The following is a 55,204-nucleotide window of genomic DNA, read 5'->3' as shown; positions in this document are numbered from 1 at the left end:
ATACATTTGTTCAACCCGCGCGGGCACCCGTGGTCCCGGCCCCCGGTCTCGGGGTCTGGCACGATGCCGGGGATGGACGGACGGGGCGCGGTCGACGAGCTGACCTTCCTGCTCGCCCGCGTGGCGATCGTGGCCGTGCCGGCCGGCATCGGGTACGCCGCCGCGGGCAAGCCCGGAGCCGTGATCGGTCTCGTGGTCGGGCTGGTCGCCGCCGGCGCGTTCTGGTCCTGGAGCACCGCCAGCGGCGCCCGGGCCGCGGCACGCAGCGACCTCACCGCGGACGCGGACGCGGACGCGGACCTCAACGCCGACGCCGACACCGGCCCGGAGCCGCCGGAGCCGCCGGCGGGCGAGGGCGACGGCCGGCAGGTCCGTGGCCCCGACTGACGCGGGGCGGTCCCGGCATCGCCTCGACCGCGGCTACGACCCGCCCGCTGCCAGCGCGGATGGAGACGGCCGCGGCTGCGACTGACGGCGGAACGCCGCATAGCCGGCGAGATCGTCGGTGTTGACGTAGTCCACACCGTCGGCGGCGAGCTCTCGCCAGAGGTCGTCCCGTGCCGGGCCGGGGTCGTCCGGGGTGTCCCAGAACCGGATCGCGGAGCCCGCGGCGTGTGCTCCCTCGACCAGCCGGAGGAGGCGGTCGTGCTCGTCGCGCGGCATGTCGCCGCGACCGTCCCAGGTGAAGAAGTCGGCCCAGTCCGCCGAGGCGAGCGGGGTGACGGCCTCCCCGACGGGGCGCTGATGCCCCGGCCGGAGCGGCTCGTCGTAGCCGAACAGCGACGTGGTGCCGGGATCCGGGACGACCGGGTGCGCGTTGCCGGAGACCACGACGCTGACCGGGCCCGGCACCGCCGTACAGCCGCGGTAGCGGGTGAGCATCGAGGAGTACGACGCGAGCTCGGTGCGCAGCAGCGGCAGCGTCCCCGCGGGCGCACCCTTGACGTCGACCAGCAGCTGCACCCGGGGAGGGAGCGACCCCCCGCGCACGTCGCGGGCGAGCGGGCGGAGGTAGAGCTTCTCCAGGGTCCGCGACGGGTCCACCTGGTTCCGCTGGTGCGCGACCAGCAGCTCGCCGTCCACGGCCCAGACATCGGCCTCGACGCTGGTGAACCCGGCCGCCAGGGCGTCGGTGAGCGGGTGCCGGTGCTCGTAGTCGTTATGGGCGTGCCCCTGGGGCACCCGTGGCACCGGCCAGGCGCCGCGAAGGGCCGCGGCGCAGTTGAGCGGCAGCCGCACCGGAGACGCTCCGGCGTAGATGGTGCCGGCGATGAAGACGACGAGCAGCACCACGAGCCGCACGGGGACCTCCGGGGTCGACGGGAAGGTCGCGACGCGAGGCGCGCCACCACCGGGACTCCCCGTGGAGGAGGTGATGCCCGCTGACGGTCGTCCTCAATCCGGACCGGTCGGATGAACCAGGTCACCGGGACCACCGGCGCCCCCGCGCCCCCCGGCACCACCGAGCCGTCAGCGGTAGGTGAGGTGCTCGCCCTCGAGGTGCGGGTGCTCGTTGAAGGTGAGCAGCCGCGGACCGGTCGGGCCGACCACCACCCTGGTCACCGAGGAGTTCACCGTGACCGTGTTGAACCGGGCCCACAACCGCGCCAGCACGGCGGGGTCCTCGCCGGTCGGGTCGACCAGTGCGGCGCAGGCGGCCGCGATCGGGCCGCCCGAGCTGACCGCGACCACGGTCCCGCCCGGCCCCGCGGCCGCGCAGGCGCGGTCGAGCGCGGCGCGGACCCGGGCGAGGAACGCCGGGTAGGACTCCGGATAGTCCTCGTCGTGCCCGCCGGCGCTCCACCGCGCGGTGGCACGCTCGAAGAGCCGCTGGAACTCGCGCCGGTCACCGGCCCGCATCGCATCACCCGCGGGTGCGCCCGGGAAGGCGGCGACCACGCCGAGGTGGTCGAACTCGTCCCACCCGGGGTCGACCTCCACCGGCACCTCCCACGCGGCGCCGGCCAGCATCCCCTCGGCGGTCTCCCGGTGCCGGCGCATCGCGCCGCGCCACACGACGTCGGGGGCCACCTTGCGCTCGGCCAGCCACGCCCCGAGCAACCGGCTCTGCTCCCAGCCGGTCTCCGAGAGCACGTCGTAGTCGTCGGCGCCGAAGGACGCCTGCCCGTGCCGGACCAGCAGCACGACCCCCATCAGGGCCTGCGCTCGGCGCTCGAGCCGGCCGAGACCAGCTGCCGGCAGCGCTTCTCCAGGTAGCCGACCGCGGGCCCGAACACGGCGTACGCCTCGTTGGTGGTCTGCCGATGGTAGTAGCGGTACCAGATCTGCTGGGCGATCACCGCGAGCCGGAACAGCCCGAACACCTCGTAGAACCGCCAGCACTCGGGCGTCATCTCGAAGCCCATCCGGGCGCAGTACGCCGCCACGAACCGCTCCCGCGTCCACATGCCGGGCGCGGTAGTCGGCTGGCGGCGGAAGGACTGGAAGAACTCGTCGTCCCCGGCCTCGACCCAGTAGGCGAGCATGCCGCCGAGGTCCATCAGCGGGTCGCCGACGGTGGCCATCTCCCAGTCCAGGACGCCGATGATCCGCAGCGACCGCTCCCCCGGTGCGAGCACCAGGTTGTCGAAGCGGAAGTCGTTGTGGATCAGCCGCTGCGCCACGTCCTCGGGCTGGTGCGCCTCGAGCCAGGCGGTCAGGTCGGACCAGTCCCCGGTGTCGTCGGTACGCGCCCGGTCGAACCGGCCGATCCACCCGGAGACCTGGCGGCCGACGTACCCGGGACCGCGGTTCAGCCGGGCCAGCTCCGGCACCGCGCCCACGTCGACGGAGTGCAGGTCGACCAGCACGTCCAGCGCGCGCTCGCACAGCGTGGACGCCTCGTCCTCGGTGAGCGCCCAGGGCAGGTCCCGGCGCAGGATCGTGCCGTCGAGCCGCTCCATGACGTAGAACTCCGAGCCGATCACGGAGGCGTCCTCGCAGAACCCGACCATCCGCGCCACGTGGGGGAAGACCGGCGCGAGCGCCGCCTGGAGGTGGTACTCCCGGCCCATGTCGTGGGCGCCGGCCGCCTTCGCGCCGGCGGGCGGGCGACGCAGGACCAGGTCCAGGTCGGGCCACGACAGCAGGTAGGTCAGGTTGGAGGCGCCGCCCGGGAACTGCCGCACCGACGGGGTGCCCGCCAGCCGGTCGCGCGCCCAGTCCGCGGCGTGCCCGCGCAGCCAGCCGGCCACCGCCCCGACGTCGAACGCGTCCTCCTCACGCACCGGCCGGCTCTCGTCGGTCGAGGCCTCGTCCCTCACGTCATCTCCTCCAGCTTGGCGGCCTGCGCGCGCATCACCGCGTCGTAGGCCGGACGGTCCTGCTGCTTGAGCGCCCACGCCTGCCGGGCGGCCGGGTCCGGCACGATCAGCTCCTCGCCCCGGTCCAGCCCGTCGAGCACCGCCGCGGCCACGTCCTCGGCCGAGGTCGGCGAGGAGTCGACCAGGTGGGACATCACCCGGGCCAGCGCCTGGTCGCGGCCGCGCATCGAGGCCATCAGGTTGGTCCGGAAGTACGACGGGCACACGACGTGCGCGGACACGCCGTACGCCGCCAGCTCGTGCCCGGTGGTCTCGGTCAGCGCCACCACCGCGGCCTTCACCGCGTTGTAGGACGCCATGCCGGCCGGGTGCACCAGCCCCGCCAGCGAGGCCACGTTGACGATCGCCCCCGAGCGCTGCCGCTTGAACAGCGGGACGAACGTCCGGGTCCCGCGCACGGCCCCGAACAGGTTGACCTCGGTGAGCCACGCCCACTCGTCGAGGCCGGCGACGTCGAGCCGGCCGCCCCCGGCCACCCCGGCGTTGTTGACCAGCACGTCGAGCCCGCCCCAGGTCGCCTCGACGTGGGCCAGCGCCGCGGCCCAGTCCTCGTCGGACCGGACGTCCAGCGTCAGATCGCCGCCGGCCGCATCGGTCCGCAGCACGACGTCCCCGCGCGCCTCGAACGCGTCGGAGAGCGCCAGGCCGAGGCCGGACGCGGCCCCGGTGACGAGCACCCGCCGCCGGGACGGGGCGGCGGCGCGGGCAGGCGGCGCGAAGTCCATGCCGGGCACCCTAGTCCGCGGGCCGGAGCCTGCTCTCCCCGCCGTCCACGCCCATCCCCAGCGGGGTGGCCCGATCACGCCATGGACTCCTCCGGCCGGTCTTCCTAGCGTCGAGAGCGGGACCACCTCATCCGGAGGCGGCCCGGCGACGGCAAGGAGGAAGCCGGTGTTCATCCAGATCATCCAGGGCAGGTGCAGCCGCCAGGACGAGCTCCACGCCCTCGCCGACCGGTGGCGCGAGGAGCTCGGACCCACCGCGGACGGCTGGCTGGGCGGGACCTACGGGTTCACCGACGACGACACGTTCCTCGGCATCGTGCGCTTCGAGTCGCGGGAGGCCGCGATGCGCAACTCCCGGCGGCCCGAGCAGCAGGCCTGGGCCGAGCAGATGGCGGCGCTGGTCGACGGCGAGCTGGAGTACCACGACTGCGACGACGTCACGCTGCTGATGGGCGGCGGCTCCGACGACGCGGGCTTCGTCCAGGTCATCCGCGGCAAGGTCGACGACGTCGACCGGCTCAGGACCATGATGACCTCCGACACCGACACGCTGCACCGGATGCGGCCCGAGATCCTCGGCGGCACGCTGGCCATCGAGCCCGACGGCACGTTCACCGAGACGATCGCGTTCCGCGACGAGACCAGCGCCCGGCAGGGCGAGCAGGTCGAGCCGCCGGCCGAGATCCTGGACACCCTGCAGTGGGCGATGCAGGACGCGACCTACTACGACCTGCACCACCCCTGGTTCAGCTCGAAGGGCTGACCCGGGAGCAGGACCGCCTCAGGCGGGGAGCCTCCCGCCGGAGGCGGCCAGCTCGCGGAGGTACGCCGTGGGCCGGAACCGCTCGCCGTACCGCTCGGCGAGCTGCTCGGCGCGCGCCACGAACGCCGCGAGGCCGATCCGGCCGTCGTGCTCGTAGCCCTGCATGAACTGCGCGGCCCCGCCGGTGTTCGGCGGGAAGCCGATGCCCATGATCGAGCCGATGTTGGCCGCGGCGGCCGAGGTGATCACGCCCTCCTCGAAGCACTTGGCGGTCTCGATCGCCTCCGCGAACAGCATCCGCTCCTGGACGTCGGCGAACGGCACGGCCGCCTCGCCGTGGTCGGCGGCGACCGGGAAGGTGTCCGCGAGACCCTTCCACAGCGAGAGCCGCCGGCCGGACTCGTCGTACTCGTAGAAGCCCGCGCCCTTGAGCCGCGAGGGCCGGCCAAGCCCGATCATCGTGTCGATGACCGCCTCCGCCGGGTGCGGCTCGTAGGTCCGCCCGGCGGCCTCGACCGCGGTGCGGGTGGCGGTGCTGATCTTCTTGAACAGCTCCATGTTCAGCTCGTCGCTGAGCTGCAGCACGCCGACCGGGTAGCCCGCCTGGGTGGTGGCCCGCTCCAGCGAGACCGGGTGCACGCCCTCGGCGAGCATCGCCAGGCCCTCGTTGACCATGGTGCCGATCACCCGCGAGGTGTAGAAGCCGCGGCTGTCGTTGACCACGATCGGGGTCTTGCGGATCTGCTGGACCACGTCGTAGGCCTTGGCCAGCGCCTCGTCGGAGGTCTGCGCGCCGCGGATGATCTCGACCAGCGGCATCTTGTCGACGGGGCTGAAGAAGTGCAGCCCGATGAAGTCCTCCGGCCGGTCCACGCCCGCGGCCAGCTCGGTGATCGGCAGCGTCGAGGTGTTGGAGCACAGCAGCGCGTCGGCGTTGACGTGCGCCGCGACCTCGGCGAAGACCTGCTTCTTCAAGCCCGGGTCCTCGAAGACCGCCTCGATGACCAGGTCGCAGCCGGCGAGGTCGGCCGGGTCGGCGGTCGGGGTGATCCGGCCGAGCAGCTCGGCCTTCTTCTCCTCGGTGCTGCGGCCCCTCGCGATCGCCTTGTCCAGCAGCTTCTCGCTGTAGGCCCGGCCCTTCTCGGCGCTCTCCAGCGCGACGTCCTTGAGGACCACCTGCATCCCGGCGCGGGCGCAGGAGTAGGCGATGCCGGCGCCCATCATGCCGGCGCCGAGCACGCCCACCTTGGTGGCGCGGTAGGTGGAGACGCCCTCGGGGCGCAGCTTGCCGGCGTTGATCGCCTGCAGGTCGAAGAAGAACGCCTGGATCATGTTCTTCGAGCCCTGGTCGACCACCAGGCTGGTCAGGTAGCGCGACTCGATCCGCGAGGCGGTGTCGAAGTCGACCTGCGCGCCCTCGACCGCGGCGGACAGGATCGCCCGCTGCGCCGGGTAGTCCGCGCCCTTGGTCTGCTGGCGCAGCAGCGCCGGGAACGCCGGCAGGAACGCCGCCAGCTTGGGGTTGCTCGGGGTGCCGCCGGGCATCTTGTAGCCGGGGGCGTCCCAGGGGTTCTGGGCGGCGTCGGGGTTGGCCCGGATCCACGCCTTCGCGGTGGGGACCAGCTCCTCGCGGGTGGCGACGACCTCGTCGACCAGGCCCTTCTCCAGGGCCTGGGCGGGCTTGAACCGGGTGCCCTGCAGCAGCACGTCCATCAGCGCCGGCTGGATCCCCAGCATCCGCACGGTGCGGGTCACGCCGCCCCCGCCCGGCAGCAGCCCCAGGCTCGCCTCGGGCAGCCCGACCTCGGCCTTCGGGTCGTCCACGACGATCCGGTGGTTGGCGGCCAGGCAGATCTCGTAGCCGCCGCCGAGCGCGGCGCCGTTGATCGCCGCGACGACCGGCCGGCCGAGCAGCTCGAGCCGGCGCAGCGCGGCCTTGACCCGCTCGCAGGTCGCGAACACCTCGGCCGCGTCGTCCCGGGTCGCCTGCACCATCGTGGTCAGGTTGCCGCCCGCGAAGAAGGTCTTCTTCGCGCTGGCGATCACCACCCCGGTGACGCGCTGCTCGTCCTCGGCCACCTCGGCGTACAACCGGTCGACCGCCGCCTCCATCGACGCGATGTAGAGGTCGTTCATCGTGTTGGCGCTGGCCGTCGGGTCGTCGAGGGTCAGCGTGACGATGCCGTCGGCGTCCCGCTCGTAGCGGACCGCGGTCTCGTGGTCCGCGGCGGCCTGCTCGGTGCTGGTCTCAGTCATGCCTGTCGGTGTCCTTCGTTCGTGGCGAGGAAATGTTGAGTTGGGCCCGGCGCCGCGTTGAGTTGGGCCCGGCGCCGCGTTGAGTTGGGCCCGGCGCCGCGTTGAGTTGGGCCCGGCGCCGCGTTGAGTTGGGCCCGGCGCCGCGTTGAGTTGGGCCTCGTCCCGGCGTACCGCCCAACTCGAGGCGGCGCGGAGCCCAACTCAACGGAGGGCTCAGACGAGCTCGACGATGGTCGCGATGCCCATCCCGCCACCGACGCAGAGCGTGGCCAGGCCGCGGCGCAGGTCGCGCCGGCGCAGCTCGTCGACGAGGGTGCCGAGGATCATCGCGCCGGTGGCGCCGAGCGGGTGGCCCATCGCGATGGCGCCGCCGTTGACGTTGGTGATCTCGTGGCTGATGTCGAGGTCGCGCATGAACCGCATCGCCACCGCCGCGAACGCCTCGTTGATCTCGAACAGGTCGATGTCCTCGACCTCGAGCCCGGCCTTGGCCAGCGCCTTGCGGGCGGCCGGCGCGGGGCCGGTCAGCATGATCGTGGGGTCGGCGCCGGAGACCGCTGTGGCGAGCACCCGGGCCCGCGGGGTCAGGCCGAGCTCGGTGCCGACCTCCTCGCTGCCGATCGCCACGATCGCGGCGCCGTCGACGATGCCCGAGGAGTTGCCGGCGTGGTGGACGTGGTCGATCCGCTCGACCCAGTGGTACTTCTCCAGCGCCACCGAGTCGAAGCCCGCCTGGGCGCCGATGTCGGCGAACGACGGCTTCAGCGCGGCCAGGCCCTCGGGGCTGGTGTCGGGGCGGACCAGCTCGTCGTGGTCCAGCACGGTCAGCCCGTTGAGGTCCCTGACCGGCACGATCGAGTTGGCGAAGTAGCCGTTCGCCCAGGCCTTGGCGGCCCGGTGGTGGGACTCGGCGGCGTAGGCGTCGACGTCGTCGCGGCTGAAGCCCTCGATGGTGGCGATCAGGTCGGCGCCGATGCCCTGCGGGACGAAGCCCGTCTGCAGCGCGGTGGCGGGGTCCATCGCCCAGGCGCCGCCGTCGGTGCCCATCGGCACCCGGCTCATCGACTCCACGCCGCCGGCGAGGATCAGGTCCTCGAATCCGCCGCGGACGCGGGACGCCGCCTGGTTGACCGCCTCGAGCCCGGAGGCGCAGAACCGGTTGAGCTGCACGCCGGCGACGGTGTCGGGGTAGCCCGCCTTGAGCGCCGCGGTCTTGGCGATGTCGGCCCCCTGGTCGCCGACCGGGGTGACGACGCCGAGCACCACGTCGTCCACGCGGGCCGGGTCGAGCCCGGGGTTGCGCTCCCTGACCTCGTCCAGCAGCCCCACGACGAGGTCGATCGGCTTGACCTCGTGGAGCGACCCGACCTTCTTGCCCTTGCCCCGCGGCGTACGAACGTGGTCGTACACGAATGCTTCAGCCATGACCCGATTGTGACACCATCACTGTCATGGTCAAGCAGTCGCCGGTCGTGGCCTGGGTCACTCCCGCCCCGGACCGGGCCCCGGTCCCGGGAGGAGCCCGATGACGGGCACGGCCGAGGAGCGGGCGGGCGACCGGGCGGGCGACCTGGCGGGTGACCGGGTGGGGCCGGCCCGCGAGCTGCTCTCGCTGGACGAGCTGACCGCCCGGACCCAGATGAGCGTGCGCAACATCCGCTTCTACACCACCAAGGGCCTGGTGCCGCCGCCGCTGCGGCGCGGCCGGTCCGGCTACTACACGCCCGACCACGTCGCACGGATCGAGCTGGTCCGCGAGCTGCAGGGCCACGGGTTCACGCTGGCGGCGATCGAGAGGTACGTCGCGAACATCCCCGCCGACGCCACCCCCGAGGACATCGCCCTGCACCGGGCGATGCTCGCGCCGTGGCAGGCCGAGGCGCCCGTCGAGATGACCCGCGCCGAGCTCGAGCGGCGCGCCGGCCGGGCGCTCGCCGAGGAGGACCTGACCACCCTCGCCGCGCTCGGGATCGTCTTCCGCGCCAAGCGGGGCCGGTTCGAGGTCGCCACCTCCCAGCTCACCGTCGGCCTGGGCCTGCTCGACCTGGGGTTCCCCACCGAGGCGGCGCTCGCCGCCGCCGACGTCTACGCCCGGCACGGACGGGAGATCGCCGAGGAGCTCCACGCGCTGTTCCGGACGATGGTCTGGCCGGCGTACAAGGAGTCCGGCGCCTCCCCCGAGCGGCTGCGCGAGGTCGTGGAGCGGCTCAAGCCGCTGTCGGTCGCGAGCCTGGTCTCGGCGTACGAGAGCGCGATGGACGAGACCAAGCGCGAGAGCATCGCCGAGCGGGCCCGCCGGCCCTCGACCGGCCGCTGAGCCACCTGCCCGCCCGGCCGCTCGCCGGCAGCTCGACGGGCCGCGCTGGCCGGGGCCCCTACTGTGGGCGCATGAGCGAAGATCGGGCGCCGTCCCCGGAGCCGCTGGAGAAGCCGACCGTGCTGGTCACCGGCGCGACCGGGTTCATCGGGCGGCGGCTGGTCCCCGAGCTGGTCGACCGCGAGATGACCGTGCGGGCGATGACCCGCAACCCCGAGAGGTACGACGGGCCCGGGGAGCCGGTGTACGGCGACGTGGGCGACCGGTCGTCGCTGAGCGACCCGCTCGAGGGCGCGGACGTCGCCGTCTACCTCGTGCACTCCCTGGACGACCCGGACTTCGAGCGCAAGGACGCCGAGGCGGCCCGGAACTTCGGGCGCGCGGCGGCCGCGGCGGGCGTCCGGCAGATCGTCTACATGGGCGGGCTGGGCTCCGACGACGAGGACCTCTCCCCTCACCTGCGCTCCCGCCGGGAGGTGGAGACGCTGCTCGGCGAGGCCGGCGTCCCGGTCACGGTGCTGCGGGCGGCGATCGTGGTCGGCGCCGGCGGCATCTCCTGGGAGCTCACCCGCCAGCTGGTGAAGAACCTCCCGGCGATGGTGGTGCCGCGCTGGGTCTCGACCCGCACCCAGCCGATCGCGCTCGACGACGTGGTCCGCTACCTCGCCGGGGTGATCGGGCGGCCCGAGGCCTACGGCCGGGTCTTCGAGATCGGCGGTCCGGAGCAGATGAGCTACCTCGAGATGCTCCAGATCGCCTCGGAGATCTCCGCCGGCCGGCCGGTCCCGATCGTCCGGGTGCCGGTGCTCTCGCCCCGGCTCTCGTCGTACTGGCTCTCGCTGGTCACCGACGTCGACATCACCACCGCCCGCAACCTCATCGACTCGATGGGCACCGAGGTGGTGGTGACCGACCACGCCATCCGCGAGATCGTGCCGGGCGAGCCGATCGCCTACGCCGAGGCCGTGCGCCGCGCCCTCGACGAGGGCGGGGCCCGCTGACTCGCCGGCCCGGCGGCCGGTCGGGACGGTCCGGCTAGCCGAAGAGGGCCGGCAGCAGGAACAGCATCGAGACCGACCAGGTGACGTGGGTCAGGACCGGCGCGAGGATGCCACCGGAGGCCCGCCGCTGCAGGCCGACGACGATCCCGAGCAGGACCGCGGCGAACGCGAGCATCACGTTGCCGGTGGCCAGGGTGGCGAGGGTGTACGCCACCGTGGTGACCGGGACCGGGTGGTGCGGGGTGGCGGCGTACGCCGCGCCGCGGAAGAACAGCTCCTCCGCGACCCCGTTCACGGCGGTGATCAGCACCAGCAGCGGCCAGGAGCCCGCGGCCGCGTGGTCGAGGACCGAGCGGACCTGCTGGTCGAGGAACGGGATCTCGCGCACCACCAGCCCGCCCAGACCGAAGATCGCCACCAGGACCGCCCCGACCAGGACCGGCGTGACCACCGGCCGGCGCAGCCCGCCGCTGGTGGTGATCCGGCCGAGGTGCAGCGGGCCGGAGACGAACGCCCCGACGGTCCACACCCCCGCCAGCGCCAGCGTGGCGGCGTAGAACCACCCGCTGCCCGGCTCGATGCGCAGCGACAGGCCGAGCACCACGCCGCCGAGCAGCACGAAGCCGACCGTCACGAGCTGCCGGCGGCGCAGGGCCGCCGGCGACTCGCGGTGGTCGCGCGGGACGACGTCCCACAGTGCGCGGCGCACGAAGGTCAGCACGGGTCACCCCCTCGCCGCGACCCTACGGGGCCGGACCAGCCCGACCGGCGCCGGACGAGGACCGTCGGCGCCGGAGGGCGGAGCGTCAGCGGCGGCCGGAGCTGAACGACGCCGCGCTGTGCGAGCCCGTCGCGCCCTGGCCACCGGACCGCTGGCCGGACCGCTGCCCGGGGCGCTGGCCGGAGCGGGCCTGGCCGCCCTGGCTCGGCGCGCCCGACTTCTGGCCGCCCGGCTTCTGGCCGCCCGGCTTGCGGCCGCCCGGCTTCTGCCCGCCGCCCGAGCCACCGGAGCCGGCCGAGCCGCTGGGGGCACCGGAGCCACCGCGACGGCGACGCGAGCGACGACCGGGCTCGGAGGACCGGCCGGAGGCGGACCCGCCGCCCTGCCCGGACTGGGGCGCGGACACCTCCAGCACCAGGCCGCCGGGGACCGTCAGCCGCTCGCCCGGGGCCAGCTGGGCCAGCACCGGGTGCGCGGGACCGTCGATGCGGGTGGTGGTCGGCTTGATGCCGGCCGCCCGGGTCAGCGCCCGGACGTCGCGCACCTGCTCGTCGGTCATCAGCGTGACCACGGTGCCGGCCGCACCGGCCCGCGCCGTACGCCCCGAGCGGTGCAGGTAGGCCTTGTGCTCGACCGGCGGGTCGGCGTGGACGACCAGCGAGACGTCGTCGACGTGGATGCCGCGCGCGGCGATGTCGGTGGCGACCAGCGTGGTGGCCCGGCCGGAGTGGAAGGCCTCCATGTTGCGGGTGCGGGCGTTCTGGGAGAGGTTGCCGTGCAGCTCGACCGAGGGCACCCCGGACTTGTTCAGCTGACGGGCCAGCGCCTTCGCGCCGTGCTTGGTCCGGGTGAACACCACGGTCCGGCCGGGGGCGCTGGTGAGGTCGACGAGCACCGGCACCCGGTGCTCGCGGGCCACGTGCAGGACGTGGTGGTCCATCGCGGTCACCGGCGCCTGCACCGAGTCGGCCTCGTGGGTGACCGGCTGCTGCAGGAAGCGCTTGACCAGCACGTCGATCGCCTTGTCCAGCGTCGCCGAGAACAGCAGCCGCTGGCCGTCGCGGGGCGTGCGGTCCAGGAGCCGGCGTACGGCGGGCAGGAAGCCCAGGTCGGCCATGTGGTCGGCCTCGTCGAGGACCGTGACCTCGACGGCCTCGAGGGAGCAGTGCCCCTGGCCGATGAGGTCCTCGAGCCGGCCCGGGCAGGCCAGCAGGATGTCGACGCCCTTGCGCAGCGCCTGGACCTGGGGGTTCTGGCCGACGCCGCCGAAGACGGTGCGCGTGGTCAGGCCCGCGGCGGCGGCCAGCGGCGCCAGCGAGGCCTCGATCTGGGCGACGAGCTCACGGGTGGGCGCGAGGATCAGCGCGCGCGGCGCCTTCGTGCGGGCCGCACGGCCGCCGGCGAGCCGGGCGACGAGCGGCAGCAGGAACGCGTAGGTCTTGCCGGAACCGGTGCGGCCCCGGCCGAGCACGTCGCGGCCGGCCAGCGAGTCGGGCAGCGTGGCGGCCTGGATCGGCGTGGGGATGGTGATGCCCTGGTCGGCCAGCAGGGCCACCAGGTCGGAGGGGACGCCGAGCTCGGCGAAGGAGTCAGCGGAAAGGGCAGGGGCGGAAGAAGGCACGGAGAAGATCACTCACTGTCGGCGTTGTCTCGCCACAGGAGCCCCGCCTTGGAGTGGGGGGCCGGAGGCGCCTCCCGAGGGAGGCCGCGGCGATCCCGGGATCACCGCCAGCACGGCCCGAGGCAAGACTGGCCGGGCTGCTGGTGCTGACGGTACGCCAACGGGCCGGCAGGAGGGGAATCGGCGCGCGTGACCGCGCTCCCGTCCTGCCGGCCCGTCGCGGGCGCCCCGGCGCCAGCCCCACCGGGCCGGAGGGCCCGGGGCGGCCGGCCGGCGGAGCCGGAGGGCTAGTTGCCGAGGCCGTCCTTGACGTCCTTGGCGGCGTCCTTGACGTGCTCGCCGGCCTGCTTGACCGACGCCTTGCCCTGGTCGGCCTTGCCCTCGTTCTCCATGCTCTCGTTGCCGGTGGCCTTGCCCGTGGCCTCCTTGGCCTTGCCGCCGAGGTCCTCGCTCTTGTTGCCCAGCTTGTCGTCCAGACCCATGACTGATCTCCTCCGTCATGCCGCACGGTCGGAAGCCGCACGTGCACCCGGTTCGTTCCCGAACCGGCGCTGGGCAAACCCTCAGGGCAAACCCTCGGGGGCAACCCTTCAGGGGGCGAACCTCAGCACGCCGTCGGCGACGTCGCCGCGCTGCAGCGCGCGCACGTCGTACAGGTAGTTCTGGCGCAGCTTCCACGGCTCGCGGTCGCCCTGCTTGGGCAGCCGGTCCAGGGCGCGCAGCACGTAGCCGGAGCTGAAGGTCAGCAGCCGCTCCTCGGCCACCTCGGGGTCACGCGGCGCGACCACGGTGCGGGCCCCGGTGGCGTCCATGTGGGCCAGCACCCGGCACACGTAGTCGGCGACCAGGTCGGCCTTGAGCGTCCAGGAGTTGTTGGTGTAGCCGATCGTGAACGCGAAGTTCGGCACGTCGCTGAGCATCAGCGTGCGGTAGGTCATCGTGTCGTTCAGCTCGACCTTGCGCCCGTCGACCTCGAGGTCGACCCCACCCATCGCCTTGATGTTCAGTCCGGTGGCACTGACGACCACGTCGGCCTCGAGCTCCTGCCCGGAGCGCAGCCGGATCCCCCGCTCGGTGAACGTCTCGACGTGGTCGGTGACGACCGAGGCCTCGCCCCGGCGCAGCGCCCGGAACAGGTCGCCGTCGGGAACGAAGCACAGCCGCTGGTCCCACGGGTTGTACGCCGGGTTGAAGTGCACGTCGACGTCCACGCCCTCCGGCAGCTGCGCGGCGGTGGCCTTGCGCACGATCCGCTTCGCCAGCTCGGGGCGGCGCTGGGCCACCGTGTAGCTCAGCATCGCCACCAGGATGTTCTTCCAGCGCACCACGGGGTAGCGCAGCCGCTGCGGCAGCCGCTCCAGCTTCACCGCGAGCGGGTCCCGGCCCGGGCGGGAGAGCACGTACGACGGGGAGCGCTGCAGCATCGTCACGTGGGCGGCCGTGCCCGCCATCGCCGGCACCAGGGTGACCGCGGTGGCGCCGCTGCCGATCACCACGACCCGCTTGCCCGCGTAGTCGAGGTCCTCGGGCCAGTGCTGGGGGTGCACGACCCGGCCCGCGAACTCCTCGACGCCGGGGAACTCCGGGGCGTAGCCGCTCTCGTAGTCGTAGTAGCCGGCGCAGGTGTAGAGGAAGCCCGCCGTGAGCGTGGTCGGACCCTGGTCGGTGTCCACCTCGACGGTCCACCGCGCCTCGCCGGAGTCCCAGGAGGCCCGGCGCACCGTGTGGTGGTAGCGGACCAGCTCGTCGACGGCGTACTCCTCGGCGACCGTGCGGACGTAGTCCAGGATCGCCGGGCCGTCGGCCAGCGCCTGGTCGCCGGGCCAGGGCCGCCACCGGTAGCCGAACGTGAACATGTCGGAGTCGGAGCGGATCCCGGGGTAGCGGAACAGGTCCCAGGTCCCGCCGCTGGCGCCCCGGCTCTCGAGGATGGCCAGGCTGCGCTGCGGGTGCTCGGTGCGCAGCCGGCAGGCCGCCCCGATCCCGGACAGCCCGGCACCGATGATCAGGACGTCGACGTGCTCGGTCATGCCCGGATCCTACCGTTGTTGACAGATGTTCAACAGCCGAACATCTCCACGAAGCGCGCCAGGATCGTCGGCGGCTCGGTGACCACCGCGACCCGGGCGAGCGCCATCATCTCCTCGGCCCGGCCGGGCTCGTAGTAGCCGTGGTCGCGGTAGACGTCGATGCGCAGGCAGATGCCCTCGACGTCGAGCTCGGGGTGGAACTGGGTGGCGTAGACCCGCCGTCCCAGCCGGAACGCCTGGACCGGGCAGGTGGCCGAGGAGGCGAGCACGGTCGCCCCCTCCGGCAGCCGGGAGACCGCCTCCTTGTGGCCGAGGAAGACCCAGAAGCCCTCGGGCAGGCCGGCCAGCAGCGGGTCGGCCAGGCCGTCCTCGGTGAGCGTGACCGCGACCGCGCCGATCGGCTCGCCGTAGGTCCGGTCGACCACGCCGCCGCGCAGCGAGCCCACGGTGCCGATGCCGTAGCAGGCGCCCAGGAACGGGAAGTCGGCCTCCACGACCCGCTCGGCGAGGTCGCGCAGCTCCTTCTCGACGCGGTGCTGGGTCGCCGACTTCAGCTCGGGCGGATCGCTGACGTTGAACGGGCCGCCGCCCAGCACGATCCCGGACCAGTCCGCGAGGTCGAGGCGGCCGAGCTCGTCGCGCTCGAGCCGGACCCGGCGGAAGTCGCGCTCGTCGAGGCCGGAGCAGCGCAGCACCGCGTCGTACTCGCTGTCGGCGACGGCGTCCTCGGCACGGGTGCCGAGGAAGAGGAACGGTTTCACGCGTCCATTGTGGACGGGGGGTGGCTGTCCGACCCCGGCCGTTGGACCCGCGTCCGGCGGCTCACGCCTGCACCGCGGCGCCGTCGGCGACCAGCCCGTCGACGTCGGCGACGCCCCAGGCGGTGAGCGCCGCGCGGGTCTGCGAGCCGGCCTCCGGGCTGGGCGGGCTGCTGAGCGTGGCCGCGGTCCGCGAGAAGCGCGGGGCCGGCGCGGGCTGCAGCATGCCGTCGCGCTCGACGTAGGTGCCCCGGGCCTCCAGGTGCGGGTGCCGGGCCGCCTCGGTGATCGGGAGGACGCCGGCGACGCAGGCGTCGGTGCCCTCGAAGACCCCGACCCACTCCGCCTGGGTGCGGGTGAGGAACCGGTCGGCGATCAGCGACCGCAGCTCGACGGTCCTCGAGGCGTCGAAGCGGTCCGGGGCCTCCTCCTTGATCCCGAGCAGCTCGACGAAGAGGTCGTAGAACTGCGGCTCCAGCGCGCCCACCGACATGTGCCGGCCGTCGGCGGTCTCGTAGAGGTCGTAGTACGGCGCGCCGCCGTCGAGCAGGTTGCTGGCCCGCTGCTCGGTGAAGCCGCCGCCGGCGAGGAACGCGGCGGTCATCGCGCCCAGGTGGGCGGCGCCGTCGACGATCGCGGCGTCGACCACCTGGCCCCGCCCGCTCTGCCGCGCCTCGAGCAGGGCGGCCAGCAGCCCGATCACCAGGTACGTCGAGCCGCCGCCGAAGTCGCCCACGAGGTTGCTGGGGAAGTGCGGCCGCGCCTTGTCCTGGCCCAGGCCGTGCAGCACGCCGGCGACCGAGATGTAGTTCAGGTCGTGGCCCGCGGTGTGGGCCAGCGGGCCGTCCTGGCCCCAGCCGGTCATCCGCCCGTAGACCAGCCGCGGGTTGCGGGCCTGGCACTGCTCCGGGCCGAGGCCGAGCCGCTCGGCGACGCCCGGGCGCATCCCCTCGACGAGCACGTCGGCCCGCTCGACCAGGTCCAGGACCGTCTCGGTCGCCCGGGGCTGCTTGAGGTCGAGGGCGACGCTGGGCCGGCCCCGGTTGAGCAGGTTCTGCGGGCCGTCCGCCAGCGGCTGGCCGCCCGGCCGCTCGATCCGGATCACGTCCGCGCCGAGGTCGGCGAGGATCATGCAGGCGTGCGGTCCCGGGCCCAGGCCCGCGATCTCCACCACCTTCACGCCCCGCAGCGGTCCGGTTCCCTGGCCGAGCTCGTAGGTCATGGGCCCGATCATGACATCCGCGCTGGCACGGTCGGCTGGTCGTCCCGGGGGGTCCGGGCCAGCCCCCGCCACCCGCCTCAGCCCGGCAGCACCCGCTGGAGGAACTGCCGGGTCCTTGCCTCCCGGGGCGCCGAGAAGATCTGCGCCGGCGGGCCGGCCTCGAGGATCCGGCCCTGGTCGAGGAAGCAGACCGTGGTGGCCACGTCGCGGGCGAAGGCCATCTCGTGGGTGGCCAGCACCATCGTCATCCCGCCGGAGGCGAGGTCCCGGATGATCGTCAGCACCTCCCCCACCAGCTCGGGATCCAGCGCGGCGGTGATCTCGTCGAGCAGCAGCAGGGTCGGCGAGGTGCACAGCGCCCGCACCAGCGCCGCGCGCTGCTGCTGGCCGCCGGAGAGCCGGTCGGGGTGCTTGGCGGCCTGGTCGGCCAGCCCGAAGCGCTCCAGCAGCTCGCGCGCCCGGGCCGCCGCGGCGGTCCGGGAGAGCCCGTGCACCCGGCGCGGCGCGAGCGTGCAGTTCTCCAGCACGGTCAGGTGCGGGAAGAGGTTGTAGGCCTGGAAGACCATCCCCATCCGGCCGCGCACCGCCCGTCGATCCACCCGCGGGTCGGAGATCTCCCGGCCCTCGAACCGGATCACCCCGTCGTCGACGTCCTCGAGCAGGTTCAGGCAGCGCAGCAGCGTGGACTTCCCCGACCCCGACGAGCCGATCAGGCAGACCACGTCGTGCGGCTGCACGGTCAGCGAGACGTCGGCCAGCACCACCCGGTCGCCGTACGACTTGCGCACGTCGGCGACCTCCAGCAGCGCGGTCACAGCACTCCCGCCCGCTCGCGCTCGAGGTAGCGGCGGCCCAGCCAGTCGGTGAACCGCGCCAGCGGGATCGTCAGCGCGATGAAGAACGCGGCCACGACGACGTACGGCGTGAAGTTGAAGTTGTAGTTGCCGTAGTCCTGGGCGTAGAAGACCGCCTCGAAGACCCCGATCGTGGCGGCCAGCGCGGTGTCCTTCTGCAGCGAGATGAAGTCGTTGAGCAGCGGGGGTACGACGCGGCGCACCGCCTGCGGCACCACTACGAAGCGCATCGTCTGTCCGCGGCCCAGCCCGAGCGCGGCCGCGCTGGCCACCTGGGAGGGGTGGATCGACTCGATCCCGGCCCGGAACACCTCGGCGACGTAGGCGCTGTAGGAGACCACCAGGGCGGCGGTGGCCCAGAAGAACGGGCTGTTCGGCACCCCCTGCAGCTGCAGGCTGGGCATCCCGAACCCGAAGAGCAGCACCAGCAGGATCGTCGGGATCCCGCGGACCACGTCGGTGTAGGCGACCGCGACCAGGCGCAGCGGCACCAGCCACGGCGACCGGGCCCCGCGGGCGATCGCGATCGCGAGCGCGAGCACCAGGATCAGCGGCTCGGCGATCAGGAACATCTTCACGTTCAGCCAGAACGCCGACCAGATCCCCGCCAGCGAGTGCCGGGCGTGGTAGCCGCTGAAGAACGTCTGGTGCACGACCGGCCAGCCCGGCGAGCTGACCACGAGCAGGGCCAGGCCCACGAACACCACCACCACCGCCGCCGAGGAGATCGCGAGCCGGCGCAGCCGCAGCCGGCGGCGGTCGGCGCGGCGCTCGAGCTCACGCAGTGACGGCACCCACGCGGAGGATCCGCTCACTGCAGGGTCGGCACGTTCACGACGTCGGAGAGCCACTTCTTCTCCAGCGCGGCGAGCGTGCCGTTCGACTTCAGCGTGGCCAGCGCCTGGTTCACGCACGGCACCAGGCCGCTGCCCTGCTCGAAGAGCATGCCGAACTCCTCCTGCTGCCCGGTCTCGGGCTGGAACTGCCCGACGATCGTGCTGCCCGGGATCTCGACCGCGCTGATGTAGAACGCGGTGGGCAGGTCGGCGAGGATCGCGTCGACCTGGTGGTTGAGCAGCGCCTGCTTGGCGGCGTTGGTGTTCTGGAAGACCGCCGGCTGCTGGTCGGGCTGGATCACGTCGCGGATCGCGGTGAGCGAGGTGGTGCCGGTCTGGGCCCCGAGCTTGAGCCCCTTGAGGTCCGCGATGCTGCTCGCGCTCGCCGCCGGGTCGCCCTTGAGCGCGATCACCGCCTGGGAGGCGGCGTAGTAGCCGTCGGAGAAGTCCACCACCTTCGCCCGCGCCGGGGTGATCGAGATCTGGTTGATGTCGAAGTCGAAGTTCTTCGCGCCCGGCTTGTAGGAGTTGTTGAACGGCACCTTCACCCAGGTGACCTCGTCGTGGCTGAACCCGAGCTGCTTCGCGACGGCGTACGCCACCGCCGACTCGTACCCCTTGCCGTTGGTCGGGTCGTTCTTGCTGAACCACGGCTCGTACGCCGGGGAGTCGGTGCCGATCGTGAGCGTCCCGTTGTTCAGCAGCGGCAGCTGGGACTTCTCGCAGGAGGACGCGGAGGCCGACGGGCTGCTCGAGCTGTTGTTGCTCGGGGCGCAGGCCGCCAACGCGGCGACTGGCAGCAGCAGGGCCAGGGCGGCGACGGATCCACGCGAGCGCATGGGCGAATTCTACGTTTTCAGTGGCTCGCGTGCTCATCCATGTGGTGCATCTCGTGGACGACCGCGTGACCCCTGCCCCGCGAGATCATCCACCGGTTGACCGGGACGGTCACCACGAACGCGATCGCGAGCGAGGCGGCCAGCGAGACCCAGAAGAGCCAGTCGCCCAGCGTCGCGTCCATCGCCTGCGGCCAGACCAGCAGCGAGCCGTTGTCGACGACCTCCATGGTCAGGATCGAGACCGTGTCGGCGGCCAGCGCGGTCCGCACCGCCGTGCCGACGTCGAGCCCGGCCCGGCGTACGCCGGAGAAGGTCAACAGGTAGCCGAAGAAGAACGCCAGGGCCATCGAGAGCACGATGCTGCCGGCGTTGCCCCACCCCCACCAGGTGGCCAGCACCATGCCGAGCACCTCACCGATCGCACAGCCCGTCAGGCAGTGCAGGGTCGCGGTCGCCGCCATCTTCCATGAGCTGTTCATGAGTGCGAACATATACCCCCTAGGGGTATATGGCAAGGCCCGCCCGACCCGGCGTGACCGGGCTCTCCATTGCACCTCGTTGCATAGGTGCGGCACAATGCACCCATGGCCCTGGAACACGCGCTGCTGGTCGCGCTGCGCGAGCAGCCGGCGTCCGGGCTGGACCTGGCCAAGCGGTTCGGCCGCTCGATCGGCTTCTTCTGGCACGCCACCCACCAGCAGATCTACCGGGTGCTGGCCCGGATGGACGCCGACGGCTGGGTCGAGGTCACCGAGGTCGCGCAGACCGGCCGCCCGGACAAGAAGGTGTACGCCGTGACCGCGGCCGGCGAGCGGGTCCTGGCGGACTGGCTGGCCGAGCCGACCCCGATGGAGCCGCTGCGCAGCGAGCTGGCGGTGAAGCTGCGCGGCGCGTCGTACGGCGACCGCCAGGCGGTGCTGGACGTGGTGCGCGCCAACCTCGCCGACCACCACGCCCGGCTGGCCCACTACGAGCAGCTCGAGAAGCGCGACCACGGCCAGCCGGAGACCCTGACCGGCCACGACCTGGACACCTACCTGGTGCTGCGCGGCGGGATCCGCCTGGAGCGGTTCTGGGTCGAGTGGCTCACCGAGTACCTCCACGCGCACCGATCCCGACCGGCTCGATCACCGAAGGACCAAGAGCGATGACCTACCCCCACCTGCTCGCCCCGATCACGATCGGCGACCTCGAGCTGCGCAACCGCGTGGTGATGGGCTCGATGCACACCGGCCTGGAGGACCGGGTCCGCGACCTGCCGGCGCTGGCGGCGTACTTCGCCGAGCGCGCCCGCGGCGGTGTCGGCCTGATCGTGACCGGCGGCTACGCGCCGAACCGGCGCGGCTGGCTCAAGCCGTTCGCCTCCGAGATGACCACCCGGCTCCAGGCGATGCGGCACCGCGACGTCACCGGCGCGGTGCACGAGGAGGGCGGCGCGATCGCGCTGCAGGTGCTGCACGCGGGCCGCTACGGCTACCACCCGTTCAGCGTCAGCGCGTCGGCGCAGAAGTCGCCGATCACGCCGTTCCGGCCCTCGGCGCTGTCGACGCGGGCGGTCGACCGCACCGCCAGCGACTTCGCCCGCAGCGTCGCGCTGGCGCGCAAGGCCGGCTACGACGCGGTCGAGATCATGGGCTCCGAGGGCTACCTGATCAACCAGTTCCTCGCCACCCGGACCAACGACCGCACCGATGCCTGGGGCGGGACCGCCGAGCGGCGGATGCGCTTCCCCGTCGAGGTGGTGCGCCGGGCCCGCGAGCTGGTGGGCGACGGCTTCCCGATCGTCTACCGGATCTCGCTGCTCGACCTGGTAGAGGGCGGCCAGACCTGGGAGGAGGTGGTCGAGCTCGCCCACCGCCTGACCGACGCCGGCGTGACCGTGCTCAACACCGGCATCGGCTGGCACGAGGCGCGGGTGCCGACGATCATCACCCAGGTCCCGCGCGGCGCCTGGCGCTCGGCGACCGCGCGGCTCAAGGCCGCGGTGTCGGTGCCGGTCTGCGCCTCGAACCGGATCAACACCCCCGAGCTCGCCGAGGAGATCCTGGCCGCGGGCGAGGCCGACCTGGTCTCGATGGCCCGGCCGCTGCTGGCCGATCCGGCGTTCGTGGCCAAGGCCGCCGCGGGCCGGGCCGACGAGATCAACACCTGCATCGCCTGCAACCAGGCCTGCCTCGACCACGTGTTCGCCAACCGGAAGGCCTCCTGCCTGGTCAACCCGCGCGCCTGCCGGGAGACCACGCTGGTGCTCGCGCCGACCCGCCGCGCGGCCACGGTCGCGGTGGTCGGCGCCGGCCCGGCGGGGCTGGCGGCGGCGGTCTCGGCCGCCGAGCGCGGCCTCGCGGTCACGCTGTTCGAGCGGTCCGAGGACCTCGGCGGCCAGTTCCGGCTCGCGATGGCGGTGCCGGGCAAGGAGGAGTTCGCCGAGACCCTGCGCTACTACCGGCGCCGGCTGGCGGTGCTGGGCGTCGAGGTCCGCACCGGCACCGGGGCCGGCGTCGCCGACCTGGCGTCGTACGACGACGTCGTGGTCGCGACCGGGGTCGTCCCGCGGGTGCCCGGGGTCGACGGCATCGACCACCCGAGCGTGGTGTCCTACGCCGACGTGCTCTCCGGCGCCGTAGTGCCCGGCCGGCGGGTCGCGGTGATCGGTGCCGGCGGGATCGGCGTCGACGTCAGCCACTGGCTCACCCACGACCCCGCCGACACCGACGAGGACTGGATGGCGCACTGGGGCGTCGGCGACCCGGCCGTGCACCCCGGCGGCCTGACCGAGCGCAAGCCGCGCACGCCGATCCGCGAGGTGACGCTGTTGCAGCGCAAGACCACCCCGATCGGCCTCGGGCTGGGCAAGACGTCGGGCTGGGCGCACCGCGCGGTGCTCAAGCAGTCCGGGGTCGTCCAGGTCAGCGGCGCGGCGTACCACCGCATCGACGACCACGGCCTGCACTACGCCGTCGACGGCGGCGAGCCGCGCGTGCTCGCGGTGGACCACGTGGTGCTGTGTGCCGGCCAGGAGTCGGTGCGCTCGCTGCACGACGACCTGCTGGCCGCCGGCCGACCCGCCGTGCACGTCCACCTGATCGGCGGCGCCGACGTGGCCGCCGAGCTCGACGCCAAGCGCGCCATCGAGCAGGGCACCCGGGTCGCGGCCGCGCTGTGACCACGGCCGGCAACACTTGTAACGCCCGGTTAGGGGTGCTGCCCGACGGTTCGAACGGGGTGTCAGACCCCCGAACCGGGCGTTACATGCAGCCGGCCGGGCTAGGTTCGACCCGTGATCGTTGACCTGAGCGACGAGGAGGCCCGGGCCGCGCTGCCGCTGAAGTGGGGTGCGGTGGAGCCGGGGGTGCTGCCGGCCTGGGTGGCCGAGATGGACTACGCGCTGGCGCCGGCGGTGGCCGAGGCGGTCGCGGGAGCGGTACGCCGGGGCCTGGCCGGCTACCCGCCCTTCGGCGACGCCGGGGTGGGCGCCGCGTTCGCCGGGTTCGCCCGCCGGCACTGGGGCTGGTCCCCGCCGGAGGACGCCTCGGTCGTGGTCGGCGACGTGATCGCGGGCATCCGGCTGGTCCTCGAGACGATCTGCCCACCGGGGCCGGTGGTGGTGCCGCTGCCGTGCTACCCGCCGTTCCGCGACGTCGTGGCGCTCGCCGGCCGCGAGATGGTCCCGATCGACCTCGACCCGGACGCCACCGACGCGGCCCTGGACCTGGAGCGGGTCGAGGCGGCGTTCCGCGGCGGGGCCCGCACGCTGCTGCTCTGCAACCCGCACAACCCGCTCGGCCGGGTGCCGTCCCGCACGGAGCTGCAGGCGCTGGCCGAGCTCGCCCGGCGCTACGACGCCCGGGTCGTCGCCGACGAGATCCACGGGCCGCTGGTGCTGCCCGGCCCGCACGGCACGGACGGGCCGGTGTTCACGCCGTACCTCGACGTGGACGAGCGCGCCGTCCTGGTCACCAGCCACTCAAAGACGTTCAACACCGCCGGCCTGCACACCGCCCAGGTCGTCTGCCTCGACCCGGCCGACCTCGCGCGGCTGCGCGGGGTGCTGCTGCCGCAGAACCACGCGTACTCCCCGCTCGGCATGATCGCCGCCCGGGTGGCCTGGAGCGACTGCGACGACTGGCACGCCGCGCTGGTCCGGCGGCTCGGCGAGCAGCGCGACCTGCTGGCCGAGCTCGTCGCCAGCCACCTCCCCGACGCGCGCACCCGGCCGCTGGAGGCGACCTACCTGGCGTGGCTGGACCTGCGCGCCTACGGCTCCGACGACCCGGCGGCGGCCGCGCTGGCCCACGGCGTGAAGGTGGCGCCGGGGTCGGACTACCAGCCCGGCCTGCCCGGCCACGTCCGCGTCAACATCGCCACCAGCCCGGACCGGCTCGAGGCGGTCGTCACCCGGCTGGCCAAGGCGCTGGCCGGCTGAGACCGCGCCGTGTTCGGCGTGCTGCCCCGGTCCGAACTCGCGCTGCCGTTCAATTGTTTGGAGATAGGGCCGCTACTGCTGGGTAACCCCCGGATCTGCGAGCAATTGTTCCCGCACCAGCTCAGCCGGCGTGCTGCGGCTGGGCGGCGAGCATGTCGGCGTACCACTGGAACGAGCGCTTGGGCGTGCGCGCCAGCGTCTCGAAGTCGACGTGCACCAGGCCGTAGCGCTGGGTGAGGCCCTGCGCCCACTCGAAGTTGTCCAGCAGGGACCAGGTGTAGAAGCCACGGACGTCCACGCCGCGCTGGATCGCGGTCGCGACCGCCCGCAGGTGGGCGTCGAGGTAGTCGATCCGGGCCTGGTCGTCGATCACGCCGTGCTCGTCGGGGCCGGTGGCGTAGCTGCAGCCGGACTCGGTGATCACGATCGGCGGCAGCGCGGCCCGGTAGCGGGCGCGCATGGTGATGAGGTACTCCCGCAGCGCGTCCGGCACGATCGGCCAGCCCCGCTCGGTGGTCGGGTAGCCGAGCAGCTCGCGGAACTCGAACGGCAGCTCCGCCTCCTCGCCGGCGGCCGCGACCCGCAACGGGTTGTAGTAGTTGATGCCGTAGAAGTCGAGGGGCTGCCGGATCGTGGCCAGGTCGCCCTCGGCGACCAGGTCCTCCATCAGCGGCGCCAGGTCGACCGGGTAGCGGCCGAGCAGCATCGGCTCGACGTACATGCCGTTCCACAGCGCGTCGAAGAGCTTGGTGGCGCCCACGTCGGCGGCGTCGTCGCTGGCCGGCCACATGGGGGCGTGGTTGTTGGCGCAGCCGACGCTGGTCGCGCCGGCGGCCCGCAGCGCGATCGCGGCCCGGCCGTGGGCCAGCAGCAGGTGGTGGGCCACCGGGAGGGCGTCGAACATCAGCCGCCGCCCGGGCGCGTGCTCACCGTCGCCGTAGCCGAGCATCATCACCACGTTGGGCTCGTTGACCGGGATCCAGTGCTCGACCCGGTCGGCGTACCGCTCCCCCACCAGCGAGGCGAAGTCGGCGAACCGGTCGACGGTCGCCCGGTTCAGCCAGCCGCCGTCGTCCTCCAGGGCCTGCGGCAGGTCCCAGTGGTAGAGCGTGACCGTCGGCTGCACGCCCGCCTCGAGCAGGCAGTCCAGCAGCCGGTCGTAGAAGTCCAGGCCCTTGGGGTTGACCGCGCCGGAGCCGGTCGGCTGGATCCGCGGCCACGACATCGACAGGCGGTAGGCGGGCGCGCCGAGCCGCCGCAGCAGCGCGACGTCCTCGACGTAGCGGTGGTAGTGGTCGCACGCCACCGCGCCGCTGGAGCCGTCGACGATCCGGCCCTCCTGCGCGCAGAAGGTGTCCCAGATGCTGGGGCCGCGGCCGTCCTCGTCCGCGGCGCCCTCGATCTGGTACGCCGCGGTGCTGGTGCCGAAGCGGAACCCGGCCGGGAGTTGGGGGAACACCCCGGGGAGGGCTGAGCGCTGGGTCGCGGGGGGCACGGGCACAATTGTGCCCGTGACCGCTGAGATCCGTCGGGGTTCGGAACGCTTCACCACCCGAGATGAGGGAAGGCTCACGCGGCACTCGTTCTCGTTCGGGTCCCACTACGACCCGGAGAACACCGGCTACGGGCCGCTGGTCTGCCACGACGACCACCGGCTGCGCCCGGGCGTCGGCTTCGAGGACCACCCGCACGCCGACGTCGAGATCGTGAGCTGGGTGCTCGAGGGCGCGCTGGAGCACGACTCCGACGGATCGGTCCGGGTCATCCGGCCCGGGACGGTGCAGGTGCAGTCCGCCGGGTCCGGGATCGTGCACCGCGAGGTCGCGGCCCCGGGCACCGGCCCGACGCGGTTCGTCCAGGCCTGGCTGACCCCCGACGAGCCCGGCGGCTCCCCGTCGTACGACCTCGCGACGGTGACGCTGCCCGACGGCGAGCTGGTGCCGGTGGCCTCGGGCCACCGCGAGGACGCGGCGGTCCGGCTCGGGGTCGCGGCGGCGACCTTCTGGGTGGCCCGGCTGCCCGCGGGCGCCGAGCTGACCCTGCCCGACGAGCCGCGGCAGCACGTGTTCGTCGGGCGCGGCGCGCTCGCCCGCTTCTCGCTCGCCGAGCCGCTCTCCGACGGCGACGCGATCCGGATCACCGACGCGCCCGGCCACCGGGTCACCGCGGCCGTGCCCACCGAGCTCCTCGTCTGGACCTTCACCGGTTGAGTGCGGCCCCGCCGCGAGCAGGCGGGCGGCGGGAGGCCCAACTCGGTCCGGCGGGAGGCCCGACTCGGTCCGGCGGGAGGCCCAACTCGGTGCGGCGGGAGGCCCAACTCGGTGCGGCGGGGGGCCCAACTCAACAGATCAGGGCGAGGGCGGCGGGGAGCAGGTCGACCCGGGCGGGCTCGCCGCCGAGGGCGGGCAGGGTGCCGAGCGGCTCGCCGTCGCCACCGAGGGGTACGCCGGGGGCCGCGGCCGGTCCCGCGTCGGCCGAGAGCTCGACCCGGTGACCGGTGAGCACCGTAACCTCGGGCAGGTGCACGTGGGAGCCGTCGTAGACCTTCGGCAACGCGCGCATCAGCGCCGGCCGGGAGGCGGCCTCGATCACCACCACGTCGAGCCGGCCGTCGTCGACCCGGGCGTCCGGGGCGATCCGCATGCCCTGGCCGTAGCAGGGCGAGTTGGCCACGACCACGGTGGCCGCCTCGATGTCGTGGACGGTGCCGTCGAGGACCAGCCGGTAGCGCGCGGGCCGGTAGGTGGCCAGCGCGCGCAGCGCGGCGAGGGGGTACTGCAGCCGCCGCGGGATCCGACGCGAGCGGTCCACGATCTCCGCGGCGCGGGCGTCGACCCCCGCGTAGACCGACCCCGCCACCAGCCGCGGCCGCCCTCCCGGCGGCGCCCCGGGCAGACTCAGCGCGAGCAGGTCCACCCGGCGCACCGGGGCCCGGAGCAGCAGCCGGGCCCGGCCCTCGACGTCGTCGGGCAGGCCGAGCGCCCGGGCGAAGTCGTTGCCGCGCCCGGCCGGGAGGATCCCGAGCACGCCGTCGGCGGCGGCGACCAGCCCGGCGAGCGACGAGAGCATCCCGTCGCCGCCGACCGCGACCACTACGTCGCCCCGCCCGACCGCCTCCTCGACGAGCCCGGCCATCGCGCCGGGACCGGGTGAGTAGGTCACGTCGACGCGGGCGCCGGCCTCGCGCAGCAGCCGCGCCACCGGGACGACGGCCCCGGGCGCGGCCCCGCCGCCGGCGGCGGGGTTGACCAGGAACGTGAACGACCTGGGCTCGGGCGCCGGCTCGGTCACGGCACCAGCACGCCGGGGTTGAGGATGCCGGTCGGGTCGAGCTCGGCCTTGACCGCGCGCAGGATCCCGACGCCGACCGGCCCGAGCTCCCGGGCCAGCCACGGCACGTGGTCGGTGCCGACCGCGTGGTGGTGGGTGATCGTCGCGCCGGCGGCGAGCAGGGCGTCGCTGGCAGCCGCCTTCGCCGCAAGCCAGCGCTCGACGGGCCGCTCGCCCTGCCGGGTGGCCACGGTGAAGTAGAGCGAGCAGCCGGTCTCGTAGACGTGCGAGACGTGGCAGAGCACCATCGTCGGCTCACCCAGGCTCGCGGTCAGCGCGGACCGCACCGCGTCGTACACCGCGGGCGCCCGCGACCAGAACGTCGCGGTCTCCAGCGTCTCGACCAGCACGCCGACGTCGAGCATCGCGTCGCGCAGGTACGGCGCCGCGAACCGCCCGGCCCGCCACGAGCGCCCGGGCTCCTCGCCCAGCGGCGTGCCTCCGAGCCCCTCCAGCACCGCCGTCACCGCGACCCGCCGCGCCCGGACCGTCGCCGGCTCGCCCTCGTAGCCGGTGACCATCAGGCAGCCACCCGCCCCGCCAGCCGCCGCGCCGATCGCGCCCGGCTCGGCGAGGTTGATCGCGGTCTCGGTCTCGTCGCCCAGCCGCAGCACGGTCGGCAGCAGCCCGGCCTGGGCGAGCGTGCGCATCGCGGCCACCCCGTCGGCGAACGACCGCCACCGCCAGCCCTCGTAGGCGCTCGCGGTCGGGGCCCGGCGGACCCGCACGGTCACCGAGGTGATCACGCCGAGCGTGCCCTCCGAGCCGAGCAGCAGCTGGCGCAGGTCCGGGCCGGCGGCGCCGGCCGGCGCGCTGCCGAGGACCAGCGGTCCGCGCGGGGTGGCCACGGTCAGGCCGACCACCATCGCGTCGAACCGGCCGTAGCCGGCGCTGGCCTGGCCGCTGGAGCGGGTGGCCGCGAAGCCGCCGATGGTGGCGTGCTCGAAGGACTGGGGGTAGTGCCCCAGGGTCAGCCCGTGCCGGGCCAGCAGCTGCTCGGCCTCCGGCCCGCGCAGCCCGGGCTCGAGGGTCGCGGTCATCGAGGTCTCGTCGAGCGCGAGCAGCCGCTTCATCCGCACCAGGTCGAGGCTGACCAGCCCGGCGTACCCCTCCCGGCGGGCGGCCAGGCCGCCGGTCACCGAGGTCCCGCCGCCGAACGGCACCACGGCGAAGTGGCGCTCGACGGCGTACGCCAGCACCGCCGCCACCTGCGCGGGCCCGTCCGGGCGTACGACGGCGTCCGGGGCGTCGGCGAGGTCGCCGGACCGCGCGCGCAGCAGGTCGGGGGTGGACTTGCCCCGGGTGCGCAGCCGCCGGGTGGCGTCGTCGGTGTGCACGTGGTCGGCGCCGACCAGCGCGCGCAGCCCGTCGAGCAGGTCCGCCCCGAGGGCCGGCGGGGGGAGCTCGGGGGCGGCCACCGGCGGCCGCTGCTCGAGGCCGAAGGCGAGCTCGACCAGCCCCCGCGCGGCCTCGGACAGCGGGGCCGCCGCGGCCGGGTCGCCCCAGCGCTGCGGGTGCATCTCCCCCACGGTCGGGTCCGGGCGCTCCTCCACGGTCATGCGTTACAGTGTGACACATGTCGTCACTTCGTCACACCGACTCGATGTCGGGGCGGGCGTCGGGGCCGGAGTCGGCGCCGGGCGGCCCGGTCGCCGGCCCCCGGGACGGCTACCTCGACGCGGCGCGCGCCTGCATCCTCGACCTCGGCTGGCGACGCACCACGCTCACCGAGGTGGCCCGCCGGGCCGGGGTGTCGCGGATGACGATCTACCGGACCTGGTCCGACATGGGTCGGCTGCTCGGGGACCTGATGACCCGGGAGTGGGCCGGCGTGGTCGCGGCCACCGTGGCCGACGAGGACCCCGCGGCGTCGGCGGTGGAGCGGCTGGTCGCCGACCTCGTCGGGACGGTCCGCACGCTGCGGGACAACGAGCTGTTCGTGCGGATCGTGGAGCTCGACCCCGAGCTGCTGCTGCCCTACCTGCTCTCCCGGCGCGGCCGCTCCCAGGACGCGATCTTGACGCTGGTCGCCGACGCGGTCCGCTCGGGCCAGGCCGCCGGGGAGGTGCGCGCCGGCAACCCGGTCGCGCTCGCGCGGGCGCTGGTGCTCGCCGCCCACGGGTTCGTGCTCTCCGCGCACACCATGGTCGACGACCAGGCCTCCGAGGCCGAGCTCGACGCGGAGCTCACGACGCTGGTCCGGCGGGCGCTGCAGCCGTGAGTCCCCGGATCACCCCCGGCCTGGCCGACGCCCCCGAGCGGGTCGACGTGGTGGTGGTCGGGCTCGGCATCACCGGGGCCGGCGTGGCGCTGGACGCGGTCACCCGCGGCCTGAGCGTGCTGGCGGTCGACGCGCACGACCTCGCGTTCGGCACCTCCCGGTGGTCCTCCAAGCTGGTCCACGGCGGCCTGCGCTACCTCGCCCGCGGCCAGGTCGGCGTCGCGATGGAGAGCGCCGTCGAGCGCGGGATCCTCATGGAGGTGACCGCGCCGCACCTGGCCCGGCCGATGCCGATGGTGCTCCCGCTCGGGTCCGGGACCACCCGGCGCCAGGCGGCGGTCACCCGCGCGGGGCTGCTCGCCGGCGACGCGCTGCGCCGCGCCGCCCGCACCCGCCCCGAGACGCTGCCGCGGCCGCGCCGGCTGTCCGCGACCGAGACGCTCGGCCTCGTCCCGGCGCTGCGCCCGGCCGGGCTGCGCGGCGGGCTGCTGTCCTGGGACGGCCAGCTCGAGGACGACGCCCGCCTGGTCACGACGGTCGCCCGCACCGCGGCGGCGCACGGCGCCCACGTCCGCACCCGGGCCCGGGTGCTCGAGGCCACCGGCCGCGAGGTCCGGCTGCGCGACGAGCTCACCGGCGAGGTCCGGACCGTGCGGACCGGCGCCGTGGTCAACGCCGCCGGGGTGTGGGCGGGCGACCTCGTCGCGGACGTCCGGCTGCGTCCCAGCCGGGGCACCCACCTCGTGCTCCGCCGCGACGCCGTCCCCGGGCTCGGCGCCTCGGTGTTCGCGCCGGTCCCCGGGGCCACCAACCGGTTCGTGCTCGTGCTGCCGCAGCCCGACGGGACGGTGTACGTCGGGCTCACCGACGAGCCCGCCCCCGGGCCGGTCCCCGACGTACCCCTGCCGACCGAGCCGGAGATCGGGTTCCTGCTCGACGTGGTCTCCGCGGCGTTCGCGCGGCCGCTGCACCGCGGCGACGTCGTCGGCGCCTTCGCCGGGCTGCGGCCGCTGCTCGACACCCGGGACGGCACCACCGCCGACCTGTCCCGCCGGCACGCGGTGCTCACCTCGGCCGACGGCGTGGTGACGGTCGTCGGCGGCAAGCTCACGACGTACCGCCGGATGGCGCAGGACGCCCTGGACGCCGCCGTGGCGGCGGCCGGCCTGGCGGCGGGGCCGTGCCGCACCCGCCGGCTGCCGCTGCTCGGCGCGGCGTCCCGGCCGGAGCTGGCGGCGCTGGACCAGCCCGCCCGGCTGGTTCGCAGGTACGGCGCCGACGCCGGCCCGGTGCTCGCGAGCGCCGTCGGGGTCAGCGGGCTGCCCGCCGAGGAGCTGCTGGCGCCGGTCGCGGACGGGGTCCCGGTCACGCTGGCCGAGCTGCTGTTCGGCGTCACCCACGAGGGGGCCTGCGACGTCGCGGACCTGCTGGACCGGCGTACCCGGGTCGGCCTGGTCCCCGCCGACCGCGAGCTCGCCCGGCCGGCCGCCGAACGGGCGCTGGCGCTCGCCGGCGGCCCGGTGCCCCGCCCGCCGAACCCGCCGCGCCCCGCCGCCGGCCGGGGTCGGTGACCGGACGTCGACGCCGGTCGCCCCCGCGGGGCAGACTGGGGTCGACGACGAGGGAGCGGCCCATGACCACCACGCACACCGAGCTCGATGACTTCCCCGCGCTCACCCAGCGCTACCAGCGCGAGCTGCTCGCGCACTGCTACCGGATGTGCGGGTCGGTGCACGAGGCCGAGGACCTGGTGCAGGAGACGTTCCTGCGCGCCTGGCGCGCCGCGGCCGACTTCCAGGGCCGGTCCTCGGTGCGGACCTGGCTCTACCGGATCGCCACCAACGTCTGCCTGACCAACCTCGAGGGTCGTCCCCGCCGGCCGCTGCCCGCGGGGCTCGGCACCGCCGACGCCCCCGCCGGCGACGCACTCGAGGCCGACCACGAGATCGCCTGGCTGGAGCCGGTGCCCGACGCGGCCGTGCTCGTCACCGAGCGGGACTCGATCCGGCTGGCCTTCATCGCGGCGCTGCAGCACCTGCCGGCCCGGCAGCGCGCGGTGCTGATCCTGCGCGACGTGCTGCGTTGGTCGGCCGCCGAGGTGGCCACGGCACTCGACACCTCGAGCGCCGCGGTGAACTCCGCGCTCCAGCGCGCCCACGCCCAGCTCGCCAGCCGCGGGCTGACCGAGGAGACCGTCGAGCCCGACCTCACCCCCGCGCAGCAGCAGCTGCTGGAGCGGTACGTCGAGGCGTTCTGGCACAAGGACGTGGACACGATCGTGAGCATGCTGACCGCTGAGGCGGTCTGGGAGATGCCGCCGTTCACGAGCTGGTTCCGCGGCGCGGAGAACATCGGCTGGCTGATCGGGAACGAGTGTCCCGGCGGCTCCTGCGACATGCCGATGCTGCCCACCCGGGCCAACGGGCAGCCGGCGTTCGGGCTCTACATGCGCACCGCGGCCGGCGACTACGCGCCCTTCCAGCTGCAGGTCCTCGACCTCGACGGCGACCGGGTCCGACACGTCAGCGCCTTCTTCGACGTCACGCTGTTCGCCACGTTCGGCCTGCCCGACCGGCTACCCGCGGACCACCCCGCGCCCGCGTGAGCGGTGGTCCGGCTGACTGGTCCGGCTGACTGGTCCACCGGGGCCAGTTCGGCCGAACCGGCCGCGCCACCGGCGCCGGCTTCCTAGCCTTGCCGCATGCATGGAGGAGACCGCTTGGCCCTGCTGTCGACGGAGCTCCCCACCCCGCTCGCCGAGGCGTGCCTGCTGGCCCGGGCGGGGCAGACCAGGAAGGCGCTCGCCGCGCTCGACGCGGTCCGCGCCGCGGAGGTCCTCGAGCCCGCCAGCGCCGAGATGACGCTGTTGCTCGCCGAGGCCGTCGACTGCCGGCTCGCACGGGGCGACCTCGGTGAGGCGATGGAGCTCGCCGACACGATCGCCGCCCAGCTGGACCGGGAGGACCGGCCGGACCCGGCGGCCGCGCTGGCCCACCACGCGCTGGGCGGGGTGGCCGCCGCGCTGCAGGAGACCGAACGGTCGCTGCACCACTTCGGGCTCGCCGGCCGGCTGCTCGCCCGGACGGGCTCGGACACCGGGCTGGTCGCCTGGCGGGTCGGGGCCGCGCTCGCCTCGGTGCGCCTGGGCCGGCGTCCGGAGGCGGCCCGGCTGGCCCGGGAGCAGCTCGAGCTGGTCACGCCCGACGGCTCGCCCTACGCGTTGGCGTTGGCGCTGCGCACGCTCGCCGCCACCTGCGCCGGCGCGGAGTCGGTCGCGCTCCTGCGCCGGGCCCGGGCGACGCTCGCCGGGCTGCCGACCGGATGGCTGGCCGTGCAGATCGACGCCGACCTGGCCGGGCTGCTGGTGCTCACCGGGGGCAGTGCGGCCGTCGGCGAGGCGCTGACGCTGCTGCGCGCCGCCGAGGAGTACGCCGGCCGCGAGGAGCTGTGGCCGCTGCACGGCCGGGTGCGCCGGCTGCTCGACCGGCTCGGCGCCGTGCACCGGCCGATGCACGCCGAGGCGGTCGCCTCGCTCACCGGGACCGAGCGCCGGGTGGCGCGCCTGGCCGCCGACGGCCTGACCAACCGCGAGATCTCCGCCCGCCTCGACGTGGGCGTCAAGGCCGTCGAGTGGCACCTCTCCCACGTCTACCGCAAGCTCGGGATCCCGTCGCGGACCCGGCTGCCGGCCGCGCTCGGGCTGGCGCCCGTCTGAGCGCTCGGGGCCGGGCTCCCGGCCGTCCGACCGTCGCCGGCCGTTCCCAGCCTTCCCCGAGGGGTGGCTGGGTTATGGACGAACGTTCGACCACCACCGGGGGGCACCCCCCGGCCCCCGGGCCGTCCCGGACCACAGGGACGCCGGGTTATGGACGAACGTTCGACCACCACCCGGGTCGGGGGCCGTGCCTCGCCGCGGACCTCCGCATCGGATCCCCCGGAGTGGGTGAGGCCGGCGGCCCGAAGCCGGGCTAGCGTCGAGGCGCCGACGGCTCGGGCGTCGTCCGACCCGATGGGAGGCACTCCATGGCCTACGGCATCATCCACCACTTCCCCGGCGGCACCCGCGAGCAGTACGAAGCGTCCCTCGCCGCCGTCCACCCCAGCCGCGACCGGCTCCCCGACGGCCAGCTGTTCCACGCCGCCGGCCCTTCCGGCGACGGCTGGACGATCATGGCCGTCCACGAGTCGCAGGAGAGCTGGGAGCGGTTCCGCGACGAGATCCTGATGCCCCGGATGCAGGCCGGGATCGAGGGCGGGTTCGGCAGCCCGCCGGAGGAGACGGCGCTCGAGCTCTACACCCTGATGCCCTGACCGGCCGACGGCCGCGGCGCCGTGCGCGTCGGCGTCAGCCCAGCCAGGTCATCGACCGCCCGTGCCCGTGCGTCCAGGCGACGGCCCGCCCGTCCACGCCGAGCACGAACGTCGGCAGCTCCTCGGGCACCGCGGACCCGGTCGCGGTGATCGCGGGCAGCACCCGCTTGCCCTCGTTGCTGACCCAGTGACAGCGCCCCTCGGCGACCAGCCCCTCCATCGTCTCGGCGAAGCGGGCGCGGCGGGCCTCGTCGAGGTAGGCGAGCACCGCGCTGTGGAAGACCACCACCGGACCGTGCGCGGCGGCCTCGTCGACGAGCGCCGGGAGCTCCTCGAGCAGGTCCCCCGCCACCAGCCGGGGCGGGTCGGTGCGTGCCACGTCGATCGCGGCGTGCAGCCGATCGCGCCGGTCGGTGTGCTCGGGCCACACCAGCGTGGTCAGCCAGTCCATGGCGTCGGGATCGGCCACGTCGAGCGGGTTGAGGTCGACGCCGCCGCGCCAGGCCACCGCTGGCGGGTCGGCCGGCAGCGGCGCGGGACCGGTCACCTCGCAGGGCAGCAGCGGCCCGGCGCCGGCGCGGACCGTCCCGGCGGGGGTCTGCCACTCGTAGCGGTACCGGTCGGGGTAGAGGCACAGCCCGGCGCTGGCCCCGACCTCGACCAGCGCCAGCGGCCGCTCCTCGCCGAGCAGCGCGAAGGCGGGCGCCAGCGTGGCGAGCCGGCCGACCTCGTTGGTCTGGGTGGAGCGGGTCAGGACGGTCTCCCGCAGGCGGCCGTCGTCCGCGAGCAGGGCGGCGCGCAGCCCGGCGTACGGGCCCGGTGCCGCCACGCCGTGCCGGCGGGCCGCGGCGAAGACCAGGTTGGGCTGTCGCTTGGCGTCCGGGAGCGCGGCGAGCCACGCCAGCACGTCCGGGTCACCGGCCACGCCGCGCGCCCACGCCACGAAGCACGGGGAGTCCGTCGCCTGGGCGGCGAAGTCGGAGTAGTCCCGGGCGATCTGCTGGACGATCTCCTGGCCGAGCTGCGGGTTCGGGGCGCTGTCGGAGGGGAGCACACCGGGGATCCTGTCGGACCCCCGGTGCCACCGCCGCACCGGGCCCGCCCGGCCCTCAGGAGACCAGGGCCTCAGCAGACCGCGACCTCAGGAGACCAGGGCCTCAGCAGACCGGAGCCTCAGGAGACCGGGATCGCGACGTACGTCGTCTCGAGGTACTCCTCGATGCCCTCGAAGCCGCCCTCGCGGCCGAAGCCGCTGGCCTTGACCCCGCCGAACGGCGCCGCGGGATTCGAGATCAGGCCGGTGTTCACCCCGACCATGCCGAACTCCAGCGACTCCGCCAGCCGGATGGTCCGGTCCAGGTCGCGGGTGTAGACGTAGGAGGACAGGCCGTACTCGGTGTCGTTGGCCTTGCGGACGGCCTCCTCCTCGGTCTCGAAGGTGGTGACCGGGGCGACCGGGCCGAAGATCTCCTCGGTGTTGATCCGCGAGTCCTGCGGCACGTCGGTCAGCACCGTGGGGTGGTAGAAGTAGCCGGGACCGTCCGGGGCACCGCCGCCGACCACGAGGGTGGCGCCCTCCTCGACCGCCTCGTCGACGAGCCCGCTGACGGTCGTGACCGCCTTCTCGTCGATGAGCGGGCCGACGTCGACCCCGTCGTCCTGGCCGCGGCCGAGCGTCAGCGCGCCCATCCGCTTGCCGAGCTGCTCGGCGAACTCCGCGGCGACCGAGGAGTGCACCAGGAACCGGTTCGCGGCGGTGCAGGCCTCACCCATGTTGCGCATCTTGGCGGTCATCGCGCCGTCGACGGCGGCGTCGAGATCGGCGTCCTCGAAGACCAGGAACGGCGCGTTGCCGCCGAGCTCCATGCTGACCCGCTGCAGCCGGTCGGCGGACTGCTTGACCAGCAGCCGGCCCACCCCGGTGGAGCCGGTGAAGCTGACCTTGCGCAGGCGGTCGTCGGACTGCAGCCGCTCGCTGAACTCACCGGTGTGGCTGGTGGTGACCACGTTGAGCACGCCGTCGGGCAGGCCCGCCTCGGCGAGCGTCGCGGCGAGGGCGAGCATGGTCAGCGGCGTCTGGGACGCCGGCTTGACCACCATCGTGCAGCCCGCGGCGACGGCCGGCCCGATCTTGCGGGTGCCCATCGCCAGCGGGAAGTTCCAGGGGGTGATGAACAGGCACGGGCCGACCGGCTTCTTCATCGTCAGCAGCCGGCTGCCGCCCATCGGGTTCTGCATCCACCGGCCGTGGACCCGCACGGCCTCCTCGGAGAACCAGCGGAAGAACTCGTTGCCGTAGGTGACCTCGCCCTTGGCCTCCGCGACGGTCTTGCCCATCTCCAGGCTCATCAGGTGGGCGAACGCATCGGCCCGCTCGTTGATCAGCTCGAAGGCGCGCCGCAGGATCTCACCGCGTTCGCGGGGTGCGGTCCGCGCCCAGTCGGCCTGGGCGGCCACCGCCGCGTCGAGGGCGGCGACGCCGTCCTCGACCGTGCCGTCGGCCACCTGCGCCAGCACCGAGCCGTCCGCGGGGTCGATCACGTCGATCGTGGCGCCGCCGTCGGCCTCGCGCCAGCTGCCACCGATGAACAAGCCCCGCTGGTCGGGGCCGAGGAGTTCGAGTCCATTCATGGGGCCACTCAAGCACGCCGCTCCAATGCGGGAAACCGGGGACAGGCGCGGCGGCCCCGTGGGATTGTTGTCCGGCCGGCACCGGAGGGAGCATCACGAGGTCGGCGTCGGCCCCTTGCTGACCCCATGCAGTGAGGGGCCACCTCCTGCCCCACCGTCGTCACGTCCCCCGTCGTCGGTGAGGTCGCAGGCCGCTGCAGGGATCCCCGGCCAGCCGGGGAAACTCTCGCGTGAGGGGCGTTGCAACGCCCATCAAGCGCAGGAACCCCCGGTCAGCCGGGGATTCCTGCAGCACCCTTACCCACGCTTCGAACCGGGCTCGGGAGCGGGTACGACGGGGGCCGGGTCCGGCAGGCCCTTGCGCCCGCGCCCGGAGTGGAGTTGCCTCGGAGGCAGACACGACGGGCGGGCCGGCGGCACCGCCCCGGGCCCCGACCAGAGGTGGCGACATGGCGGACAAGGGGAATGCACGCAAGACCGGCCAGGACCTCGAGGCGAGCAGTCCGGACCGGATCCGCAACGTGGTGCTGGTCGGGCCGGGCGGCTCGGGCAAGACCACGCTCGCGGAGACGCTGCTCGCCTGCGCCGGGGCCCTCACCCGCCCCGGCTCGGTCCGGGACGGGACCACGGTCTGCGACTCCGAGGAGTCCGAGCAGGCCCACGGCCGGTCGATCTCGCTCGCGGTGGCGCCGCTGGTGCACGCCGGCGTCAAAGTCAACCTGGTCGACACCCCCGGCTACGCCGACTTCGTCGGCGAGCTGCGCGCCGGGCTGCGTGCCGCGGACTGTGCGCTGTTCGTGGTCGCCGCCAACGAGGCCGTCGACGAGGCCACCCGCACGCTGTGGCGCGAGTGCGACGCAGTGGGGATGCCCCGGGCCGTCGTGATCACCAAGCTCGACCAGGCGCGCGCCGACTACGAAGGCCTGCTGCGCCAGGCGCAGGAGGCGTTCGGCGACAAGGTGCTGCCGCTCTACGTGCCCCGCCGCTCGGGCTCGGAGGTCGTCGGGCTCACCGGCCTCCTCGCACCGGAGGACGGCGCTCCCGAGCAGCTGCGCGGGGAGCTGATCGAGGCCGTGATCGAGGAGTCCGAGGACGAGACGCTGATGGACCGGTACGTCGGGGGCGAGCAGATCGCCGAGGACGTGCTCGTCGCCGACCTCGAGCGGGCGGTCGCCCGGGCGACGTTCTTCCCGGTCCTCCCCGTGTGCTCGACCACCGGCGTCGGCTGCGCGGAGCTGCTCGACCTGGCCACCCGGGCATTCCCCTCGCCGGCGGAGCACCCCGCGCCGGAGGTGTTCACGCCGGCGGGCCGGGGCGCGCCCGCGCTGGCCTGCGACCCCGACGGTCCGCTGGTCGCGGAGGTCGTGAAGACCACCAGCGACCCGTACGTCGGGCGGCTCAGCCTGGTCCGGGTCTTCTCCGGCACCCTGCGGCCCGACCAGCCGGTGCATGTCTCGGGCCACTTCACGTCGTTCTTCGGCGAGCTGGCCGGCCACGACGACCACGACGAGGACGAGCGGATCGGCGCCCTGGCGTACCCGTTCGGTCGGCACCAGGCGCCCGCCTCCCGCATCGTCGCCGGCGACCTGTGCGCGGTCGGCCGGCTGACCCGGGCCGAGACCGGCGACACCCTGTCCTCGGTCGAGGAGCCGCGGGTGCTGCGGCCGTGGACGATGCCCGACCCGCTGCTGCCGGTCGCGGTCGTCGCCCACAGCAAGGCCGACGACGACAAGCTCTCCCAGGCGCTGGCCCGGCTCGGCGCCGAGGACCCGTCGCTGCGCATCGAGAACAACGCGGAGACCCACCAGCTGGTGCTGTGGTGCCTGGGCGAGGCGCACGCCGAGGCGCTGCTGGAGCGGCTCGGGTCCCGCTACGGCGTGCACGTCGACGAGGTGCCGTTCACGGTGTCGCTGCGCGAGACGTTCGCCGGTCCGGCCAAGGGCCACGGCCGGCACGTCAAGCAGTCCGGCGGGCACGGCCAGTTCGCGGTCTGCGACCTCGAGGTCGAGCCGCTGCCGGAGGGCACCGGGTTCGAGTTCGTCGACAAGGTGGTCGGGGGCGCCGTACCCCGGCAGTTCATCGCCAGCGTCGAGAAGGGCGTGCGCGCCCAGATGGAGCGGGGTGTGCGGCTCGGCTACCCCGTGGTGGACCTGCGGGTGACCCTGACCGACGGCAAGGCGCACAGCGTGGACTCCTCCGACATGGCGTTCCAGACCGCCGGGGGCCTGGCGCTGCGCGAGGCCGCCGCCTCGACCACGGTGACGATGCTCGAACCCTTCGACACCGTCACCGTCGTGGTGCCCGACGACCTGGTCGGCGGCGTGATGAGCGACCTCTCCGCCCGCCGCGGGCGGATGCTCGGCACCGACAAGGTCGGCGAGGACCGCACCAGCATCCTCGCCGAGGTCCCCCAGACCGAGCTGGTCCGCTACGCCGTCGACCTCCGCTCGGCCAGCCACGGCGCGGGCACCTTCACCCGCGCGTTCGCCCACTACGAGCCGATGCCCGACGACGTCGCGGCGAAGCTGCCCCCGCGGACGGGCTAGCCGAGGCGTCGCCGGTGTCGGTGCCGGGCCCGGGCGGGAGGGGGGCTCCCGCGGTTTGAACAAATGTATGTTCAACCCGCTCGGGCCACCCCCTCGAGCCACCCCTCGGCGCGGCACGCCCGCATCCCGCACGCCCGCCTCCAGCCTCCGCCCGGCCGACCCGCCGCCCGACCGCCCGGCCGGTGCCCCTCAGGACCGCGCGGCGCGCAGGAACGCCTCCAGGATCGGACCGGCGGTGCCGGAGCCCGACGAGCCGCGGTCGACGAAGACGGCGACGGCGAGGTCGCCCTGGGCGCCGATCATCCACGCGTGGGTGAGGGTCTTGCCGTCGGACTCGAACTCCGCCGTACCGGTCTTGGCGATCACCGGCGGGCCGGGCAGTCCGAGCAGGGCACGGCCGCTGCCGGAGGTGACCACGCCGCGCAGCAGCCCGCGCAGGGTGGCGGCCTCGGACCGCGACACCGGCTCCACGCCGTCGGGCGGCGCGACGTCGACCGAGGTCACCAGCCGCGGCACCACGAGCGTGCCGGACTGGATCGAGGCGAGCACCGTGGCCATCGCCATCGGGGAGGCGAGCACCGTGCCCTGACCGATCATGTCCGCGGCCGCCTCGGTGTCGGAGGCGGCGGGCGCCACGTGGCCGAAGTACGCCGGGAAGCCGAGGTCGTGGTCGACGCCCATCCCCAGCGCCGCGGCCGCGTCGGCGAGGTCGTGCCCGTGCAGCCGGCCCCGCTGGGAGATGAACGCGGTGTTGCAGGAGTTCGCGAGCGCGGTGCGCAGCGGCACCCGGCCCAGGGCGTCGGCCGGGTAGCCGTCGTAGTTCTCGAACCGCTTGCCGTCCACGGTGATCGACGGCGTGCAGGGCACCCTCGTGGAGGGGGTGAGCCCGGCGCGCAGCAGCGCCAGCCCGGAGACGCTCTTGAACGTCGAGCCGGGCGCGACCTGGCCGTAGGTCGCGTAGTTGTAGCCGTGGTTGCCGGGCCCGTTCGCCGCGGCCAGGATCTCGCCGGTCGAGGGCCGGATCGCCACCAGCGCGCTGGCCGGGCGCACCCGGGCGAGCAGGTGCTCGGCCAGGGTCTCCAGGCCCTCGTCCAGGGTCAGCCGGAGCGGCTCACCGGCCTGCGCGGGCTGCCGGTGCAGCACCCGGCCGGTCCGGTCCGGGCGGGCCGCCCGCACCACCACGCCGGGCGTGCCGCGCAGCTGCTGGTCGTACCGCGCCTCCAGCCCGGAGAGGCCCGCCACGTCGCCGGGGTGGTAGGCCTCGGGGTCCTTCTGGACCATCTCCGCGGTGACCTGCCCGACCGAGCCGAGCAGCGGCGCCGCGAACTCCCGGGTCGGTGCGAGCGGCAGCCGGTCGGCGACGGCGAGGAAGCCCGGGAGGTCGGCGTAGCCGTCCACCGAGGAGGGGATCTGGCCGACCCGGTAGACGATGGCCTCGACGAACTGCTGGTCGCCGGCGGCCTGGACCCGGCGGGCGTACGACGCCGGGTCGACGCCGACGATCCGGGCCAGCTGGCGGGCCGAGGCGACCGCCCGGGCGGGGCCGACCTTCGACTTGTCGATGCCGAACCGGACCACCGGGCGCGCCTCGACCAGTACCCGGCCGTGGGCGCCGAGGATCCGGCCGCGCCGGGGCTCGACCGTGGTCGCCGTCAGCCGTTCGCGCGGGCGCAGGTCGGGCGCGACGATCGAGGGGTCCCAGGCGACCTGCCACCGACCGTCGACCCGGGTCATCCGCGCCCGGGTCGCGTAGCTCCAGTCGCTGCCCCGCAGCGGCCACGACCAGTTCAGCGCGACGGTGGCGGTGGCTCCGTCGGTGCGGACCGTGCCGGCGTGCACCGACGGCTCGGCCGGGGCCAGGTCGTGCACGATGTCGGCGAAGTCGGCGCCGACCTCGCCCGCGGTGTCCCCCCGGAAAACGACCCCGGCGAAGTCCCCGGAGGACAGCGCGCCGGCCAGCGCCTGGCCGGCCGCCCGCGGGTCCGGGCCGGTGTCCTGCGACCCGTCGTCGCAGCCGGCCAGGAGCGCGCCGAGCAGCGCCGTGGCGGTCAGGCCGGCGATCGTCCGTGGTGCCCGCATGCCCCGGTTCTACCAGCCCGCTCCCCCCGCCGGCCCGTCAGCGCCGCCGGCCGGCCCGTCAGCGCCGCCGGCCGGCCGGTCAGCGTCGACCGCCGGCCGCCCGGGCCAGCCACCGGTCGAGGTCGACGCCGGCCCGGCGGGCCGCCACCCGCGCCCGGGCGCCGGTCGGGTCGGGCGCGACGAACCGCTCCGGGGCGACGGCGGCGTCGGGACCGGCGTACCTCCGGGCGGCCTCGGCCAGCGCCGGCGCCGAGTCCGCCGCGGCGCGCAGGGTCGCGGCGCCGACCCGCACGGTCGCGCCGGTCAGCAGCCGGCCGACCAGCGGCGTGTAGCCGTACCGGTGCCCGGCCCGGTCGGGGTGGTAGCTCTCGGTGATCGGGTAGGAGAGCCCGTTGAGCCACTCGGTGTCGTCGCAGACCGCGTGGCCGGTGAACCGGTCGGTCGGGTCGGCGAACGCGAAGCCCTGGGCGGCGGCGGCCGCCGCGATCGTGCTGTCCAGCAGGTCGGCGGTCGCGTTGAGCCGCTTCTCCTCGGTGGGCGAGAACCAGGTGGCCGCGTTGCAGTCCTCCCCGTCGAAGATCCGCGGGTAGCCGACCGCGACCACCCGCGCGGAGGACGCCCGGGCGCGGATCGCGGCATAGAGGGTGGCGAGCGCGGCGGGCAGCTCGGTGCGGATGTAGGCGCGGGCGGTTTCCACGGCGTCGTCGCAGTCGCTCATCCACCACGGCTGGGCGCACTCGGTGAGGACCGCGGCGAAGCCGGCGTCGTTGCCGCCGACCGAGATCGTCACGTAGGCGGTCGCGGCGTCCAGCGCGCCGAGCTGGCCGCTGGTGACGTCGGGGATCGTCGCCCCCGAGCACGCCCGGAAGGTCAGCGCGAACCCCCGGGCCGCCGCGATCAGGCTCGGGAACGCGTACGCCGAGCGCCGGCACGAGGTGCCGTCGTCGAGGTAGCTGCGGGTCCCGACCCCGGAGGAGTAGGAGTCACCGAGGGCGACGTACGACGGGGCCGCGGCGCCCGCCGGCGGCGGCATCGGCGCCACGAGCGCCCCGAGGGCCAGCAGGGCTGCCAGCGGGGCGAGCGCGGTGCGGACGAACAGGCCAGAGCGGTGCACGGGACCTCCCGAGGGTCACGGCCACCCCGATGTGGCCGTGCTCAGCCAAGCACCCGGCACCGACGCCGACCAGCCCCTCGCGGGGCTGGTCCAGCCCGGTTCAGTCCCGCTTGTGGCGCGGCTTGCGCGGGCGCTCGTCGCGACCGGCGTCGCCGTCGCCCCCGTCCCGGCGGCCGCCCCGGCTCTGCGGCCCGTCGTCACGGCGCAGCTCGATCAGCTTGCCGGAGATGCGGGTGGACTGCAGCGCCTCCCAGGCCTGGCCGGGCAGCTCGGCGGGCAGCTCGACCAGGGAGAAGTCGGGCCGGATCTGGATGTGCCCGAAGTCGCCGCGGGACAGCCCACCCTCGTTGGCGATCGCGCCGACGATCTGGCGGGGCTCGACCTTGTGGCGCTTGCCCACCGCGATGCGGTACGTCGCCATCGGCACGTCGCTGCGCCCGCGGGGCCGGCGCTCGCCGCGCTGCGGCCGGTCGCCCCGGTCGCCGCCCCGGCCACCCCGGTCGGCCCGCTCGCCGCCGGCGCGCTCCTCGCGCGGGGCCCGCATCTGGGCGGACTCGTCGAGCAGCAGCGGCGTCTCGCCCTGGGCGACCACGGCCAGGGCCGCGGCCACGTCGACCTCGGGCACGTCGTGCTCACTCATGTAGTGGCTGATGATGTCGCGGAACCGCTCGATCCGACCCGACTGCGCCAGCGCCTCGGTGATCGCGTCGTCGAACCGCGCGAGGCGGGTGACGTTGACGTCCTCGACCGAGGGCAGCTGCATCTGGGTCAGCGGCTGGCGGGTGGCCTTCTCGATGTGCCGGAGCAGGTAGCGCTCCCGCGGCGTCACGAACGAGATCGCGTCGCCGCTGCGACCGGCCCGGCCGGTGCGGCCGATGCGGTGCACATAGGACTCGGTGTCGGTGGGGATGTCGTAGTTGACGACGTGGCTGATCCGCTCGACGTCGAGGCCGCGGGCGGCCACGTCGGTGGCGACGAGGATGTCGAGCTTGCCGGACTTCAGCTGGTTGACCGTGCGCTCGCGCTGCGCCTGCACCACGTCGCCGTTGATCGCGGCGGCCGAGTAGCCGCGCGCCCGCAGCTTCTCGGCGAGCATCTCGGTCTCGTTCTTGGTGCGGACGAAGACGATCATGCCCTCGAAGTTCTCGACCTCGAGGATGCGGGTGAGGGCGTCGACCTTCTGCGGGTAGGAGACCAGCAGGTAGCGCTGGGTGGTGTTCGCCGAGGTCGTGGTCTTGTTCTTGACCGTGATCTCGATCGGGTCGTGCAGGTACTTCTTCGAGATCCGCCGGATCTGCGAGGGCATGGTCGCCGAGAACAGCGCGACGTTCTTGTCGTCGGGGGTGTCGGCGAGGATCGTCTCGACGTCCTCCGCGAACCCCATGTTGAGCATCTCGTCGGCCTCGTCGAGCACCAGGAAGCGCAGCTCGGAGAGGTCCAGGGTGCCCTTGTCGAGGTGGTCCATGATCCGGCCGGGGGTGCCGACGACCACGTGGACGCCGCGGCGCAGGGCGGACAGCTGGACGCCGTACCCCTGGCCGCCGTAGACCGGCAGCACCTTCACGCCGCGCAGGTGGGCGGCGTACCGCTCGAAGGCCTCGCAGACCTGCAGGGCCAGCTCGCGGGTGGGCGCGAGCACCAGGGCCTGCGGGGTCTTCTGCGCCAGGTCGAGCCGCGAGAGCAGCGGCAGTGCGAACGCCGCGGTCTTGCCGGTGCCGGTCTGCGCGAGGCCGACCACGTCGCGACCCGCCAGCAGCGGCGGGATGGTGGCGGCCTGGATCGGCGACGGCGTCTCGTAGCCCACGTCACGCAGGGCGGCGAGCACCCGGTCGTCGAGGCCGAGCTCGGCGAAGGACGGGGACACCTCGCCGACGGGCTCTTGCTCCACCTGGGGGTCCTCGGAAGTCATGGGTCACCACGGTAGGGGGTCGGGCGCCGCGGTGGGGATTCGCGGGCGCGGAGGGCTGCGTCACGTGCTGCCCCGATCTTGGGCGAGACCGACCGCCGGCGTCAAAGCCGGCGGGCGGCCTCCGGGAGGTTCCGCTGCCCGTCCCCGCCCGCTCGCTACTCGACCGTCACCGACTTGGCGAGGTTGCGCGGCTTGTCGATGTCGTGGCCCAGGTGCAGCGCCGCGTGGTAGGCGAGCACCTGCAGCGGCACGGTGAGCAGGATCGGGTCCAGCTCGCGCTCGTTGCGGGGCACGTCGATCCGCATCGCGTCGACGTCGCCGAGGTCGACGCCCTCGTGGGTGACCACGACCAGCGGGCCGCGCCGCGCGGCGATCTCGTGCAGGGCGCCGACGTTGCGGCTGGTGAGCTCGTCGTCGGGGACGATCGCCACGGTCGGCACCCCTTCGGAGATCAGCGCGAGCGGACCGTGCTTGAGCTCGGAGGTCTGGTAGGCCTCGGCGTGCCGGTAGGAGATCTCCTTGAACTTCTGCGCGCCCTCCCGGGCCACGGGGAAGCCGCGCACCCGGCCGATGAAGAACAGGCTCTCGGAGCCCGCCAGCCGCCGGGCCACCTCGGCCAGCTCCTCCTCGCGCTGCAGGATCTCCGCGATCTGCTCCGGGATCCGGGCCAGGCCGGCGATCAGCCGGTTGCCGTCGGCGATGGACAGGTCGCGGACCCGGCCGAGCTGGAGGGAGAGCAGCGCGAACCCGAGGAACATGTTGGTCAGCGCCTTGGTCGAGGCGACCGCGACCTCCGGGCCGGCGTGCAGGTAGATGCCGCCGTCGCACGCCCGCGCGATCGCGCTGCCCACGACGTTGACCAGCCCGACGACCCGGCCGCCCTTGCGGCGGATCTCCTGGACCGCCAGCAGCGTGTCCAGGGTCTCCCCCGACTGGCTGACCGCCACGTAGAGGGTGTCCGGCTCGATCACCGGGTCGCGGTAGCGGAACTCGCTGGCCGCCTCGGCGTCGGCCGGGATCCGGGCCAGCTCCTCGACCAGCGCGGCGCCCATCTGGCCGACGTAGTACGCCGAGCCGCAGCCGAGGATCTTCACGCGGCGGATCGCCCTGGTTTCACGTGGATCCATGTTCAGCCCGCCGAGGTGCGCCGTACCGAACCGCTCGTCGAGGCGGCCGCGCAGCACCCGCTCGGCGGCGGCCGGCTGCTCGAGCATCTCCTTGTACATGAACGAGTCGTGCTCGCCGGCGTCGTAGGAGGCCGGGTCGACGTCGATCGGCGCGGCCGCCTTGTCGGTCGCGGTGAGGTCGGCGCGGTACGTCGTGAAGCCGGTCGCGGTCAGCGTGGCCAGCTCGCCGTCGTCGAGGTGGGCGACCGTGGTCGTGTAGCGGACCAGCGCGGCGAGGTCGGAGGCGACGTGCATCTCCTTCTCGCCAACGCCGATGATCAGCGGGCTGCCGTTGCGGGCGACGACCAGCCGGTCCGGGAAGTCCGCGTGCATGACCGCGATGCCGTAGGTGCCGTCGATGACCGAGAGCGCGTCGGCGACCTTGCCCTCCAAGGTGTCGGCGCCGGAGCGGGCGATGAGGTGGGCGAGCACCTCGGTGTCGGTGTCGGAGACCAGGTCCACCCCGTCGTCGGCCAGCCGCTTCCGCAGCGTCGCGGCGTTGTCGATGATCCCGTTGTGGACCACCGCCACGTCCCCCTTGGCGTCGGAGTGCGGGTGCGCGTTGACGTCGTTGGCCGGGCCGTGCGTGGCCCAGCGGGTGTGCCCGATCCCGAGCTTGCCGGAGAACCGCTTCGGGACCGACTCCCCGAGGTCACGCACCCGGCCGGCGCGCTTGGCCACCTTGATCCCGGCGCCGGCCAACACGGCGACGCCGGCCGAGTCGTAGCCCCGGTGCTCGAGCCGGGACAGCCCCTCGAGCAGCAGCGGCGCGGCCTGCTGGCCGCCGACGTACCCCACGATTCCGCACATCTGGTGTTCTCCTCATTCTTGTCTCTGGGTCAGGTCATGGGTCTCGGCGGCTAGCCGTAGACGATCCGTCGCAGCTGGCGCTCGCTGAGGTCGGGCGCCGCGACCACGCGGCCGGCGAGCTCGTCGGCGAGGCGGGCGAAGATCTCGGGGTTCCTCGCGCCGTAGGCCTTCAGGTGCGCGTGCCGCCGGCGGACGTACTCCTCGACCGGCTCCTGGTGGTAGGCGACGACGTCCTCCACCACCCGGGCCGCCTCCGCCGGGCTGAGCCCGGTGCTCACGGCGATGCGGCGGACGAGTTCGGGGTCGGGAACGGCGGGCACCCGATGATGCTGGCCGCTCGCCGACGCGAAGGGCAAGTTCCTGCCCGAAATCGGGCAGGAAATACCTCATTGCCGCTATTTGGCTCATCAGTGACGCGTGAGGCGAACGTCTGGGTTAGGGTAGGTGAACAGAAGGTGAACGAAAGGTGACCGACGATGACGACTGACCTGAACACGATGCTCCAGCAGACCTGGGTGCGCGTCGTCGACGCCCGCGGTCGCGCGCACCTCGAGGCGCGCTGGGTGGCCGCCGGGGAGTCCCCCGCCGGCGCGCCGACCGCTCCGATGCACGCCGCCTGACCGCCGGCTGACCGCGCGATCAGGACGCACGCTCGGACGAGCACGCGGAGCGGTGGCTGCCGCGGCCGGTCACCGGCGAGGTGATCGGCTACTGGGGGCTGCCCGGTGTGACCCGGATCACCCGCGCGTCGGCGGCCCCGGGGGAATGAACCGGAGCTGGGTCCGGTTGAGATGGTTGAACTTTGAACAACCAACCCCGCCAGGAGACCCAGCATGAGCATCTTCAGCCGCAGCAAGACCGAGACCTTCGACGCCCCGACCACCGCCGTCGAGGACGTCACCGGCGACTACACCATCGACCCGACCCACACCCGCCTGGGCTTCAGCGCCCGGCACGCCATGGTGACCACGGTCCGCGGCCAGTTCACCGACTTCGCCGGCACCGCGCACATCGACTCCGCGAACCCCGCCGCCTCGCGCGTCGAGCTGGCCATCCAGACCGCCAGCATCGACACCGGCGTGGCCGACCGCGACGGCCACCTGCGCTCCGCCGACTTCTTCGACGCGGACAACAACAAGGAGATCACCTTCGTCTCCACCAAGGTCGAGCGCGACGGCGCCGACTGGGCCATCACCGGCGACCTGACCATCAAGGGTGTCTCCCGCCCCGTCACCATCGAGTTCGAGCAGAGCGGCTCGGCCCGCGACCCGTTCGGCAACCTGCGGGTCGGCTTCGAGGGCGTGGCCTCGATCAACCGCAAGGACTGGGACCTGACCTGGAACGCCGCGCTCGAGACCGGCGGCGTGCTGGTCTCGGAGAAGATCAAGCTCGAGTTCGACGTCTCGGCCATCCAGAACGCCTGAGTCCTCGCCGGTCGAGCGACCGGCCGAATGCCGGGCCCACCTGCCGGGCCCATCTCGACGGGGCCGCCGTTAATTCGGCGGTCCCGTCGGGCATTTCCTGCTGCAATGTCGATCATGACCACCGCAGCCCTCGCGCTCCCCGACGGCCTGACCCACCGCCCCCTCGTCCTCGCGGACGCGGCCGCGGTCACCGCGGTGATGGCCGCCCAGCAGCTCGCCGACACCGGTGAGGTCGCGATCGAGGAGGCCGACATCGTCGCCGAGTGGCAGGTCCCGGGGTACGACGTGGGCCGGCACGCGGTCGGCGTCTTCGACGGGGACCGGCTGGTGGCGTACGCCGAGGTGGGTGAGTCCGGCCGCGGCGACGCCTCGGTGCACCCCGACTACAACGGCCGCGGCCTCGGGACCGGCCTGGCCCGGTGGATGCAGGCCCGCGGCCGCGAGCTGGGCGCCGAGGTGGTCGGGATGCCGGTGCCGCAGGGGTCCCCCGGCGACCGGCTGCTGGAGTCGCTCGGCTACCACGTCCGGTGGAACAGCTGGGTGCTCCAGCTGCCCGCGGGCACCACGATCCCGGACCGCCCGCTGCCGGAGGGGTACTCCGCGCGGGCGGCCACCGAGGCCGAGCACCGCGCCTGCTGGACGGTCCAGGAGGACGCCTTCCTGGAGTGGTCCAAGCGGGACCGGGAGCCCTTCGAGCGATGGGAGGCCGAGATCGTCCGCCGCCCCGGCTTCGAACCCTGGAACCTCCGCGTCGTCACCGACCCGGCCGACGAGGTCGTGGCGATGGCCGTGGTTCAGGTGAGCCCGTCCTGCGCATTCATCGCCCGGCTGGCCACCCGCAAGGACCAGCGCGGCCGCGGGCTGGCCCAGGCGCTGCTCGTCGACGCCTTCGCCGAGGCCACCGCACGGGGTGTCGAACGCTGCGAGCTGTCGACCGACTCCCGCACCGGCGCCCTGGGCCTCTACGAGAAGGTCGGGATGCGGGTCACCTCCAACTGGGTGAACCGCGCCATCGCCGTCTGACACCCCCAAGGGCCCCCGCGAGTCGGCGCTCGTTGACACCTCACGGCACGCCGAGTCGGCGCTCGTTGACACCCCCGGGCACGCCGAGTCGGCGCTCGTTGACACGGACGGCGCTCTCCGGCGTCAACCAGCGCCGACTCGCGGGGGCAGGCGCGTCAACATGCGCCGACTCGCGGGGTCAGGCGTCAACCTGCGCCGACTCGACGGTGGTGACGACCGAGGTCACCGACGGGCGGCGCGGGCTGGAGGAGAAGCCGAACCGGCACGGCGGGTCGACGGGGGCGAGCCGGCCGAGCTCACGACCGTCGAAGCTGCCGGCGAGCGACCGGACCGCGCGCAGGTCGGTCGCGCCGTACCACTCGCGACGCGAGTTGCCCGCGGTGCCGCGGGTGCGGACACCCCGCAGCAGCACCCGCGCCACCGGGTCGGTCAGCGCGCACCAGGCCGGGCTGGTGGCGAGCCGGGGCGGGACCGCCCGCAGCAGCAGCCCGAGGGCCGGCCGACCACCGAGCGCGAGCCGCAGCTCGAGGGAGGGCGTGTGCACGCACCATCCGTCCCGCCGGGCGTCCACCTCGACCGGCTCGATCCGGGTCTCGTCGAAGGTGTACGTCGCAGCCACGAACCCGGCCACCTCGACACTCGGCGCGAGCAGCACCCGGTGCCCGGTCGCGGTCTCGACCATCACGTCGGAGAACGGTCCGAGCGCCGTGCGTGGCCAGTGGCCCACGACCACCCGGACGCCACTGGTGCTGCCGACGCCCGCGATGGCCCCGTCGAACCGGTCCCGCGCCCGGCCACCTGCCCGGCCATGCGCCCGGGCCCTCACGCCCCGCTCATCTGGTCGCCCCGCTCACCTGACGTCCCGCTCACCTGGTCGGCCCGCAGGAACGGCAGCGGCGGCTGGTCCAGCGGGTTGGCCTTGGCGACCTCGTCCATCGCGTCGATGATGTTGCGCAGGTTGATGATCAGGCCGCCGTACACGGGCCACAGCCGGGGCGTCGACTCCTCCGCGAGCCGGTCCACGAGCCGGTTCAGCCGGTCGCGGACCTCGAGGATGGCCATCGGGTCGGCGGCGAGGATGGCGGCACCGGTGTCGCGCAGCAGCACGACGTAGGGCTCCCGGAACGCCGAGATCCACTCGCCGTCCTCGCCCGTGCCGTGCAGGATCGTCTGGGCCATGCTCCGGGTCTCGGCGATGGCCTGCTCCTCGCGCTTCAGCAGTCCCATCCAGAGCTTGGGATTGCGCAGCTCGACCGCCGAGCGCCGCGGGTTCAGCCGCGCGCTCTCCCGCGCCTGGCGCACCAGCCCCCAGGCGCGGTCGAGGTCCTCGTCCAGGACCCGGGTGCGGTCGATCCAATCCGCGACCTCGTCCTCGGCCCGTCCGGCCGCCAGTCCGTCGCCGATCGTCTGGAGCAGGTCGCCGATCTCGTCGTCGAGGGCGTTCAGGGCCGAGATCGCGGTCCGGTTGCGCAGCGGCGGCCACACCACGAGGTTGACCAGCAGGCCGACGCCGATCCCGATCCCGGTGTCGGCGAGCCGCATGAGCAGCATGTTGCCGTCCTGGGCGAAGCCCGTGGTCAGCACGATAAGGGCCGTCGCCGCGATCGCGGTGCCCTGGCCGGCCAGCCAGGGCAGCGTCCCCACCGCGAGCCCGGCGAGCAGCACCACCGCGACCGCGGTCGCGTCCAGGCCCAGCAGGTTGCCGACCCCCCAGGCCACGACCACGCCCAGCACGGCCGCGCCCACCTGGCGGGCCCCCTCGGAGAAGGTCCGGTAGACCGTCGCGTGCACTACCAGCAGCGCCGACCAGGGCGCGAGGAAGGACTGCGGCAGGTGGAAGACGTGGGTCGCCAAGAACCAGGCGGCCACCGCGGCCGCCACGGTCTTGACCACCTGGAGGGTCTCGGTCCAGAACACCGGGTCGTGCAGGCGCTCGCGCCACCGCTCCCGTGGGTCACGCACGGCTCCGGACGGGGACATCACGGCTCGACCCTAGCCAGCAGCTCCAGCCGGCCGTTCCGGCCAGCATTTCCGGCCAGCATTTCCGGCCCGCCGGCCACGGGTCCCGCCGGGCGCGGGCCGCTGCCCGCGGCCCGCGCCCGGCCCGCGCACGGTCACGCGTGGGCAGGAGCCCCCGGGTCCAGCTCGGGCTCGACCTCGGCGTCGCCGACGTCGGCGGTGTAGTCCTCCGGGCGGGTCTGGTCGGTGCCCTCGGCCACGTTCGCCGCCCGCAGCACGATGGTCAGCCCCACCGAGACCACCAGGTTGACCACGAACGCGATGGCCGCGATGTAGACCTTCGTGTCGGTGCCCGGGAACGCGCTCAGCGGGCCACCGAAGTGGCTGCCCGGGTTGCCGACGACCGGCACGTTGTAGGCCAGCCAGGTGCCGTAGACCATGCTGACCAGCCAGCCGGCGAACAGCGCCCAGCGGTGGAACCACCGCGTGTAGAGCCCCAGCACGATGGCCGGGAAGGTCTGCAGGATCCACACGCCACCGAGCAGCTGCAGGTTGATCGCGAAGTCCTTGGGCAGGAACAGCACGAACGCCAGCGCCCCGAACTTCACCAGCAGCGAGGCCAGCTTGCTCTGCTGGGCCTCCTGCGCCGGCGTGGCGTCGTGCTTGAGGAACGCCTTGTAGATGTTGCGCGTCCACAGGTTCGCCGCCGCGATCGACATGATCGCGGCCGGCACCAGGGCACCGATCACGATCGCGGCGAACGCGACGCCGGCGAACCAGCTCGGGAACTCGTTCTCGAACAGCTGCGGCACCGACTGCTGGGCGTTGGTCACCTTCACCCCGGCCGCGATCGCGACGAAGCCGAGCAGGGCGAGCAGCCCGAGCAGGAAGGAGTACGCCGGCAGCAGCGCGGCGTTGCGGCGGATCACCGAGCGGTTCTTGGTCGACAGCACGCCGGTGACCGAGTGCGGGTACATGAACAGCGCCAGCGCCGACCCGAGCGCCAGCGAGGCGTACGCCCAGTGCGCCGCGGCCGGCGGGATGCTGCCCTTGCCGGACGCGGTCCCCGCCTTGATCGCCTCGGCGTTGTCGGCGTTGTAGGAGTCGAAGGAGTGCTGGGCGGAGGAGAAGATGTGCCCCCAGCCGCCGAGGTGGTGCGGCAGGTAGATCACCGCGACCAGGATGACCACGTAGATGAGGATGTCCTTGACGAACGCGATCAGCGCCGGCGCCCGCAGGCCCGAGGAGTAGGTGTAGGCGGCGAGCACCGCGAACGCGATGAACAGCGGCAGGTCCTTGCTGACCCAGCTGCCGGCGCCGGTCCCGATCCCCATCACCTCCAGCACCACCTGGATGCCGACCAGCTGCAGCGCGATGTAGGGCATCGTGGCCAGGATCCCGGTCAGCGCGACCGCGAGGCCCAGCGGCCTGGAGTCGTAGCGGCCGCGCACGAAGTCGGCGGGCGTCACGTAGCTGTGCCGGTGGGAGACCGACCACAGCCGGGGCAGGAACAGGAAGATCAGCGGGTAGACCACGATCGTGTAAGGCACCGCGAAGAAGCCGACCACGCTGCCGGCGTACATCAGCGCGGGGACCGCCACGAACGTGTAGGCGGTGTAGAGGTCGCCGCCGATGAGGAACCAGGCGATGAAGGTGCCGAAGCCCCGGCCGCCGAGCCCCCACTCGTCGAGGCTGGCCATCGAGGTGGCGCGCCGCCACCGGGCCGCCGCGAAGCCCAGCACCGTGACCAGCAGGAACAAGAACAGGAAGACGCTGAAGGCGACCCCGTCGACGCCGCTCATCGCGTGCGCTCGCCGTCGCGGACGCGCTCACGGCGCTCGCTGCGGGTGACGACCAGGTAGGCCGCGATCGTCAGCACCCCCGACATGAGGATCAGCGCCATCTGGAACCAGAAGTAGAACGGCCAGCCGTTCAACGTGGGGTCCGTGCTGTCGTAGAGCGGCACGATCAGGGGCAGGATCACGGCCGGGGCGAGCAGCACCACGGCGAGGATCCAGGGGCCGCGGGGGGTCCGGCCCGCGGGGCGGGGAGGCGTTTCGGTCATGGGCACCTTCCGAGGAGGAGAGCACGGCGACGAAAATGGCCAGCGGCGGACCGGGGCCGGGTGTGACGATATCCACATGTCTGCCCCCGCGCACTCACCTGTCCCCCACATTTCTGAACGCACTTCGGCACCCGACCTGACCCGGTTCCAGGACTGGCTGACCTGGCTGGCCCGCCAGGGCGAGGAGGACCCCGACGTCCTGGTCGCCTGGGTGGGCGGGTCCGCCGCCACCGGTGGCTACGACGAGTGGTCCGACCTCGACGTGGAGCTGCTGTGCACGCCCGGCGCGCACGACGCGGTCTACGACCGGCTGCTCGCCCGGATCCGCGAGGAGTTCGACGTCGACCACGTCTGGGAGCTGCCGCGGGCCGGCTGGCCGGACGGCCGTCAGTGCTTCGTCAACCACCAGCACCGGCCGGGCGCGCTGGCCGAGCCGACCCGGATCGTCGACCTGCACATCTCGAGCCTGTCCGACGAGCACCGCTTCGTCGACGTACGCCGGCACGGCACCCCGATCGTCGTCCACGACCCCGACGGCCTCGTCGAGCTGCGCCACGACGACGAGGACGCGATCGCCCAGGCGTGCGCGGAGTGGACCGAGCAGGTCCGGCAGCGCCGGGCGACGGCGGAGTGGCTGGTCAACCGCGCGGTTCGCCGCGGCCAGCTGCCGGAGGCGGCCTCGCTCTACCTCACGTTCGCGCTCGGCGGGCTGGTGCGGCTGCTGCGCATCGAGCACTGCCCCTGGCGGCACGACTTCGGGCTGCGCTACCTCCACGAGGACCTGCCCGCCGCCGTCGCCGCGCGCATCGACACGCTGCTGCCCGGCCCGGACAACGCCGCCGGCCTGGCCGAGCTGTCAGCGGCCTGCTTCGCCTGGACCGACGAGCTGCTGGCCGCCCGCTGATCCCGTCAGCGGTGGCCCGAGGTCACCAACGGGGTCAGCAACGGGGTCAGCAACAGGGTCACCAACGGCGCGGGTAGTGCCCGTGCCGGGCGCGGGCCACGAAGAACCACACCAGCAGGCCGAGCAGCACCACCGGCAGGTGGGTGAGGACGGTCAGCACGAGCAGCACGCCGAGGACCACCAGCAGCGGGGTGGGCACGGCGCGCAGCCCGGTCCGGCGCGGCGCGGCGTACGGCGTCCGGCCGCCCCAGCCCCGGGCGGCACCCGGCCGGCCGGACCTGGTCGGGGTGGCCGCGGCGGGGCGGGGCAGGTCGCGGAAGACCGGGAGCAGGTCGGCGCGGGTGCGCGCGGACCAGATCCGGTCCAGCCGCTCGGCGTGCTCCTCAGGGGTCAGCCGGCCCTCGGCGTAGTGGTCGGCGAGCTCGGCGCCCGCCCGGTCGCGCTCGACGTCGCTGAGCAGGAAGTGTCCGTCCTTCATGACGCCACCCCGTCCCCGGTCCCGTCGTCGCTCTCCTCACCCCCGGCGTCGCGGGAGCCGGGGTCGGTCGGGTCGTCGCCCTCGGCCAGGATCCCGTAGAGCCGGCGTCGGGTCTCGACGAGCACGGCCACGGCCTCGCGCCGCTGGCGGTCGCTGCCCTGGGTGATGATCTGCCACACCGCCGAGAGCACCTGGCCGATCTCGGGCTTGAGGTCGCCGAACCCGGCACCCCGCTCCTCGCCCTCGGACCGCTCGAACGGCCGCCACACGTCCTCGAGCTCCTCGCGGTGCTCGTCGATGTAGTGCCAGCCCGCGGTGGTGGGCTTGAGCTTGCGCTGCCCCGAGCCGTCGATGCCCTCGATCAGCCCCTCGTCCTCGAGCTGCTGGATCGTCGGGTACACCGAGCCCGGGCTGGGCTTCCAGGCGCCACCGGACCGCTCGGCGATCTGCTGCATGACCTGGTAGCCGTTCATCGGCTCCCCGCGCAGCACGTCGAGGATGGCCGCGCGCACGTCACCCCGGCGCGCCCGCGGACCGCGCGGCGGCTCCGGCTGGGCGAGGCCGAACAGCCCGGTCAGCCACGGCGGCGGGCCCGGCTTGCCGGAGCGCCCCGGACCGCCACCGACGCCGCCCCACGGCCCCACCGGCGGGAACCCGCCCCACGGCCCGCCCCAATTTCCCCAGCTCCCCATGACAACCCTCCGAAGACTATCGACGACAGATCACGATATATCGCCGATGGTACGCCGGGATCCGGCCCGCACAAGACCGGACGACGGTCAGCGGGCCAGCCAGGCGGCGTACGCGTCGAAGGTGTAGGGCCGGCCGAGGAAGTCCTCGACCAGGTCCGCGGCGTCCCGGCTGCCGCCGGGGGCGAGCACCTTGTGGCGGTAGCGCAGGGCGACCTCGGGCGCGAACAGGTCGCCGGGGTCGAAGGCGCTGAACAGGTCCTTGGCGATGACCAGCGACCACATGTAGGTGTAGTACGCCGAGGAGTAGCCGCCGAGGTGCCCGAAGCTCGCGAACATGTGGGTGCCCTCGATCCACGCGTACGGCGAGTAGCGCTGCTGCAGCTCGACCATCCGGCCGGTCAGGTCCGCGGGCCGGTCGGTGTGGAACCAGTACGACATCGCGGCGTAGAACATCTGCTGCCGGGCCTGGTAGCCCTTGCCGAAGTCGTCCGCCGCGCGCATCCGCTCGACCAGCTCGGCCGGGATCGGCTCGCCGGCGGCGTCGGTGGCGAAGCCGCGCAGCACGCCGGCGTCCCAGGCCCACTCCTCGAGCATCTGGCTGGGCGCCTCGACGAAGTCCCACTCGGTCGCGACCCCGGAGAAGCGGGTCCAGCGGGCCCGGCCGGCCAGCACGTGGTGGACCAGGTGGCCGAACTCGTGGAAGAGCGTCACGACGTCGGAGTGCTCCATCAGCCCGCGCGGGAAGTTGCAGACCAGCGCCCCCTCGGACAGCTGCCGGCCCACCAGCCCGTCGGCGAGCGTGAACTGGGCGGCGTGCTTGTACTTGCCCTCACGCGGGTGCAGGTCGAGGTGG

51 protein-coding genes (1 of these 51 only partly in view) are annotated in these 55,204 nt (G+C 74.0%); 18 read left to right on the top strand and 33 right to left on the bottom strand.

Annotation, left to right across the window (positions count from 1 at the left end):
- Positions 1-72 precede the first annotated feature (72 nt).
- Positions 73-387, top strand: a complete 315-nt coding sequence (locus tag BJZ21_RS01090) for a hypothetical protein (RefSeq protein WP_179662067.1) — start codon at positions 73-75, stop codon at positions 385-387.
- 33 nt (positions 388-420) lie between these two features.
- On the opposite strand, the gene BJZ21_RS21625 is transcribed toward BJZ21_RS01090, so the two are convergent.
- From BJZ21_RS21625 to BJZ21_RS01070, 4 genes are all read right to left on the bottom strand, one after another.
- Entirely contained in the window at positions 421-1,302 is an 882-nt protein-coding gene (locus tag BJZ21_RS21625) for a PI-PLC domain-containing protein (RefSeq protein WP_179662066.1), read from the bottom strand.
- A 168-nt stretch (positions 1,303-1,470) separates the two neighbouring features.
- Positions 1,471-2,154, bottom strand: a complete 684-nt coding sequence (locus tag BJZ21_RS01080; protein WP_179662065.1) for a histidine phosphatase family protein — start codon at positions 2,152-2,154, stop codon at positions 1,471-1,473.
- The gene (locus BJZ21_RS01075; RefSeq protein ID WP_179662064.1) at positions 2,154-3,263 is read right to left on the bottom strand and encodes a phosphotransferase; all 1,110 of its coding nucleotides are present in this window, start codon (positions 3,261-3,263) and stop codon (positions 2,154-2,156) included. The genes BJZ21_RS01080 and BJZ21_RS01075 overlap by 1 nt, the downstream gene beginning before the upstream one ends.
- The gene (locus tag BJZ21_RS01070; protein ID WP_179662063.1) at positions 3,260-4,048 is read right to left on the bottom strand and encodes an SDR family NAD(P)-dependent oxidoreductase; all 789 of its coding nucleotides are present in this window, start codon (positions 4,046-4,048) and stop codon (positions 3,260-3,262) included. The genes BJZ21_RS01075 and BJZ21_RS01070 overlap by 4 nt, the downstream gene beginning before the upstream one ends.
- Positions 4,049-4,214: 166 nt before the next feature.
- Between BJZ21_RS01070 and BJZ21_RS01065 the strand changes: the two genes are divergently transcribed.
- Complete coding sequence (locus BJZ21_RS01065; RefSeq protein ID WP_179662062.1) at positions 4,215-4,811, top strand: hypothetical protein; 597 nt, start codon at positions 4,215-4,217, stop codon at positions 4,809-4,811.
- Between the two features lie 18 nt (positions 4,812-4,829).
- Here BJZ21_RS01065 and BJZ21_RS01060 read toward each other — a convergent pair whose 3' ends face one another.
- Both BJZ21_RS01060 and BJZ21_RS01055 read right to left on the bottom strand, forming a co-directional pair.
- Positions 4,830-7,067 (bottom strand): 3-hydroxyacyl-CoA dehydrogenase NAD-binding domain-containing protein, encoded by a 2,238-nt coding sequence (locus tag BJZ21_RS01060; RefSeq protein ID WP_179662061.1) that lies wholly within the window; start codon positions 7,065-7,067, stop codon positions 4,830-4,832.
- Between the two features lie 213 nt (positions 7,068-7,280).
- Positions 7,281-8,492: an acetyl-CoA C-acetyltransferase gene (locus BJZ21_RS01055; RefSeq protein WP_179662060.1), complete on the bottom strand. Its 1,212-nt coding sequence runs from the start codon at positions 8,490-8,492 to the stop codon at positions 7,281-7,283.
- Positions 8,493-8,592: 100 nt separating this feature from the next.
- Here BJZ21_RS01055 and BJZ21_RS01050 point away from each other — a divergent pair, with 100 nt between their 5' ends.
- Together BJZ21_RS01050 and BJZ21_RS01045 are read left to right on the top strand one after the other, a co-directional pair.
- On the top strand, positions 8,593-9,384 hold the full coding sequence (locus tag BJZ21_RS01050) for a MerR family transcriptional regulator (RefSeq protein ID WP_179662059.1): 792 nt from the start codon (positions 8,593-8,595) through the stop codon (positions 9,382-9,384).
- A 71-nt stretch (positions 9,385-9,455) separates the two neighbouring features.
- The gene (locus tag BJZ21_RS01045; RefSeq protein WP_179662058.1) at positions 9,456-10,385 is read left to right on the top strand and encodes an NAD(P)H-binding protein; all 930 of its coding nucleotides are present in this window, start codon (positions 9,456-9,458) and stop codon (positions 10,383-10,385) included.
- Between the two features lie 34 nt (positions 10,386-10,419).
- Here the strand turns inward: BJZ21_RS01045 and BJZ21_RS01040 are convergent, their stop codons facing one another.
- The 10 genes from BJZ21_RS01040 to BJZ21_RS00995 form a co-directional block, all read right to left on the bottom strand.
- Positions 10,420-11,106, bottom strand: coding sequence for a CPBP family glutamic-type intramembrane protease (locus tag BJZ21_RS01040; protein ID WP_179662057.1), 687 nt, complete (start codon positions 11,104-11,106; stop codon positions 10,420-10,422).
- 85 nt (positions 11,107-11,191) lie between these two features.
- On the bottom strand, positions 11,192-12,727 hold the full coding sequence (locus BJZ21_RS01035) for a DEAD/DEAH box helicase (protein WP_179662056.1): 1,536 nt from the start codon (positions 12,725-12,727) through the stop codon (positions 11,192-11,194).
- A 287-nt stretch (positions 12,728-13,014) separates the two neighbouring features.
- Entirely contained in the window at positions 13,015-13,209 is a 195-nt protein-coding gene (locus BJZ21_RS01030) for a CsbD family protein (protein ID WP_179662055.1), read from the bottom strand.
- 108 nt (positions 13,210-13,317) lie between these two features.
- Entirely contained in the window at positions 13,318-14,757 is a 1,440-nt protein-coding gene (locus BJZ21_RS01025; RefSeq protein WP_179662054.1) for a flavin-containing monooxygenase, read from the bottom strand.
- Between the two features lie 29 nt (positions 14,758-14,786).
- Complete coding sequence (locus BJZ21_RS01020; RefSeq protein ID WP_179662053.1) at positions 14,787-15,518, bottom strand: glutamine amidotransferase; 732 nt, start codon at positions 15,516-15,518, stop codon at positions 14,787-14,789.
- 61 nt (positions 15,519-15,579) lie between these two features.
- A complete protein-coding gene (locus BJZ21_RS01015) occupies positions 15,580-16,737 on the bottom strand; it encodes a CaiB/BaiF CoA transferase family protein (protein WP_179662052.1) in 1,158 nt (385 codons plus the stop codon).
- A gap of 77 nt (positions 16,738-16,814) precedes the next feature.
- Entirely contained in the window at positions 16,815-17,552 is a 738-nt protein-coding gene (locus tag BJZ21_RS01010) for an ATP-binding cassette domain-containing protein (protein ID WP_179662051.1), read from the bottom strand.
- On the bottom strand, positions 17,549-18,385 hold the full coding sequence (locus tag BJZ21_RS01005) for an amino acid ABC transporter permease (RefSeq protein ID WP_343051889.1): 837 nt from the start codon (positions 18,383-18,385) through the stop codon (positions 17,549-17,551). Before BJZ21_RS01005 ends, BJZ21_RS01010 begins: the two co-directional genes overlap by 4 nt.
- Before the next feature lie 17 nt (positions 18,386-18,402).
- Entirely contained in the window at positions 18,403-19,266 is an 864-nt protein-coding gene (locus tag BJZ21_RS01000) for an ABC transporter substrate-binding protein (protein WP_179662049.1), read from the bottom strand.
- Between the two features lie 17 nt (positions 19,267-19,283).
- Positions 19,284-19,745 carry a DUF4396 domain-containing protein gene (locus tag BJZ21_RS00995; RefSeq protein ID WP_179662048.1) on the bottom strand — a complete coding sequence of 154 codons (462 nt, stop codon included), beginning with the start codon at positions 19,743-19,745 and terminating at the stop codon, positions 19,284-19,286.
- A 105-nt stretch (positions 19,746-19,850) separates the two neighbouring features.
- Between BJZ21_RS00995 and BJZ21_RS00990 the strand changes: the two genes are divergently transcribed.
- From BJZ21_RS00990 to BJZ21_RS00980, 3 genes are all read left to right on the top strand, one after another.
- Positions 19,851-20,417 (top strand): PadR family transcriptional regulator, encoded by a 567-nt coding sequence (locus tag BJZ21_RS00990; RefSeq protein WP_179662047.1) that lies wholly within the window; start codon positions 19,851-19,853, stop codon positions 20,415-20,417.
- Complete coding sequence (locus BJZ21_RS00985) at positions 20,414-22,429, top strand: NADPH-dependent 2,4-dienoyl-CoA reductase (protein ID WP_179662046.1); 2,016 nt, start codon at positions 20,414-20,416, stop codon at positions 22,427-22,429. The genes BJZ21_RS00990 and BJZ21_RS00985 overlap by 4 nt, the downstream gene beginning before the upstream one ends.
- A gap of 114 nt (positions 22,430-22,543) precedes the next feature.
- Positions 22,544-23,689, top strand: a complete 1,146-nt coding sequence (locus tag BJZ21_RS00980) for an aminotransferase class I/II-fold pyridoxal phosphate-dependent enzyme (RefSeq protein WP_179662045.1) — start codon at positions 22,544-22,546, stop codon at positions 23,687-23,689.
- A gap of 121 nt (positions 23,690-23,810) precedes the next feature.
- Here BJZ21_RS00980 and BJZ21_RS00975 read toward each other — a convergent pair whose 3' ends face one another.
- Positions 23,811-25,184, bottom strand: a complete 1,374-nt coding sequence (locus tag BJZ21_RS00975; RefSeq protein WP_343051888.1) for a GH1 family beta-glucosidase — start codon at positions 25,182-25,184, stop codon at positions 23,811-23,813.
- 16 nt (positions 25,185-25,200) lie between these two features.
- Here BJZ21_RS00975 and BJZ21_RS00970 point away from each other — a divergent pair, with 16 nt between their 5' ends.
- Positions 25,201-25,899, top strand: coding sequence for a pirin family protein (locus tag BJZ21_RS00970; RefSeq protein ID WP_179662044.1), 699 nt, complete (start codon positions 25,201-25,203; stop codon positions 25,897-25,899).
- A gap of 130 nt (positions 25,900-26,029) precedes the next feature.
- On the opposite strand, the gene BJZ21_RS00965 is transcribed toward BJZ21_RS00970, so the two are convergent.
- Positions 26,030-26,980, bottom strand: a complete 951-nt coding sequence (locus tag BJZ21_RS00965) for a diacylglycerol kinase family protein (protein WP_179662043.1) — start codon at positions 26,978-26,980, stop codon at positions 26,030-26,032.
- On the bottom strand, positions 26,977-28,578 hold the full coding sequence (locus BJZ21_RS00960) for an FAD-binding oxidoreductase (RefSeq protein ID WP_246298432.1): 1,602 nt from the start codon (positions 28,576-28,578) through the stop codon (positions 26,977-26,979). Before BJZ21_RS00960 ends, BJZ21_RS00965 begins: the two co-directional genes overlap by 4 nt.
- Positions 28,579-28,595: 17 nt before the next feature.
- On the opposite strand from BJZ21_RS00960, the gene BJZ21_RS00955 reads away from it, so the two are divergent.
- From BJZ21_RS00955 to BJZ21_RS00935, 5 genes are all read left to right on the top strand, one after another.
- Entirely contained in the window at positions 28,596-29,240 is a 645-nt protein-coding gene (locus tag BJZ21_RS00955; protein WP_246298431.1) for a TetR/AcrR family transcriptional regulator, read from the top strand.
- Positions 29,237-30,811: an FAD-dependent oxidoreductase gene (locus tag BJZ21_RS00950; RefSeq protein ID WP_179662042.1), complete on the top strand. Its 1,575-nt coding sequence runs from the start codon at positions 29,237-29,239 to the stop codon at positions 30,809-30,811. Before BJZ21_RS00955 ends, BJZ21_RS00950 begins: the two co-directional genes overlap by 4 nt.
- A 62-nt stretch (positions 30,812-30,873) precedes the next feature.
- A complete protein-coding gene (locus BJZ21_RS00945; RefSeq protein ID WP_179662041.1) occupies positions 30,874-31,845 on the top strand; it encodes a sigma-70 family RNA polymerase sigma factor in 972 nt (323 codons plus the stop codon).
- Between the two features lie 96 nt (positions 31,846-31,941).
- Positions 31,942-32,955, top strand: a complete 1,014-nt coding sequence (locus BJZ21_RS00940) for a helix-turn-helix transcriptional regulator (protein ID WP_179662040.1) — start codon at positions 31,942-31,944, stop codon at positions 32,953-32,955.
- A 308-nt stretch (positions 32,956-33,263) separates the two neighbouring features.
- Complete coding sequence (locus BJZ21_RS00935) at positions 33,264-33,551, top strand: hypothetical protein (RefSeq protein WP_179662039.1); 288 nt, start codon at positions 33,264-33,266, stop codon at positions 33,549-33,551.
- A gap of 34 nt (positions 33,552-33,585) precedes the next feature.
- On the opposite strand, the gene BJZ21_RS00930 is transcribed toward BJZ21_RS00935, so the two are convergent.
- Positions 33,586-34,605: a DUF2332 domain-containing protein gene (locus BJZ21_RS00930; protein WP_343051887.1), complete on the bottom strand. Its 1,020-nt coding sequence runs from the start codon at positions 34,603-34,605 to the stop codon at positions 33,586-33,588.
- A 119-nt stretch (positions 34,606-34,724) separates the two neighbouring features.
- Positions 34,725-36,182: an NAD-dependent succinate-semialdehyde dehydrogenase gene (locus BJZ21_RS00925; RefSeq protein WP_179662038.1), complete on the bottom strand. Its 1,458-nt coding sequence runs from the start codon at positions 36,180-36,182 to the stop codon at positions 34,725-34,727.
- Positions 36,183-36,631: 449 nt separating this feature from the next.
- Here BJZ21_RS00925 and BJZ21_RS00920 point away from each other — a divergent pair, with 449 nt between their 5' ends.
- The gene (locus tag BJZ21_RS00920; protein WP_179662037.1) at positions 36,632-38,728 is read left to right on the top strand and encodes an elongation factor G-like protein EF-G2; all 2,097 of its coding nucleotides are present in this window, start codon (positions 36,632-36,634) and stop codon (positions 38,726-38,728) included.
- Between the two features lie 189 nt (positions 38,729-38,917).
- Here BJZ21_RS00920 and BJZ21_RS00915 read toward each other — a convergent pair whose 3' ends face one another.
- The 5 genes from BJZ21_RS00915 to BJZ21_RS00895 all read right to left on the bottom strand — a co-directional run bounded on the left by BJZ21_RS00915 (position 38,918) and on the right by BJZ21_RS00895 (position 46,126).
- Positions 38,918-40,807 carry a penicillin-binding transpeptidase domain-containing protein gene (locus tag BJZ21_RS00915; RefSeq protein WP_179662036.1) on the bottom strand — a complete coding sequence of 630 codons (1,890 nt, stop codon included), beginning with the start codon at positions 40,805-40,807 and terminating at the stop codon, positions 38,918-38,920.
- 79 nt (positions 40,808-40,886) lie between these two features.
- Positions 40,887-41,921, bottom strand: a complete 1,035-nt coding sequence (locus tag BJZ21_RS00910) for an SGNH/GDSL hydrolase family protein (RefSeq protein ID WP_343051886.1) — start codon at positions 41,919-41,921, stop codon at positions 40,887-40,889.
- A 100-nt stretch (positions 41,922-42,021) separates the two neighbouring features.
- Positions 42,022-43,830, bottom strand: coding sequence for a DEAD/DEAH box helicase (locus BJZ21_RS00905; protein ID WP_179662035.1), 1,809 nt, complete (start codon positions 43,828-43,830; stop codon positions 42,022-42,024).
- A 155-nt stretch (positions 43,831-43,985) separates the two neighbouring features.
- A complete protein-coding gene (gene glmS / locus BJZ21_RS00900; RefSeq protein ID WP_179662034.1) occupies positions 43,986-45,806 on the bottom strand; it encodes a glutamine--fructose-6-phosphate transaminase (isomerizing) in 1,821 nt (606 codons plus the stop codon).
- A gap of 50 nt (positions 45,807-45,856) precedes the next feature.
- Positions 45,857-46,126 carry a hypothetical protein gene (locus tag BJZ21_RS00895; protein ID WP_179662033.1) on the bottom strand — a complete coding sequence of 90 codons (270 nt, stop codon included), beginning with the start codon at positions 46,124-46,126 and terminating at the stop codon, positions 45,857-45,859.
- 156 nt (positions 46,127-46,282) lie between these two features.
- On the opposite strand from BJZ21_RS00895, the gene BJZ21_RS00890 reads away from it, so the two are divergent.
- The 3 genes from BJZ21_RS00890 (at position 46,283) to BJZ21_RS00880 (ending at position 48,253) form a co-directional block, all read left to right on the top strand.
- A complete protein-coding gene (locus BJZ21_RS00890) occupies positions 46,283-46,426 on the top strand; it encodes a hypothetical protein (protein WP_179662032.1) in 144 nt (47 codons plus the stop codon).
- 213 nt (positions 46,427-46,639) lie between these two features.
- Complete coding sequence (locus BJZ21_RS00885; protein ID WP_179662031.1) at positions 46,640-47,230, top strand: YceI family protein; 591 nt, start codon at positions 46,640-46,642, stop codon at positions 47,228-47,230.
- Positions 47,231-47,344: 114 nt separating this feature from the next.
- The gene (locus tag BJZ21_RS00880) at positions 47,345-48,253 is read left to right on the top strand and encodes a GNAT family N-acetyltransferase (RefSeq protein ID WP_179662030.1); all 909 of its coding nucleotides are present in this window, start codon (positions 47,345-47,347) and stop codon (positions 48,251-48,253) included.
- A gap of 178 nt (positions 48,254-48,431) precedes the next feature.
- Here BJZ21_RS00880 and BJZ21_RS00875 read toward each other — a convergent pair whose 3' ends face one another.
- From BJZ21_RS00875 to BJZ21_RS00860, 4 genes are all read right to left on the bottom strand, one after another.
- The gene (locus BJZ21_RS00875; protein WP_179662029.1) at positions 48,432-49,079 is read right to left on the bottom strand and encodes a hypothetical protein; all 648 of its coding nucleotides are present in this window, start codon (positions 49,077-49,079) and stop codon (positions 48,432-48,434) included.
- Positions 49,076-50,233 carry an FUSC family protein gene (locus BJZ21_RS00870; RefSeq protein ID WP_246298552.1) on the bottom strand — a complete coding sequence of 386 codons (1,158 nt, stop codon included), beginning with the start codon at positions 50,231-50,233 and terminating at the stop codon, positions 49,076-49,078. The genes BJZ21_RS00875 and BJZ21_RS00870 overlap by 4 nt, the downstream gene beginning before the upstream one ends.
- A 134-nt stretch (positions 50,234-50,367) precedes the next feature.
- Entirely contained in the window at positions 50,368-52,014 is a 1,647-nt protein-coding gene (gene mctP, locus BJZ21_RS00865) for a monocarboxylate uptake permease MctP (protein WP_179662027.1), read from the bottom strand.
- Positions 52,011-52,277 (bottom strand): DUF3311 domain-containing protein, encoded by a 267-nt coding sequence (locus tag BJZ21_RS00860; RefSeq protein WP_179662026.1) that lies wholly within the window; start codon positions 52,275-52,277, stop codon positions 52,011-52,013. Before BJZ21_RS00860 ends, mctP begins: the two co-directional genes overlap by 4 nt.
- Positions 52,278-52,353: 76 nt before the next feature.
- Here BJZ21_RS00860 and BJZ21_RS00855 point away from each other — a divergent pair, with 76 nt between their 5' ends.
- Positions 52,354-53,181, top strand: a complete 828-nt coding sequence (locus BJZ21_RS00855; RefSeq protein WP_179662025.1) for a nucleotidyltransferase domain-containing protein — start codon at positions 52,354-52,356, stop codon at positions 53,179-53,181.
- Between the two features lie 58 nt (positions 53,182-53,239).
- Here BJZ21_RS00855 and BJZ21_RS00850 read toward each other — a convergent pair whose 3' ends face one another.
- From BJZ21_RS00850 to BJZ21_RS00840, 3 genes are all read right to left on the bottom strand, one after another.
- Entirely contained in the window at positions 53,240-53,659 is a 420-nt protein-coding gene (locus BJZ21_RS00850) for a DUF1707 SHOCT-like domain-containing protein (RefSeq protein WP_179662024.1), read from the bottom strand.
- Entirely contained in the window at positions 53,656-54,351 is a 696-nt protein-coding gene (locus tag BJZ21_RS00845) for a PadR family transcriptional regulator (protein ID WP_179662023.1), read from the bottom strand. Before BJZ21_RS00845 ends, BJZ21_RS00850 begins: the two co-directional genes overlap by 4 nt.
- Before the next feature lie 87 nt (positions 54,352-54,438).
- Positions 54,439-55,204, bottom strand: the final stretch of a protein-coding gene (locus BJZ21_RS00840; RefSeq protein ID WP_343051884.1) for a M3 family metallopeptidase. The gene runs 1,247 nt beyond the window's last position; the window shows 766 of its 2,013 coding nt (coding positions 1,248-2,013); its start codon lies beyond the right edge, outside the window; the stop codon is at positions 54,439-54,441.

The sequence above is a fragment of the Nocardioides panaciterrulae genome (assembly GCF_013409645.1).
GTDB classification, from domain to species: domain Bacteria; phylum Actinomycetota; class Actinomycetes; order Propionibacteriales; family Nocardioidaceae; genus Nocardioides; species Nocardioides panaciterrulae.
Note: the sequence above shows the minus strand (reverse complement) of the source record. Positions and strands in the feature narration are given on the sequence as shown.

Bases quoted from the DNA above. Each gene is read 5' to 3' on its own strand.
- BJZ21_RS00915 (WP_179662036.1), bottom strand. From the start codon at position 40,807: ATGCGGGCACCACGGACGATCGCCGGCCTGACCGCCACGGCGCTGCTC.
- BJZ21_RS00995 (WP_179662048.1), bottom strand. From the start codon at position 19,745: ATGAACAGCTCATGGAAGATGGCGGCGACCGCGACCCTGCACTGCCTG.
- BJZ21_RS01055 (WP_179662060.1), bottom strand. From the start codon at position 8,492: ATGGCTGAAGCATTCGTGTACGACCACGTTCGTACGCCGCGGGGCAAG.
- BJZ21_RS01090 (WP_179662067.1), top strand. From the start codon at position 73: ATGGACGGACGGGGCGCGGTCGACGAGCTGACCTTCCTGCTCGCCCGC.
- BJZ21_RS01015 (WP_179662052.1), bottom strand. From the start codon at position 16,737: ATGACCTACGAGCTCGGCCAGGGAACCGGACCGCTGCGGGGCGTGAAG.
- BJZ21_RS00925 (WP_179662038.1), bottom strand. From the start codon at position 36,182: ATGAATGGACTCGAACTCCTCGGCCCCGACCAGCGGGGCTTGTTCATC.
- BJZ21_RS00860 (WP_179662026.1), bottom strand. From the start codon at position 52,277: ATGACCGAAACGCCTCCCCGCCCCGCGGGCCGGACCCCCCGCGGCCCC.
- mctP (WP_179662027.1), bottom strand. From the start codon at position 52,014: ATGAGCGGCGTCGACGGGGTCGCCTTCAGCGTCTTCCTGTTCTTGTTC.
- BJZ21_RS01080 (WP_179662065.1), bottom strand. From the start codon at position 2,154: ATGGGGGTCGTGCTGCTGGTCCGGCACGGGCAGGCGTCCTTCGGCGCC.
- BJZ21_RS00850 (WP_179662024.1), bottom strand. From the start codon at position 53,659: ATGAAGGACGGACACTTCCTGCTCAGCGACGTCGAGCGCGACCGGGCG.
- BJZ21_RS00960 (WP_246298432.1), bottom strand. From the start codon at position 28,578: ATGACCGTGGAGGAGCGCCCGGACCCGACCGTGGGGGAGATGCACCCG.
- BJZ21_RS00920 (WP_179662037.1), top strand. From the start codon at position 36,632: ATGGCGGACAAGGGGAATGCACGCAAGACCGGCCAGGACCTCGAGGCG.
- BJZ21_RS00945 (WP_179662041.1), top strand. From the start codon at position 30,874: ATGACCACCACGCACACCGAGCTCGATGACTTCCCCGCGCTCACCCAG.
- BJZ21_RS01025 (WP_179662054.1), bottom strand. From the start codon at position 14,757: ATGACCGAGCACGTCGACGTCCTGATCATCGGTGCCGGGCTGTCCGGG.
- glmS (WP_179662034.1), bottom strand. From the start codon at position 45,806: ATGTGCGGAATCGTGGGGTACGTCGGCGGCCAGCAGGCCGCGCCGCTG.
- BJZ21_RS00935 (WP_179662039.1), top strand. From the start codon at position 33,264: ATGGCCTACGGCATCATCCACCACTTCCCCGGCGGCACCCGCGAGCAG.
- BJZ21_RS00885 (WP_179662031.1), top strand. From the start codon at position 46,640: ATGAGCATCTTCAGCCGCAGCAAGACCGAGACCTTCGACGCCCCGACC.
- BJZ21_RS00985 (WP_179662046.1), top strand. From the start codon at position 20,414: ATGACCTACCCCCACCTGCTCGCCCCGATCACGATCGGCGACCTCGAG.
- BJZ21_RS00905 (WP_179662035.1), bottom strand. From the start codon at position 43,830: ATGACTTCCGAGGACCCCCAGGTGGAGCAAGAGCCCGTCGGCGAGGTG.
- BJZ21_RS00870 (WP_246298552.1), bottom strand. From the start codon at position 50,233: ATGTCCCCGTCCGGAGCCGTGCGTGACCCACGGGAGCGGTGGCGCGAG.
- BJZ21_RS00990 (WP_179662047.1), top strand. From the start codon at position 19,851: ATGGCCCTGGAACACGCGCTGCTGGTCGCGCTGCGCGAGCAGCCGGCG.
- BJZ21_RS01000 (WP_179662049.1), bottom strand. From the start codon at position 19,266: ATGCGCTCGCGTGGATCCGTCGCCGCCCTGGCCCTGCTGCTGCCAGTC.
- BJZ21_RS00855 (WP_179662025.1), top strand. From the start codon at position 52,354: ATGTCTGCCCCCGCGCACTCACCTGTCCCCCACATTTCTGAACGCACT.
- BJZ21_RS01060 (WP_179662061.1), bottom strand. From the start codon at position 7,067: ATGACTGAGACCAGCACCGAGCAGGCCGCCGCGGACCACGAGACCGCG.
- BJZ21_RS00940 (WP_179662040.1), top strand. From the start codon at position 31,942: ATGCATGGAGGAGACCGCTTGGCCCTGCTGTCGACGGAGCTCCCCACC.
- BJZ21_RS00845 (WP_179662023.1), bottom strand. From the start codon at position 54,351: ATGGGGAGCTGGGGAAATTGGGGCGGGCCGTGGGGCGGGTTCCCGCCG.
- BJZ21_RS01030 (WP_179662055.1), bottom strand. From the start codon at position 13,209: ATGGGTCTGGACGACAAGCTGGGCAACAAGAGCGAGGACCTCGGCGGC.
- BJZ21_RS00955 (WP_246298431.1), top strand. From the start codon at position 28,596: ATGTCGTCACTTCGTCACACCGACTCGATGTCGGGGCGGGCGTCGGGG.
- BJZ21_RS00880 (WP_179662030.1), top strand. From the start codon at position 47,345: ATGACCACCGCAGCCCTCGCGCTCCCCGACGGCCTGACCCACCGCCCC.
- BJZ21_RS01050 (WP_179662059.1), top strand. From the start codon at position 8,593: ATGACGGGCACGGCCGAGGAGCGGGCGGGCGACCGGGCGGGCGACCTG.
- BJZ21_RS01045 (WP_179662058.1), top strand. From the start codon at position 9,456: ATGAGCGAAGATCGGGCGCCGTCCCCGGAGCCGCTGGAGAAGCCGACC.
- BJZ21_RS01070 (WP_179662063.1), bottom strand. From the start codon at position 4,048: ATGGACTTCGCGCCGCCTGCCCGCGCCGCCGCCCCGTCCCGGCGGCGG.
- BJZ21_RS00890 (WP_179662032.1), top strand. From the start codon at position 46,283: ATGACGACTGACCTGAACACGATGCTCCAGCAGACCTGGGTGCGCGTC.